This is a genomic window from Streptomyces sp. NPDC006733, from assembly GCF_040636125.1.
Classification (GTDB): domain Bacteria; phylum Actinomycetota; class Actinomycetes; order Streptomycetales; family Streptomycetaceae; genus Actinacidiphila.
In genome coordinates this window covers 1-57,671 of record NZ_JBEYJD010000045.1, presented here as the reverse complement: position 1 = coordinate 57,671, position 57,671 = coordinate 1, and the positions used below count along the sequence as shown (strand labels likewise).

42 protein-coding genes, 1 rRNA gene and 1 other RNA gene (1 of these 44 running past the window's edge) are annotated in these 57,671 nt (G+C 72.7%); 21 read left to right on the top strand and 23 right to left on the bottom strand.

Going from position 1 to position 57,671, the window contains the following annotated elements; genetic code table 11:
- On the bottom strand, nucleotides 1-605 hold the 5' portion of the coding sequence (locus tag ABZ721_RS32150) for a LysR family transcriptional regulator (protein WP_358792293.1). It extends 391 nt beyond the left edge of the window; 605 of the gene's 996 nt are visible here — the first part of the coding sequence; it begins with the start codon at nucleotides 603-605; its stop codon lies off the left edge, out of view.
- A 100-nt stretch (nucleotides 606-705) separates the two neighbouring features.
- Here ABZ721_RS32150 and ABZ721_RS32145 point away from each other — a divergent pair, with 100 nt between their 5' ends.
- Nucleotides 706-2,064, top strand: a complete 1,359-nt coding sequence (locus ABZ721_RS32145; RefSeq protein WP_358792292.1) for an MFS transporter — start codon at nucleotides 706-708, stop codon at nucleotides 2,062-2,064.
- A gap of 27 nt (nucleotides 2,065-2,091) precedes the next feature.
- On the opposite strand, the gene ssrA is transcribed toward ABZ721_RS32145, so the two are convergent.
- The 5 genes from ssrA to ftsE all read right to left on the bottom strand — a co-directional run bounded on the left by ssrA (nucleotide 2,092) and on the right by ftsE (nucleotide 6,071).
- Nucleotides 2,092-2,481, bottom strand: a transfer-messenger RNA (tmRNA) gene (gene ssrA, locus ABZ721_RS32140).
- A gap of 148 nt (nucleotides 2,482-2,629) precedes the next feature.
- The gene (gene smpB, locus ABZ721_RS32135; RefSeq protein WP_358792291.1) at nucleotides 2,630-3,109 is read right to left on the bottom strand and encodes an SsrA-binding protein SmpB; all 480 of its coding nucleotides are present in this window, start codon (nucleotides 3,107-3,109) and stop codon (nucleotides 2,630-2,632) included.
- 18 nt (nucleotides 3,110-3,127) lie between these two features.
- Nucleotides 3,128-4,342 carry a S41 family peptidase gene (locus tag ABZ721_RS32130; protein WP_358792290.1) on the bottom strand — a complete coding sequence of 405 codons (1,215 nt, stop codon included), beginning with the start codon at nucleotides 4,340-4,342 and terminating at the stop codon, nucleotides 3,128-3,130.
- A gap of 67 nt (nucleotides 4,343-4,409) precedes the next feature.
- On the bottom strand, nucleotides 4,410-5,327 hold the full coding sequence (gene ftsX, locus ABZ721_RS32125) for a permease-like cell division protein FtsX (protein WP_358792289.1): 918 nt from the start codon (nucleotides 5,325-5,327) through the stop codon (nucleotides 4,410-4,412).
- Between the two features lie 54 nt (nucleotides 5,328-5,381).
- Nucleotides 5,382-6,071, bottom strand: coding sequence for a cell division ATP-binding protein FtsE (gene ftsE, locus ABZ721_RS32120; RefSeq protein WP_138357585.1), 690 nt, complete (start codon nucleotides 6,069-6,071; stop codon nucleotides 5,382-5,384).
- Nucleotides 6,072-6,343: 272 nt separating this feature from the next.
- Between ftsE and ABZ721_RS32115 the strand changes: the two genes are divergently transcribed.
- Complete coding sequence (locus ABZ721_RS32115) at nucleotides 6,344-6,532, top strand: hypothetical protein (protein ID WP_358792288.1); 189 nt, start codon at nucleotides 6,344-6,346, stop codon at nucleotides 6,530-6,532.
- A gap of 649 nt (nucleotides 6,533-7,181) precedes the next feature.
- On the opposite strand, the gene ABZ721_RS32110 is transcribed toward ABZ721_RS32115, so the two are convergent.
- Nucleotides 7,182-7,646: an ATP-binding protein gene (locus ABZ721_RS32110; protein WP_358792287.1), complete on the bottom strand. Its 465-nt coding sequence runs from the start codon at nucleotides 7,644-7,646 to the stop codon at nucleotides 7,182-7,184.
- 264 nt (nucleotides 7,647-7,910) lie between these two features.
- Between ABZ721_RS32110 and ABZ721_RS32105 the strand changes: the two genes are divergently transcribed.
- The gene (locus ABZ721_RS32105) at nucleotides 7,911-8,765 is read left to right on the top strand and encodes a helix-turn-helix transcriptional regulator (protein ID WP_358792286.1); all 855 of its coding nucleotides are present in this window, start codon (nucleotides 7,911-7,913) and stop codon (nucleotides 8,763-8,765) included.
- 11 nt (nucleotides 8,766-8,776) lie between these two features.
- The gene (locus ABZ721_RS32100) at nucleotides 8,777-8,983 is read left to right on the top strand and encodes a DUF397 domain-containing protein (RefSeq protein WP_358792285.1); all 207 of its coding nucleotides are present in this window, start codon (nucleotides 8,777-8,779) and stop codon (nucleotides 8,981-8,983) included.
- 99 nt (nucleotides 8,984-9,082) lie between these two features.
- On the opposite strand, the gene ABZ721_RS32095 is transcribed toward ABZ721_RS32100, so the two are convergent.
- The 4 genes from ABZ721_RS32095 to ABZ721_RS32080 all read right to left on the bottom strand — a co-directional run bounded on the left by ABZ721_RS32095 (nucleotide 9,083) and on the right by ABZ721_RS32080 (nucleotide 15,624).
- A complete protein-coding gene (locus tag ABZ721_RS32095; protein ID WP_358792284.1) occupies nucleotides 9,083-9,970 on the bottom strand; it encodes a hypothetical protein in 888 nt (295 codons plus the stop codon).
- Between the two features lie 248 nt (nucleotides 9,971-10,218).
- A complete protein-coding gene (prfB, locus tag ABZ721_RS32090; protein WP_358792283.1) occupies nucleotides 10,219-11,340 on the bottom strand; it encodes a peptide chain release factor 2 in 1,122 nt (373 codons plus the stop codon).
- A 136-nt stretch (nucleotides 11,341-11,476) separates the two neighbouring features.
- The gene (locus tag ABZ721_RS32085) at nucleotides 11,477-13,666 is read right to left on the bottom strand and encodes a protein kinase (RefSeq protein ID WP_358792282.1); all 2,190 of its coding nucleotides are present in this window, start codon (nucleotides 13,664-13,666) and stop codon (nucleotides 11,477-11,479) included.
- A 296-nt stretch (nucleotides 13,667-13,962) separates the two neighbouring features.
- Complete coding sequence (locus ABZ721_RS32080) at nucleotides 13,963-15,624, bottom strand: serine/threonine-protein kinase (protein WP_358792281.1); 1,662 nt, start codon at nucleotides 15,622-15,624, stop codon at nucleotides 13,963-13,965.
- A 464-nt stretch (nucleotides 15,625-16,088) separates the two neighbouring features.
- Here ABZ721_RS32080 and ABZ721_RS32075 point away from each other — a divergent pair, with 464 nt between their 5' ends.
- The 9 genes from ABZ721_RS32075 (at nucleotide 16,089) to ABZ721_RS32035 (ending at nucleotide 31,112) form a co-directional block, all read left to right on the top strand.
- On the top strand, nucleotides 16,089-19,328 hold the full coding sequence (locus tag ABZ721_RS32075; RefSeq protein WP_358792280.1) for an FtsK/SpoIIIE domain-containing protein: 3,240 nt from the start codon (nucleotides 16,089-16,091) through the stop codon (nucleotides 19,326-19,328).
- 293 nt (nucleotides 19,329-19,621) lie between these two features.
- Nucleotides 19,622-21,001, top strand: a complete 1,380-nt coding sequence (locus ABZ721_RS32070; RefSeq protein WP_358792279.1) for an extracellular solute-binding protein — start codon at nucleotides 19,622-19,624, stop codon at nucleotides 20,999-21,001.
- 58 nt (nucleotides 21,002-21,059) lie between these two features.
- Nucleotides 21,060-22,361 carry a sugar ABC transporter permease gene (locus ABZ721_RS32065; RefSeq protein ID WP_358792278.1) on the top strand — a complete coding sequence of 434 codons (1,302 nt, stop codon included), beginning with the start codon at nucleotides 21,060-21,062 and terminating at the stop codon, nucleotides 22,359-22,361.
- Entirely contained in the window at nucleotides 22,358-23,209 is an 852-nt protein-coding gene (locus ABZ721_RS32060; RefSeq protein ID WP_358792277.1) for a carbohydrate ABC transporter permease, read from the top strand. The genes ABZ721_RS32065 and ABZ721_RS32060 overlap by 4 nt, the downstream gene beginning before the upstream one ends.
- A 167-nt stretch (nucleotides 23,210-23,376) precedes the next feature.
- Complete coding sequence (locus ABZ721_RS32055) at nucleotides 23,377-25,647, top strand: bifunctional glycosyltransferase family 2 protein/CDP-glycerol:glycerophosphate glycerophosphotransferase (RefSeq protein ID WP_358792276.1); 2,271 nt, start codon at nucleotides 23,377-23,379, stop codon at nucleotides 25,645-25,647.
- A gap of 11 nt (nucleotides 25,648-25,658) precedes the next feature.
- Nucleotides 25,659-26,600 (top strand): class I SAM-dependent methyltransferase, encoded by a 942-nt coding sequence (locus ABZ721_RS32050; RefSeq protein WP_358792275.1) that lies wholly within the window; start codon nucleotides 25,659-25,661, stop codon nucleotides 26,598-26,600.
- 162 nt (nucleotides 26,601-26,762) lie between these two features.
- On the top strand, nucleotides 26,763-28,778 hold the full coding sequence (locus tag ABZ721_RS32045; protein WP_358792274.1) for a glycosyltransferase family 2 protein: 2,016 nt from the start codon (nucleotides 26,763-26,765) through the stop codon (nucleotides 28,776-28,778).
- Nucleotides 28,779-29,017: 239 nt separating this feature from the next.
- On the top strand, nucleotides 29,018-29,644 hold the full coding sequence (locus tag ABZ721_RS32040) for a methyltransferase domain-containing protein (RefSeq protein ID WP_358792273.1): 627 nt from the start codon (nucleotides 29,018-29,020) through the stop codon (nucleotides 29,642-29,644).
- Nucleotides 29,645-29,828: 184 nt separating this feature from the next.
- The gene (locus ABZ721_RS32035) at nucleotides 29,829-31,112 is read left to right on the top strand and encodes a serine/threonine-protein kinase (protein WP_358792272.1); all 1,284 of its coding nucleotides are present in this window, start codon (nucleotides 29,829-29,831) and stop codon (nucleotides 31,110-31,112) included.
- 76 nt (nucleotides 31,113-31,188) lie between these two features.
- Here the strand turns inward: ABZ721_RS32035 and ABZ721_RS32030 are convergent, their stop codons facing one another.
- The 3 genes from ABZ721_RS32030 to ABZ721_RS32020 form a co-directional block, all read right to left on the bottom strand.
- A complete protein-coding gene (locus ABZ721_RS32030) occupies nucleotides 31,189-36,132 on the bottom strand; it encodes an NAD-glutamate dehydrogenase (protein WP_358792271.1) in 4,944 nt (1,647 codons plus the stop codon).
- 344 nt (nucleotides 36,133-36,476) lie between these two features.
- A complete protein-coding gene (locus ABZ721_RS32025; protein ID WP_358792270.1) occupies nucleotides 36,477-37,133 on the bottom strand; it encodes an HAD family hydrolase in 657 nt (218 codons plus the stop codon).
- A gap of 119 nt (nucleotides 37,134-37,252) precedes the next feature.
- Complete coding sequence (locus ABZ721_RS32020) at nucleotides 37,253-37,759, bottom strand: hypothetical protein (RefSeq protein WP_358792269.1); 507 nt, start codon at nucleotides 37,757-37,759, stop codon at nucleotides 37,253-37,255.
- A gap of 172 nt (nucleotides 37,760-37,931) precedes the next feature.
- On the opposite strand from ABZ721_RS32020, the gene ABZ721_RS32015 reads away from it, so the two are divergent.
- Nucleotides 37,932-38,399 (top strand): Rv3235 family protein, encoded by a 468-nt coding sequence (locus ABZ721_RS32015; RefSeq protein ID WP_358792268.1) that lies wholly within the window; start codon nucleotides 37,932-37,934, stop codon nucleotides 38,397-38,399.
- A 133-nt stretch (nucleotides 38,400-38,532) separates the two neighbouring features.
- Here the strand turns inward: ABZ721_RS32015 and secA are convergent, their stop codons facing one another.
- Nucleotides 38,533-41,310, bottom strand: coding sequence for a preprotein translocase subunit SecA (secA, locus tag ABZ721_RS32010; protein ID WP_358792267.1), 2,778 nt, complete (start codon nucleotides 41,308-41,310; stop codon nucleotides 38,533-38,535).
- Nucleotides 41,311-41,507: 197 nt separating this feature from the next.
- On the opposite strand from secA, the gene ABZ721_RS32005 reads away from it, so the two are divergent.
- Complete coding sequence (locus tag ABZ721_RS32005; RefSeq protein WP_358792266.1) at nucleotides 41,508-42,098, top strand: GNAT family N-acetyltransferase; 591 nt, start codon at nucleotides 41,508-41,510, stop codon at nucleotides 42,096-42,098.
- A 121-nt stretch (nucleotides 42,099-42,219) separates the two neighbouring features.
- Nucleotides 42,220-43,416, top strand: a complete 1,197-nt coding sequence (locus ABZ721_RS32000; RefSeq protein ID WP_358792265.1) for a crosslink repair DNA glycosylase YcaQ family protein — start codon at nucleotides 42,220-42,222, stop codon at nucleotides 43,414-43,416.
- A gap of 22 nt (nucleotides 43,417-43,438) precedes the next feature.
- Here the strand turns inward: ABZ721_RS32000 and ABZ721_RS31995 are convergent, their stop codons facing one another.
- The 7 genes from ABZ721_RS31995 to mtnA all read right to left on the bottom strand — a co-directional run bounded on the left by ABZ721_RS31995 (nucleotide 43,439) and on the right by mtnA (nucleotide 51,850).
- Nucleotides 43,439-44,152 carry a response regulator transcription factor gene (locus ABZ721_RS31995; protein ID WP_358792299.1) on the bottom strand — a complete coding sequence of 238 codons (714 nt, stop codon included), beginning with the start codon at nucleotides 44,150-44,152 and terminating at the stop codon, nucleotides 43,439-43,441.
- A 191-nt stretch (nucleotides 44,153-44,343) separates the two neighbouring features.
- Nucleotides 44,344-45,021: a ribosome-associated translation inhibitor RaiA gene (gene raiA / locus ABZ721_RS31990; RefSeq protein WP_358792264.1), complete on the bottom strand. Its 678-nt coding sequence runs from the start codon at nucleotides 45,019-45,021 to the stop codon at nucleotides 44,344-44,346.
- A 280-nt stretch (nucleotides 45,022-45,301) separates the two neighbouring features.
- Nucleotides 45,302-46,015, bottom strand: a complete 714-nt coding sequence (locus ABZ721_RS31985) for a phosphoribosyltransferase family protein (protein ID WP_358792263.1) — start codon at nucleotides 46,013-46,015, stop codon at nucleotides 45,302-45,304.
- 86 nt (nucleotides 46,016-46,101) lie between these two features.
- Nucleotides 46,102-47,955 (bottom strand): LpqB family beta-propeller domain-containing protein, encoded by a 1,854-nt coding sequence (locus ABZ721_RS31980; RefSeq protein WP_358792262.1) that lies wholly within the window; start codon nucleotides 47,953-47,955, stop codon nucleotides 46,102-46,104.
- Complete coding sequence (mtrB, locus tag ABZ721_RS31975) at nucleotides 47,955-49,859, bottom strand: MtrAB system histidine kinase MtrB (RefSeq protein ID WP_358792261.1); 1,905 nt, start codon at nucleotides 49,857-49,859, stop codon at nucleotides 47,955-47,957. The genes ABZ721_RS31980 and mtrB overlap by 1 nt, the downstream gene beginning before the upstream one ends.
- A gap of 1 nt (nucleotide 49,860) precedes the next feature.
- Nucleotides 49,861-50,538 carry a two-component system response regulator MtrA gene (mtrA, locus tag ABZ721_RS31970; protein ID WP_277438461.1) on the bottom strand — a complete coding sequence of 226 codons (678 nt, stop codon included), beginning with the start codon at nucleotides 50,536-50,538 and terminating at the stop codon, nucleotides 49,861-49,863.
- A 244-nt stretch (nucleotides 50,539-50,782) separates the two neighbouring features.
- Nucleotides 50,783-51,850, bottom strand: coding sequence for an S-methyl-5-thioribose-1-phosphate isomerase (gene mtnA / locus ABZ721_RS31965; protein ID WP_358792260.1), 1,068 nt, complete (start codon nucleotides 51,848-51,850; stop codon nucleotides 50,783-50,785).
- 87 nt (nucleotides 51,851-51,937) lie between these two features.
- On the opposite strand from mtnA, the gene ABZ721_RS31960 reads away from it, so the two are divergent.
- From ABZ721_RS31960 to ABZ721_RS31940, 5 genes are read left to right on the top strand one after another with little or no spacing between them, the layout of a single operon-like run.
- Complete coding sequence (locus ABZ721_RS31960) at nucleotides 51,938-53,206, top strand: hypothetical protein (protein WP_358792259.1); 1,269 nt, start codon at nucleotides 51,938-51,940, stop codon at nucleotides 53,204-53,206.
- A gap of 6 nt (nucleotides 53,207-53,212) precedes the next feature.
- A complete protein-coding gene (locus tag ABZ721_RS31955) occupies nucleotides 53,213-53,854 on the top strand; it encodes a DUF4129 domain-containing protein (protein ID WP_358792258.1) in 642 nt (213 codons plus the stop codon).
- Entirely contained in the window at nucleotides 53,851-55,095 is a 1,245-nt protein-coding gene (locus tag ABZ721_RS31950) for a DUF4350 domain-containing protein (RefSeq protein ID WP_358792257.1), read from the top strand. The genes ABZ721_RS31955 and ABZ721_RS31950 overlap by 4 nt, the downstream gene beginning before the upstream one ends.
- Complete coding sequence (locus ABZ721_RS31945) at nucleotides 55,092-56,057, top strand: MoxR family ATPase (protein ID WP_358792256.1); 966 nt, start codon at nucleotides 55,092-55,094, stop codon at nucleotides 56,055-56,057. Before ABZ721_RS31950 ends, ABZ721_RS31945 begins: the two co-directional genes overlap by 4 nt.
- 17 nt (nucleotides 56,058-56,074) lie before the next feature.
- The gene (locus tag ABZ721_RS31940) at nucleotides 56,075-57,385 is read left to right on the top strand and encodes a DUF58 domain-containing protein (RefSeq protein WP_358792255.1); all 1,311 of its coding nucleotides are present in this window, start codon (nucleotides 56,075-56,077) and stop codon (nucleotides 57,383-57,385) included.
- Between the two features lie 198 nt (nucleotides 57,386-57,583).
- On the opposite strand, the gene rrf is transcribed toward ABZ721_RS31940, so the two are convergent.
- Nucleotides 57,584-57,671: ribosomal RNA gene (rrf, locus tag ABZ721_RS31935) — 5S ribosomal RNA — on the bottom strand; the annotation flags it as partial.

Here is a 57,671-nt window from a genome sequence, read left to right as displayed (position 1 = left end):
GTCGCGTTGCCGGCCCCCGCGTACAGCGTCTCCCCCGCCAGCGCGTCCAGCGGGATCCGCTCCAGGTGTGCGAGCGGGTGCTCCAGCGGCAGCACCACGGCCATCGGCTCGCAGCGCACCGGCCGGTGGTCGAGCCGGGACAGCACGGCCGGGGCGAGCCCCGCGACGCGGCCGAAGGAGACGTCGAGCCGCCCGGCGAGGATCTCGGCGGCGGCGCCGGTCAGGCCGCTGTGGAAGCGGGCGATCAGCTCGCTGCCGGGCGCCGCCGCGCGGGCCGCGTCCAGGACCCGGCGCCCGGTGCTGACGGGCGCGCTGACGTCGACGAGCAGCGGCCGGTCGGCCGCCGCGAAGGCCGCGGCCAGCTCGTCCTGCGCGGCGAGCACCCGCCGCGCGTACGGGAGCAGCCGTTCCCCGTCGGCGGTGAGCTCGACGCGCCGGGTGGTGCGGACGAACAGGTCGGTGCCCAGTTCGCGCTCCAGCCGCCGGATGTCGCGGCTGAGGGCCTGCTGCGCCACGTAGAGGGACGCCGCGGCGCGGGAGAAGTGCAGCTCCTCGGCGACGGCGGCGAAGGCGCGCAGCAGACGGGGTTCCAGGTCGTGGGGCACGCGGCCATTCAACACGGCCGGTCGATTGACAACAGAGCCGCGTCAATGGCCGCCGATCTGGTGTTGGACCCGGCCGCGCGCCCGCCGCCAGGCTGATCGCATGCCCAGCCACCCTCCCGCGCCGCTGCTCCTCACCGCCGCCGGCGGCACCCTGATCGCCGCCGACCCCACCGTCAACCGCCTCGCAGCGCCCCGGCCCGCCGACCGGCCCGCCTGCCGGTCCGTCCACCGGTCCGCCGCCCGGCGCCGGGGCACCGCCCGGCCGTCCGGGCGGCTGGGCGCCTACCGGCGGATCTTCGCCGCGCCGGGCGCCGCCGCCTTCACCGCGGGCAGCCTGGTGTCCCGCGTCCCGATGGGGATGTTCGGCGTCAGCCTGATCATCATGATCGCCACCACCCGCGGCTCCTACGCGCTGGCGGGCGCCGTGGCCGCCGCCGGCATGGCCGCGACCGCCGTCCTCGCCCCGCTCATCGCCCGCCTCACCGACCGGTACGGGCAGGCCAGGGTCGCCCTGCCGGCCGCCATGTGGTCCTTCACGGCCTGCCTCGCCCTGCTGCTGTGCGTGCGGTACGACGCCCCCTCGTGGACGCTGTTCGCCGCGTACGCCGCCCGGTCGACCAGCCCGAACACCGGCGGCATGTCCCGCGCCCGCTGGGCGCACCTCTACCGCGACGACCCCGCGGCCCGCCACGTCGCCAACTCCTTCGAGCAGGTCGCGGACGAGCTCTGCTACCTGCTGGGCCCGGTCCTGGCCGCGTTCCTGTGCACGGCGCTCTTCCCCGAGGCGGGGATGCTGGCCGCCAATGTCCTGCTGCTCGTCGGCGTCCTGCTCTTCGTCGCCCAGCGCGGCACGGAACCGCCCGCCGCCGGGCGCCCCGCGACCCGGAGCGGCTCCCTGCTGCGCATATCCGGCCTGCCGGCCCTGCTGGCGGTGTTCTGCTGCACCGGGGTGATCTTCGGCGCCCTGGAGGTCACCACGATCGCCTTCGCCGACGCCCGCGGGCACGCGTCCGCCTCCGGCGCCGTCCTCGCCCTGCAGGCCGCGGGATCGGGCGCCGCGGGGCTGCTCTACGGCCTGCTCCGGCCCACCGGCCCCGCCACGGCCCGCTTCGCGGCCACGGTCGCGGCGATGGCGGCGCTGATGACCCTGCCGCTGCTCGCCCGCGACCTGCCGACGCTCGCCTGCTGCCTCTTCCTCGCCGGCTGCGCCACCGCCCCCACCATGGTCAACGGCATGACCCTGGTGCAGAACCTGGCGCCGCCGCACCGCCTCAACGAGGCGATGACGCTCGCCGTCACCGGCATCCTGGCCGGCATCTCCGCCGGTGCCGCCCTGGCCGGCACCGTCGCCGAGCGCTTTCCCCCGGGCACCGGCTTCTGGCTCCCCGCCGCCGCGGGCGCCCTCGCCGCCGGCCTGGCCCTGCCGGTCCTGAACATGAGAAAGGCCCCACCGCGGTGAGCGGCGAGGCCTTCGTCATACATGGGGTGGTGGAGATGGCGGGAATCGAACCCGCGTCCTGTGGTGCGGAAACAGGGCTTCTCCGAGCGCAGTCCGCTGTGCTTTTCTCGGCCCTGGCAATCACGCGGACAAGTTGCCAACGGGCTCAGTCACTGTTTGGTTTCCTTCAAGCCCCCGTGACCGGGTCATGAAGTTTAGTTCCCTTGATTATGCCAGGATCCAGGCCGGGAACAGCTCCTGGGCTGACACTCCGTAGAGCTTTCTTCCTAGCTACTTATTAGGCAGCGAGGGAGAAAGCGGAGGCATCGCGCTTGGTGTTGGCGATTATGTTTTGCGACATATGGTTTACGAGATCATTGCCGCTTCCTCGGCTCGCTTCCCCTGCTTCGACATCCCCAGTCGAAACCGATCATCCCCATGTTGTTTTTTCAAGGTGTCACCGGAACAGGCGGGCGAACCCGACGGACCCGGTGGCGCTGCACCCATCGTACGTGACCAACACGTGGACGGGCCACTGCATTCCCGTGCGGCCCGCGCCGCGCCGGGCGGCGTCAGGCGGGCGGCGTCAGGCGCGCTGGCTGCGCCGGGCCGCGGAGATCGCCCGGTTCGACTCGCGGGTGTCCTGCTTCTCGCGCAGGGTCTGCCGCTTGTCGTACTCCTTCTTGCCCTTCGCGAGCGCGATCTCGACCTTCGCGCGGCCGTCCTTGAAGTACAGCCGGAGCGGGATGATCGTGTGCCCCGACTCCTGCGTCTTGTGGATCAGCTTCGCGATCTCGGCCTTGTGGAGCAGCATCTTCCGCTTCCGCCGCGCCGCGTGGTTCGTCCACGTCCCCTGGGTGTACTCGGGGATGTGGACGTTGTGCAGCCACGCCTCACCGCCGTCGAGCTGCGCGAAGCCGTCCACCAGCGAGGCGCGCCCCATGCGCAGCGACTTGACCTCGGTGCCGGTCAGCACCAGGCCCGCCTCGAAGGTGTCCAGGATGAGGTAATCGTGGCGCGCCTTCTTGTTCTGCGCGATCAGCTTGTGACCAGTCTCTTTCGCCATAGCGCGGCCATTCTCGCACTAGGAGGGGGGTCTGAGGCCACTCAATACTTCCCTGGCCTCCGCCACGGCCTTGTCGGAGCCGCCCGAGGGGGTCGATCCGCCGCTCACCGTGAGATCCGGCTCTATGCCCCGCCCGTCCACGTTCCGCCCGTCGGGCAGGCTGTAGTGGCCGACGGTCAGCTCGGCGACCGAGCCGTCCGGCAGCTCGCTGGGCATCTGCACCGAGCCCTTGCCGAAGGTGCGCGAGCCCACCACGACCGCCCGGCCGCGGTCCTGGAGCGCGCCCGCCAGCAGTTCAGCGGCGCTCATGGTGCCGCCGTCCACGACGGCCACCAGCGGGGTCTCGGTGTCGCCGCCGTCCTTGGCGTAGAGGGCCTGCTGCCGGCCGTGCACGTCGTAGGTGGCGACGAGGCCGCCGTCGAGGAAGACCGAGGAGACGGTGACGGCCTCGGTGACCAGACCGCCGGAGTTGCCGCGCAGGTCCAGCAGCACGCCGCGGCTGCCCGCGCGCACCGCGTCCCGCACCGCGGCCCGCACCTGCCCGCCGACGCCCTTGGTGAACGCCTCGATCTTGATGGAGGTGACGTCCCCCTCCAGCTTCCCGACCGTGACGGCCTCCGTGGCCAGCACCTGGCGACGCAGCGTGATGTCGCGGTTACCCCCGCCGGCGCCCGGGGCGCCGCCGACGTGGTCCAGGCCGAGCCGCACGACGGACCCGGCGGTGTTGTCGCCGCGCAGCTCCGCCACGACCTCCGTGACCGGTTTGCCGTCCGTCCGCACCCCGTCGATCGTCCGGAGCCGGTCGCCGACCCGCACCCGCGCGAGCGCCGCGGGACTGCCGGTCTGCACCCGGGCCACCTGGATCCAGCCGCTGCCGGTACGCCGCACCCAGATCCCGACGCCCACGTAGCGGCCGTCCAGGGCCTGTTGCAGGCCCGCGTACTCCTGGGCGGTGTAGAAGGACGACCAGCGGTCCCCGCTGCGGCTGACCAGCTCCTCAGCGGCTTCGGGGCCGACCTTGCCGTCGTCGATCGCCTTCGCGATCTCGTCGGAGTCCGCGACGTTGCCCGCCGGGATCCTGCTCTGCGCCGCCGACGCGGACCGCGCGGGAACCGCCAGGGTGCCGGCCGCCGTGCCGGTGGCCACCACGGCTCCGAGGCCCACACAGAGGATCGTCAGGGCGGCCCCGCGGCGCGAGCCGCGGGGCGTCCCGAACTTCAACGGGCCGGACATGGCGGGAAGTCTAGGCCAGAAACGGGCGCCATACGGAGAGTTGACCGCAGACCACCCGAAGCGGCCCTCAGACCTTGAGGTATTTACGGAGCGTGACGAGCGCCGCCAGCGCGGGCATCAGGATGCTGCACACCAGCACCAGCGGCAGGACCTTGATCACGTCGCCCCAGCCGAGGAAGTGCACCAGCGGGATCTTGTCCTGCAGCTTCAGCCCGTGGTCGATGAGCAGGTACCGGCCGGTCATCAGCATGCCGCAGGCCACCCCGCCGCCGACCAGCCCGGCGAAGGCCGCCTCGGCGATGAACGGCATCTGGATGTAGAAGCCGGAGGCGCCCACCAGGCGCATGATCCCGGTCTCGCGCCGCCGGCTGAACGCCGAGACGCGCACCGTGTTGATGATCAGCAGCATCGCGACGATCACCATGAAGACCATGGTGCCGAACGCCATCCACGTCATGCCGCCGAGCAGGTCGAACAGGTTCTTCAGCAACTTGCGCTGGTCCTGGACCTCCTGGACGCCGGGACGGCCGGCGAAGGCGCTGGAGACGACCTGCACCTTCGTCGGGTCCTTGAGCTTGACGCGGTACGACTCCTGCAGCTGGTCAGGAGAGAGGGACCCGGCGACCGGCGAGTCCTTGAACTGCTCCTGGTAGTGCTTGTACGCCTCCTGCGCCGACTCGTAGAAGACGGTCTCCACAACCGGCAGCTTCTCCAGGTCGGCCTTGATCGCCTTCTTCTGCTCGTCCGTGACAGCACCCTTGGAGCACGAGGGGGTGCTCTTCACGTCCGCCTTGTTGCAGAGGAAGATCGACACCTGGACCTTGTCGTACCAGTACCCCTTCATGGCGTCGACCTGCTGGCTGGCGAGCCAGGATCCGCCGGCGAGGGCGAGCGACAGGGCGACGGAGATGATCACCGCGAAGGTCATGGTGAGATTGCGCCGGAGACCGACGCCGATCTCCGACAGGACGAACTGGGCGCGCATGATGTCCTTTCAGGGGGCTGGTGGCTATGACTACGGAACGGAACCCGGTTCGGTTCAGTGCTGGTAGCCGTAGACACCGCGCGACTGGTCGCGCACCAGTCGCCCCTTCTCGAGCTCGATGACGCGCTTGCGCATCTGGTCGACGATGTTCTGGTCGTGGGTGGCCATCACCACGGTGGTCCCGGTGCGGTTGATGCGGTCCAGGAGCCGCATGATGCCGACCGAGGTCTGCGGGTCGAGGTTTCCCGTCGGCTCGTCCGCGATCAGCAGCATCGGGCGGTTGACGAAGGCGCGGGCGATGGCCACGCGCTGCTGCTCACCACCCGACAGCTCGCCCGGCATGCGGTCCTCCTTGCCGGCCAGGCCGACCAGGTCCAACACCTCGGGAACCGTCTTGCGGATCGTCCCGCGCGGCTTGCCGATCACTTCGAGCGCGAACGCCACGTTCTCCGCGACGGTCTTGTTCGGAAGCAGCCGGAAGTCCTGGAAGACCGTGCCCAGCTGGCGCCGCATCTGCGGCACCTTCCAGTTGGAGAGCCTCGCCAGGTCCTTGCCCAGGACGTGCACCATGCCGGTGTCCGTGCGCTCCTCGCGCAGGATCAACCGGAGGAACGTCGACTTTCCGGACCCCGAGGAACCGACGAGGAAGACGAACTCGCCCTTCTCGATCTCCAGCGAGACATCCCGAAGTGCAGGACGGTTCTGCTTGGGGTAGGTCTTGGTGACGCTGTCGAATCGGATCACGTTCGCACCAGTGAGGTAGCCGGATATTGGGGGCGGACAACCGCAGGGGCGGCTCTCCTGGTGTGGGCGACCATACGCGAACGGCGCAGGGGCGCGCAGTCGGCGTCCTGGGTTCGTGGTTTTGAGCACAGGGCACAGGGGGACAAACCAGGCATCAGGGCCTGCACCTCACGCTCTGAAATCATGCGAGGCGCGCCGATTGTGCCCGAAGCTGGCACAGTGGAGGAACCGAACGGCCCAATGGCGCGTTCACCGGCCGAGGAGGAGATCGCATGACATCCGACCGACTGGTGTGCGCGAACTGCGCCGGCCCCGTGAGCGAGGGCCGCTGCGCGGTCTGCCGCGCCAACCGCGCCCGCCTCCAACAGGAGAACCCCTGGTCGGCCCTGAGCCCGGCCGCCTTGATCGCCCTCCTGGTAACGCTGCTGGCAGTGGTCCTGGTGGTAGAACACGCCACGTAGCCGCGCGCAGCGCAGGCGTATATAGGGGAGCGCACCCCCGGGGAGTGCTACCGGTGGGACCGAACGTGCCCCACGGGACGCCCGAGGCACCCCCCGATCCGATGTGGATCACCAGGACGCACGGGAGTCGCCCGACGGCAGCGCATGCCCTCGCCGGGCCGGTACGGATCACCAAGGACGCACAGAGGTCCGCCTGGCGGCAGCGACGGGACTTTCGCCGGGCCGGTGTGGATCAGCAGGACGCACAAGGAGTCGCCTGACGGCAGCGGCGGAACCCTCGCCGAGCCGGCATGGATCACCAGGACGCACAGAAGGCCGCCGAGTGCAGCTCCGGCCACCCAAGGTGATCCACCGGCAGCAGCCGAGGCCCGACCAACCCGGCCGCACGCCCCACTCCCCCGCCCGCCCCCGCCCGGGGAGCGCAGCGGACCGGAATCCGCTGCGCCTCCCGGGCCGCGCAGCGGGGCGGCCCACTGCCAGGCGCGCAGCGCCGGGGCACTCCCCCTCCGCCCGGTCAAGGTGCGCAGCGCCGCAGACGCACCCCTCCGCACGGCCCGAACTCCGGCCCCGCTCCCGCCGTTTGTTCATCCGATCACCCGATCACCCACCCTCGCCCCCACCCCCGGCAGCGACGTGCAAGGTGGGGCAACTACGCCGCCACGGCCAGCGTGAACCACACCCCCTTGCCCTCCCCGGCCCCGGGCCCCACCGGGGCGCCCCGGACCGTCCCCCAGTCATCGGCCAGCGCCGAGACCAGCACCAGACCGCGACCCCCCTCGTCCCCACCGCGCTCCGCGCGCCCCCGGGCGACGACCGGCGGCTCCGACCCCCCGTCGTAGACCGTGACCCGCACGTACTCCGCCTCCACGGCGAGCCACAGCAACGACCCGGCGCCCTTGGCGTGTTGATACGCATTGGTGATCAGCTCGGACGCGCACAGGGTCGCGCTGTCGACGATCCGGTCCAGCCCGAGCGCCCGCAGCGCGGAGGCGACGAAGTCGCGACCGATCCGAGGCGAGGTGATCAGCGGCGGACAGAACAACGTGTAGGAGTGCGGCGTCGCGGCACCGCCGCGGGCAGGCCGCGCGAGGGCGGCGGAGATCTGCGGGTTCATGGGACGTCTCGACTTCCGTACGAGGCCGAATCCGCACGAACGGTGGCAGTGCCCTTCGCCAACGGCGACAGGGTGCACTTCCGCTGCGCGGGCAGGGCGGGACTGAACCGGGCGGCGAGACGGCCGCCCGCTGGTGACCTACGTCACGGACCCTAGGGGACATAGATGATACGTATCAAGCGTGTCCGACAATCTGACCCCGAACGAGTTGGACCCGGCCGCGGTTGAGCGCGACACTCAGCAGTGCGAGGACGGAAGGAACCCATGCCGCCGAGAGCCAAGCCCACAGCCCGACAGGCGCGGTTGGGCGCCGAACTGCGCAAGATGCGCGAAGCCGCAGGTGCCACCGCGCGCGAGGCCGGAGATCTGCTGGGCGCGAGCCAGACTCAGGTGAGCCACATCGAGGCAGGTCGCTTCGGGGTGAGCGAGGAACGTCTCCGACGCCTCGCCGCCTTCTACGAGTGCGCCGACGCCGATCTCATCGACGCCCTCGTCACCATGGCCAACGAGTGGCGGGAGAAGGGCTGGTGGGAGGAGTACCGGGGCGTCATGGTCCCGCGCGCCCTCGATCTGGCCGAGCTCGAACACCACGCGTCGTTCCTGCGCACGCTCCAGCTTCTGCACATCCCGGGTCTGTTCCAGACCGAGGACCATGTCCGAGCCGCCTTCTCCTACGCCAACCCGAACCTTCCGGCGGGCGAACTCGACGCCTGGATCGCCCACCGCATGCGACGGCGCGAGGCCATCGAGCGCGACTCCGCCCCTCCGTTCGAAGCGGTTATCCATGAGGCCGCCCTGCGCATCAAGGTGGGCGGAGCCAAAGTCGCCCGAGCCCAGCTCGAACACATCCTGACGATGGCGGAACTCCCCCACGTGACCGTCCGGGTGATCCCCTTCGATGTGGAGGACTTCGGAGGCGCCGGCTACTCCATGCTCTACGTGGGCGGCCCTGTGCCGCAGCTCGACACCGTGCAGCTCGACACGGCACACGGCGGCCTCCTGCTGGACGCGGAATCCCAGCTCAAGAAGTATCGGACCCTCTTCGACAGAATCGAAGGTTCGTCCCTTCCAACTTCCGCTTCCCGCGACTTCATCCACCGCATCGCACAGAGCTTGTGAAAGGCAGAACCGTGGCGTCCTCCATCAAGTGGAAAAAGTCCTCGTTCTCCGGCGGCGCCGAAGGCAACGACTGCGTGGAGATCGGCATATCCGCCGCCGGTCTGCACCTTCGCGAGAGCGACAACCCCGACACGGTCCTCGCCACCACTCCGGCGGCCCTCCGGGCCTTCCTCCACCGCATCAAGGCGGGCGCGCCCGCCTCGCGCCCGGCGCCGTAACCCGCCCCGGCGCTGCCCCGGTACGCAGAAGAGGGGCGCGGAGCGCGCCGCCTGCGCGCTCCGGGCCCCTCTTCCGCTGATCAGCTACTGGCTGCCTGTTCAGGCAGCGGTGCGCCGGTTGGTGAGGCGCGGCATCATGCGGAAGCCGATGCCACCGGCGATCATCGTCGCGGCGCCGACCAGCAGGAAGGTGGTCTCGCCGGAACCGGTCTTCGCCAGCTCCTGGTTGGTGTTGCCCTGTGCCACCGGCTTGGTGTTCGAGTTGTCCGTGCCGGTGTTGTTGCAGTTGACGCTGTCACCGGTCAGGGTGCAGGTGTTGCCGCCACCGGTGGAGCCGGTGGACGACGAGCCGCCCGTGGTGCCCGCGGACGTGCCGGTGCTGGTGCTACCGGTGGTGCCGGCGCTCGTGGTGCCGGTGGTGGTGGTGCCCGTGGAGGTGCCGGTCGACGTGCCCGTCGACGTGCCCGTGCTGGTGCCCGTGGAGGTACCGGTCGACGTGCCGGTCGAGGTGCCCGTGGAGGTACCGGTCGACGTGCCGGTCGAGGTGCCGGTGCTGGTACCCGTGGAGGTGCCGGTCGACGTGCCGGTGCTGGTGCCCGTCGACGTGCCCGTGGAGGTACCGGTCGACGTGCCCGTGCTCGTGCCCGTGGAGGTACCGGTCGAGGTACCCGTCGACGTGCCCGTGCTCGTGCCGGTCGAGGTGCCCTCGGTGGTGCCCTCGGTGACGCCGACGGTCGTGCCCTCGGTCGTACCCTCGGTCACGCCGACGGTGGTGCCCTCCGTGGTGCCCTCGGTGACGCCGACCGTCGTGCCCTCGGTCGTGCCCTCGGTGACGCCGACGGTCGTGCCCTCGGTGCTGCCCGCCGTGTCGTTCGTCGAGACGGTGACGGCCTGGGCCACACCGACGGCCGTCAGGGAGGCACCCGTGGCGATGACCGCGGCTGCGGCTATGCGCGCCATGCGCAGTCGTGTGTTCTTCTTGCTCATCTGGTAATTACCCCCAGTAGCGGATCAATGTAAGTGGAGCAGCTCAGCACAGGACGGCAACTCACGTCCCGCTCATACGCATGCCGCGCAACACCTTTCCCATAATCCTCGACAGCGTCAAGGTCATTCCAGCCGGAATGCCGGGATTCATGGCCTATGCCGGGCAGTTGTGTAGGTGGCTGTGACATAAAAAAGGCAACTGCCACCCGACGGGTGGCAGTTGCCGACAGGACCTGTCGCTCGGGCGACTAGTCCTGGGAAGCCTTCTGCTGGCCCTTGCGCCAGCGGATGCCCGCTTCGATGAAGCCGTCGATGTCGCCGTCCAGGGCGCCCTGCGGGTTGCCGACCTCGTAGTCGGTGCGCAGGTCCTTGACCATCTGGTACGGGTGCAGGACGTACGAACGCATCTGGCTGCCCCAGGAGTTCCCGCCGTCGCTCTTGCCGAGCGAGTCCATCAGGGCCTGCTCCTCCTGGCGGCGGCGTTCCAGCAGCTTGGCCTGGAGGACGTTCATGGCGCTGGCCTTGTTCTGGATCTGCGAGCGCTCGTTCTGGCAGGAGACGACGATGCCGGTCGGGATGTGGGTCAACCGCACGGCGGAGTCGGTGGTGTTGACGCCCTGGCCGCCGGGGCCCGAGGCGCGGTAGACGTCGACGCGCAGCTCGGACTCGTCGATCTCCAGGTGGTCGGTCTTCTCCACGACGGGGAGGACCTCGACACCGGCGAAGGAGGTCTGGCGGCGGCCCTGGTTGTCGAAGGGCGAGATCCGCACGAGGCGGTGGGTGCCCTGCTCGACGGAGAGGGTGCCGTACGCGTACGGGGCCTTCACGGCGAAGGTGGTCGACTTGATGCCGGCCTCCTCCGCGTAGGAGGTCTCGTAGACCTCCGTCTGGTAGCCGTGCCGCTCGGCCCAGCGCAGATACATGCGCTGGAGCTGCTCGGCGAAGTCGGCGGCGTCCACGCCGCCCGCCTCCGCGCGGATGTTGACCAGGGCCTCGCGGGCGTCGTACTCGCCGGACAGGAGGGTGCGGACCTCGAGCTCGTCGAGCGCCTTGCGGACCGCGGTCAGCTCCTCCTCGGCCTCGGCGAGGGCATCGGCGTCGCCCTCGTCCTCGGCCAGCTCGAACATCACCGACAGGTCGTCGATGCGGCCGCGCAGCTGCTCGGCCTTGCGCAGCTCGGCCTGGAGGTGGGAGAGCTTGCTGGTGATCTTCTGCGCCGCCTCCGGGTCGTCCCAGAGGGAAGGCGCCGCGGCCTGCTCCTCGAGGAGGACGATATCGGCCCGCATCGCGTCGAGGTCCAGGACGGCCTCGATCGACCCCATGGTCGAGGAGAGGGACTTCAGCTCTTCGGATACATCGACGACTGCCACGGGTCCAGAGTACCGGCTGGTCGAACGGGACGTTCTCGCCCGGTGGCGATCCCGTGGGGCGCGGGCCTCCGCGGCCCCTCCCCGACCCTCCCCGACTCTCCCCGGCCGGTCCGCGGCCCCCGGAGCCCGCCCCGCCTCAGACCTGCGCGGTCGCCCGGGTGAGGGCCCCGGCCGGCGTGCGCACGTACAGCTCCAGCACCCGCCCCGACGACGTGACGGCGGCCGGGGTGGTGGCCGCCGTGGCGCCGGGCAGGGGGGCGACGGACCACTCCGCGCCGCCCGAGACCGGGCCCGCGGCCTGGGAGAGGCCGCCGGAGGCGGCGGGGGCGAAGGCGTAGACGCGGTCGCCCGAGGCCAGTGGTTCGGGACGGCCCGCGGCGTCCAGCCCCCGCAGGACGACGGTCGGCCGCCACGCGCCCCCCGAGTAGGGCAGGCGCAGCACGGCTCCGTCGGCCTTGCGGACGACGAACGCGTCCAGGGTCCCCCTGGCGCGGGAGACGAGGCCGGGGGCGGCGGTGATGCGGCCGGGGGTGGGGACCACCGACCAGGCGTTCCAGCGGGTGCCGACGAGGGAGGCGGTGACCAGGTCGCCGCCGGAGCGGCCGACGAGGTCGATGCGGCCGGGCTCGGAGGACGCGGCGGCCGGGGCGGCGTCGAACCGGGTGCGCTCGTCGACCTGGTACCACTGGTTCCAGGACTTGTTGATCATGGTCCGCCGGTAGAGCAGACCGTCCGTGCCGAGCGCGAACAGGTCCAGGCGGCCCGGCGAGGCCGAGACGACCGCCGGGTCGTCGGCGACTCCTATACCCGTCAGGTGCTGCCAGGCGCTGTAGCCGCCGGAGGCTCCGGCGCCCCGGGTGACGTACCAGATGTCGTCGTCCTCGCCCCGGGCGAAGACGTACGTGGTCCCGGCGACCGTGATGGCGCGGGGACCGCCGACCAGCTTCACGCGGGGCGCGGGCACCGCGCTGAACGCGGACCAGCGCGGCAGCTCGACCGGGGAGCCGACCGAGCCCTGCGGCGAGGCGGCGCCCGCGGTGGGCGCGGTGGGGTGCGTGGCGGGCGGGGCGGTGGTGGGGTGGTCGTTGTCCCCGGGGGCCTGCGGCCCGGAGTCGCCGCCCAGTGAGGCGACGGCCCAGCCGCCGAGACCCGCGACGACCAGCGCGGCGGCGGCCGCTGCGCCCACCCGCACCCGGCGACGGCGCACGGCGTCGGAGACGGCGCGGTGGCGCGGGCTCGCCGGGCGGCCGGCGGACCCGCCCGCCCCGCCGGAGCCGCCGCCGGAGCGGGCGCCCCGGCCGTACCCGGCCAGCTCCTCGGCGGTGGGCAGCTTGATGCTCGTGTGGGTGTCGCGGCTGGAGTCGGGGGCCGCGCCGCGCACCAGCGGCACGGCGCCGCGGTGGCTCGGCGGCTCGAAGAGCCCGATGTCCGGCTCGTACGGGGTGTCGTCGTCGGCGTCGGCGGGGTGCTCGTCCGGCGCGTCCACGTCGAGCGGCGGCAGGCCGGCCAGTCGCGGCAACTGGTCGCGGAGGCGTTCGCCCAGCTCACCGGCGGTGAGCCGGGACGCGGGCGACTTGGCGAGGCACTGCGCGAGCAGCTGCCACAGCTCGTCCGGGATGTCCGGCAGCGGCGCGACGGTCTCGGTCACGTGGCGGCGCAGCACGGCGCCGGGGTGGCCGCCGCCGAACGGCGTGAAACCGGCCAGCAGCTCGTAGAGCACGGTCGCGAGGGCGTAGATGTCGACACTCGCCCGCGGCGGCAATCCCTCGATGATCTCGGGGGCGAGGTAGTCCGGGGTGCCGATGATGCGGGTGGCCCGGGTACGGCGCGGGGAGTCGACGAGGCGGGCGATGCCGAAGTCGGTCAGGAGCGCGGGCGGCGCGCCGCCGGGCCCGGTCGGGGCGGCGGAGTCGAGCAGCACGTTCTCGGGCTTGACGTCGCGGTGCACGACACCCGCGGCGTGCGCGGCGGCGAGGCCGTCCGCGACGTCGGCGGCGATGGCGACGGCCGCCTCCGGGGAGAGCCGGCGCTCGCGCTCCAGCCGGGACCGCAGGTCGGTGCCGCGCACCAGGTCCATGACCAGCGCGAGGTCGGTGCCGTCCACGACGAGGTCGCGGATCCCGACGATCTGCGGATGGTCCAGCGAGAGCAGCGCCGTGCGCTCCTGCACGAAGCGGCCCACGAGGTCCTGGTCGGAGGCGAGGTCCTCGCGCAGCAGTTTGATGGCGACCGGACCCTCGGGGCCCTCACCCAGCCACACCGTGCCGGCGGATCCCCGCCCCAGCACCTGATGGGCGGTGTACCGGCTGCCGATCTTCCTTGCCAAGGCCTGCTCCGACTCCTCCGACGGTCCGTCGTGCCGCTTGCGGCACTGTCGCGTTGGCGACAAAACTACGCGGCCCGGCGGCCGTTCGGGGGGCCGGTGCGCGGTGACGTGTGGTTCTGCGGGGGAAATCACCCGCCAGGTGTCGACAAGTCGCCAGCATGGCCCGCGCGGAGGGCGTTGAACACGGACATGACGGAGCCCGTCGCGGCATGCGATCTACGGGGCGGCATGCGACGTACACGGCGGCACGCGACGTACGGGGAGGGCGGGCGGCGGGTGCGGGCGACGCGGTCGCGTCAGTTGCCCGACCCCGCCACCTCGTTGACCTTGTCCCAGGCAGAGCTGATCCACCCCGTCGTGGTGTCCCAGAGGTTCTGGCCGCTGTCGACCCACTCCGGGAGCGGCGTCGTGTACCAGACCACCACGAAGATGACGATCAGCACGAGGATCGACGCCAGGCAGCCCTTGAGGCAGCCCAGGCCCGGGATCTTCATCGGGTTGGCGCCGCGCGGCCGCGGCTCGCGCCGGGGCGCGGGCTCCGGCACCCGCTGCGGCTCGTACCGCTGGGGCTGCGGCTGCTGGTAGCGCGGCTGGTCCTGCTGCTGCGGCGGCGCCTGGTAGCGCGGCTGCGGCCGGGACGGCTGCTGCTGCGGGGCGTACTGCCCCTGCTGCTGGTACTGCCCCTGCTGTCCCTGCTGCCCTTGTTGTCCCTGCTGCCCCTGCTGGTACTGGTTCTGGTCCTGCCGCCCCCGGCCCTGCTGCTGCCCGCCGGGCTGCCGCCGCGGCCTGCGCCGCAGCGGGTCCTGCTCCGGGTCGAGGTACTGCAGCTCGGTCTGCTCGCCGCGCTGGCGCGCCGCGCTGAGCTGGGACTGCCAGGGGTGCGGGCCCTGCTGGTCGGCGGAGCCCTGCGGCGGGCCGTCGGGCACCGGCGGCATGACGCGGGTGCCGTCGCCGCCGGGCCGGCCCGGGCCGGTGAGCGGCAGCACGCCGGTCGCGCCGTTCGGGTCGTAGCGGTGCGAGGGCAGCACCTGGGTCGGGTCCGCGCTGCCGGGGACGGTGGTCGGCGCGAGGTCCGGGCCGAGCAGCGCGGCGACGCCGAGCGCCGCCTCCGCCTCGGCGGGGGTCGCGTGCACGCCGATCCCGGCGGCGGCCACGCGCAGCGCGCGGGCCAGGTTCTCGGCGCTGGGACGCTCCTCCGGGTTCTTGCGCAGGCAGCGCTCGATGACCGTCCACAGCGGCTCCGGCACGTTGCCGGGGCGCACCGGGTCCTGGCTCAGGTGCGCGTGCAGCACTTCCAGCGCGTTGTCGCCGCGGAACGGCGCGCGGCCGGTGACCAGCTCGTAGAGCAGGATGCCCGCGCCGTACAGGTCGACGGCGGACGTCTGCGGCTTGCCCTGCGCGGACTCCGGGGCGACGTAGGCGGGAGTGCCGACGAACTCGTGGGTGCGGGTGATGCCGGGCGAGTCCGCCAGACGGGCGATGCCGAAGTCGGTGAGCATCGGGTGCATGTGCGGGCTGCCGTCGTCGCCGTAGGTGGTGGCGAGGAGCACGTTGGCGGGCTTGAGGTCGCGGTGGACCACGCCGTCGGCATGGCTGGCGGCGAGCGCGTCGGCGACGGCGGCGGTCAGCAGGGCCGCGCCGACCGACGAGAACGGGCCGTTCTCGCGGAGGTACTGGTGCAGGTCCGGGCCGTCGACGAGGTCCATCACCAGGGCGAGCAGATCGCCCTCGACCACCAGGTCCCGCACCCGCACGATGTGCGGGTGGCGCAGACGTACCAGGACGGCGCGCTCGCGCAGGAAGCGCATCACGATGTCGGGATCGCTCGCGAGCTCTTCCTTGAGCACCTTGATGGCGACGACGCCGTCCTCGTCGCGCACCCGGGCGCGCCAGACGGTCCCCGTGGCCCCGCGTCCGAGTACGTCCTCGAGGAGGTACTTGCTGCCTACCGGCCGCACGTCATGCACTCCCTGGTCTTGGTGGTGCTTCGTGGTACCCGGTGGAGGCGGCACCTGGTGGTTCCCTGCTCCGCCGCGGCCCGTCGGGCCCCGACCGTGCCAACTGTAGTGCGGACGGCCCCCGCGGCCCGCTGCCGACCGCGTACACCGGGCGCGCGGGACGGCGTGCGGACCGGGCGCGCGGAGTGCGCAGCTCGGGAGTAGGACGCGGCCGACCACCACATGGTTGCCCCGGAACCGCTTCTCATTGCGACAAGCAGCACCTTTCCGGTCAACAACTGATCATTCAAGATCACTACTGTCAGGACCGGGGGCGGGTTGTCGGTGGCAAGTGGGAGGATGCTTCCCGTACGGGTGTGACGGGGCAACAGGCGCCCGCCCGCTCGTGCTTGTACGTGTCGACGCGCCCGTGCGCGGTGGGGAGCTTCCTGCCAGGCATCCGGGCAGAAGGGACCGCGGACGAGATGCAGATCCGGCTGACCGTCCTCGGGCCGCGCAGCGGCCGAGCGGGGCGCACCTGCGACGTGCTGGTCACCGCCCCCGCGGGGACCGCGCTGAGCGCGGTTTCCGGAGCGCTCGCGTCCGGAGCCGGCGACGGCAGGCCCGCGCGCTCCTCCGGTTCCTCCGCCGCGCTCTACGCGGGCACCGAACGGCTCGACCCGGGAGCGCTGCTCGGCATGCCGCCCCTCGTGGACGGCGCCGTGCTCTCCCTGCACACCCCCGCCGAGCAGCACGCCGAGCCCCCGTCGGGCGCCTCCGCCCCGGCCCGGCTGTGCGTCGTCGGCGGTCCGGACTCCGGCGGCGTCCATCTGCTGCAGGGCGGCCAGGTCCGGGTCGGCCGCTCCGCCGAGGCGGACGTCCCGCTGGACGATCCCGACGTCTCCCGGCTGCACTGCACGGTCACCGTCGCCGCCGACGGCCGGGTCACCGTCGCGGACCTCGGCTCGACCAACGGCACCACCGTCGACGACCGCCCCGTCGGGGAGCGGCCGGTCCCGCTGCCTCCCGGCGCGCTGCTGCGGATCGGCGAATCGACCCTCCACGTGGAGCCCGGTCCGCGCGAGGCCCCCGTCCCGGCGGCGCCCGACAGCGAGGGCCATCTGCGGGTCGCCCTCCCGGCCGCGGGCGCGCCCGCGGCCGGACGGACCGGCGGGCCGGGAAGGGCGGGCGCCGGCCACGGCTCCGCCCCGTACCCCGGCCCCCGCCCGGCGTCCGCACCATCCCCTTCACCGTCTCCCGCCTCAGCGTCTCCCGTCTCGCCGTCTCCCGCCCCGTCACGGCCGCCCGCCGCGGCTCCGACCGCTCCGGCCGCCCCGCCCGCCGGCTCCTCCCGACGGATCGACACCCCGCGCAGCGGTTCGCACGGCTACGCGGACGACCGCGCCCCGGGCACCGACGACCCGGCCGCGACGTACGGCCGCGGCGAACGGCTGCGGCAGGACGAGACGGTGCGGGTCCCGAGGCCGCCCCAGCCGCCGCAGCCCGGCGGCGGGGTCGCCGGGACCATAGGAGCGTGGGCCCGGCGGCTGGCGGCCGGCCGCGGCAGCGCCGCGGCGCAGGGCGCGGACGGCGCGCGGCTGGCCGCCGAGGCGGCCGCGCTGCGCGACCGCTGGCCCGACCCGGCCACCGTGCTGCTGACCGCGCTCGGCCCCGGCCGCAGGCTCTGGGAGCGCGGACCCGGGCATCCGGACGCGCTGACGCTGCGGCTGGGCACCGCGGACCTGCCCTCCGAGGACGGCGCGGGCACCCTGCGCACCGTCCCCTTCACCGTCGACCTGCGCGACCCGCACACCTTCGCGCTCGGCCTCGCCGGGCCGCGGCCGCGGCTGGCCGGGCTGGCCCGCGCGGTGCTGGCGCAGGCCTGCGCGCTGCACTCCCCCGGCACGCTGGAGCTCGTCCTGATCAGCGCCGACCGCTCGCGCGGCGCCGAGCAGCGCGCCGACGAGTGGGCCTGGCTCAACTGGCTGCCGCAGCTGCGTCCGGCGCACGGCCAGGACTGCCGGCTGCTGCTCGCCTTCGACCGCGAGCAGGCGGCAGCCCGCGTCACGGAACTCGCCCGCCGCCTGGAGGAGGGTCCGCTCGGCTCCGGCTGGGCCGGGGCCGCGCCGGAGGCCGTCGCCGAGGCCGCCGCCCACCGCGAGGGCCCCTTCACCCTGGTCGTCGTGGACGGCGACCCGGATTCGGCGGCGCTGCGCGACACCCTGGACCGGATAGCGGCCGTCGGCCCCTCGGCGGGCATCCACGTGCTGTGCCTGGCCGAGTCGCCCGACCGGCTCGCGGCCGAGTGCGGCGCCGTCGCCCAGCTCTCCGGCGACGTGGCGACGACCCTGCGGATGGATCCGTACGGTCCGGAGCAGGTCGTCGTGGACGCGGTGTCGCCCGCGTGGGCCGAGCGCTTCGCGCGGGCGCTCGCGCCGCTGCGGGAGACGGACACGACGGCACCGCGCGCCCGCAACGCGCTGCCGCGCACCGTCCGGCTGCTGGACGCGCTGGACCTGGCGCTGGCCACCCCCGCGAAGATCACCGCCCGCTGGGACGGCTCCCCGGACGACACGGGCGAGCGGACGACCCGCCGGGACGGACAGGACGAGCGGGACGGGCGGGACGGGCGGGACGGGCATGAGGCTGACCGGCCGCCCCTCACCGGCTACGCACGGGCCGGCGGACGGGCGCTGGCGGTGCTGGGCTCGGGCTCCGGCGGTCGGGTCGTGGTGGACCTGGCGGCCGAGGGGCCGCATCTGATGGTGGGCGGGACCGCGGGTTCGGGCAAGACCGAGCTGCTGCGCTCGGTCGCCTCCGCGCTCGCCGCCGCCGAGCGGCCCGACCGGCTGGCGCTGGTCCTGGTCGACGGGGCGGGCACCGAGCGCGGCGAGGGCCTGCGCGCGGTCACCGACCTGCCGCACGTCTCGACGTACCTGGCGGCCTCCGACCCCACCCGCATGCGCGAGTTCGCCCAGGCGCTCGGAGCCGAGCTCAAGCGCCGCGAGGAGCTGCTGGGCGGTCAGGGCTTCGCGCAGTGGCACGCGGACCGGCTGGTGACCGTGCCCCGGCAGGCGGCGGCGCGGGGCGATCTGCGCGGCGACGGCTCGCGGGGCGACGGCCGGAAGCCGTCCGAGCAGGGCGCGCTGCGGGTCCAGACCCGCAGCGACTCCGCACTCCCCCGGCTGGTGGTCGTGGTCGACGACTTCGACGCGCTGGTCGCACCGGGGCTCGGCAGCCCCGGCCGCCCGGCGGCCGGCTCCGTCGTGCGGGCGCTGGAGGCGGTGGCCCGCGAGGGCGAGCGGCTCGGCGTGCACCTGGTCGTGTCGACGGGGCGCCCGGAGCGCACCTCGGGGACGGAGGCGGACGAGCGGTCGCGGCTGCGGATCGCGCTGCGCACCGAGGATCCCGCGTCGGCCGCCCTGCTGGTCCACGTCGAGGACCCGGCGGGGCTGGACGAGGAGGTGCCGGGCCGCGGCTACCTGCGCCGTCCCGGCGGCGCGGTGGTGCCGTTCCAGGCGGGCCGGGTCAGCGGCCGCATCCCCCGTACGGCGACGCTGCGGCCCACGGTCGTGCCGCTGGAGTGGGAGCGGATGGGCGACCCGCCGACCCGCCGGCCGCTGCGCGAGCTCGGCAACGGGCCGACGGACCTCGCGCTGCTCGCCAGCGCGCTGCAGCGCGCCGCCGAGTCCGCGGGGGCGGGCCCGGCCCAGCCCCTGATGTGACGCCCGCGCGGGCCCCGGGTTCGCCGCCCGCGCGAGCTGAGGGTGCGATGCCCGCGCGAGCCCCTGCCGCGGTGCCCGCGCGGGCGTCCGCTCGGGCCCCGGTCCGGACGCGCCGGCCCCTGCGGGAACCGCCGGCCCGGCGGTTCGCCCGGGGGCCCAATTTTCGGGTTTTCAAACCCCGCTGACGCCGCATCACGTCAAGGTCACGATCAACCCCTATACCCCGCCCATGCCCTTGCGTCGCTGTTCCGCGCAGGCGTAGGACAGACGGACCGGACCGAGGGGATGAGCAGATGCGTACATTCAGCACGCGCGCGCACAACCACCAGGCACGAACCGCGCTGGCCGTTGTTGCGGCCGCCGCACTGGCGCTCACCGCGGCCGGCTGCGGCAGTGATGACAAGAAGGAGGGGCCGAACTCCAGCGCCCCGCCGACGTCGTCATCGGGGCTCCAGCTGCCGGATCTGAAGGGCCAGAAGCTCGAGGTGGCCGCCGTGTGGACGGGCGCCGAGCAGAAGAACTTCCGGAAGGTGCTGGACGAGTTCCAGAAGCGCACCGGCGCGACGGTCACCTTCGTCCCGACCGGTGACAGCACGTCCACCTTCCTGGGGACGAAGATCCAGGGCGGGGCGCCGCCGGATGTCGCGTTCCTGCCGCAGGTCGGCGTGTTGCACCAGTTCGCGGACAAGGGCTGGGTCAAGCCGATCGGCCCCGAGGCACAGGCCCAGCTGACGAAGAACTTCTCGAAGGGCTGGCAGGACCTCGGCGCCTACAAGGACAAGCAGTACGGCGTCTACGCCAAGGCCGCCAACAAGTCGCTGGTCTGGTACAACGCCGCGGCCTTCCAGCAGGCGGGCGTCGCCGAGCCGAAGACCTGGGACGAGTTCCTCAAGGCTGCGGAGACCATCTTCGAGTCGGGCACGCCGCCGGTATCGGTCGGCGGCGCGGACGGCTGGACGCTGACCGACTGGTTCGAGAACGTCTACCTGAGCCAGGCCGGCCCCGAGAAGTACGACCAGCTCGCCCAGCACAAGATCAAGTGGACGGACCCGTCCGTCAAGGACGCGCTGACCACTCTCGCCGGGCTCTTCGGCAAGAAGGACCTGGTCGCGGGCGGCCCGGCCGGCGCCCTGCAGACCGACTTCCCGAAGTCGATCTCCCAGACGTTCACCGGCACCCCGCCCGGGGCCGCGATGGTCTACGAGGGCGACTTCTCGGCCGCCGTCATCTCCTCCAGCACCAAGGCGAAGGTCGGCACCGACGCCAAGGTGTTCCCCTTCCCGGCCGTCGGCAGCGGCAAGGCGCCGGTGGTCAGCGGCGGTGACGTCGCGGTGATCCTGAAGGACGGCAAGGGCGCCCAGGCGCTGCTGACCTTCCTCGCCTCGACGGACGCGGCCAAGGTGTGGGCGTCGTCCGGCGGGTTCGTGTCGCCGAACAAGTCGCTGGACGTGGCGGCCTACCCCGACGAGGTCTCCCGGAAGATCGCGCAGGCGCTGATCTCGGCGGGTGACGACTTCCGCTTCGACATGTCGGACCAGGCGCCCGCCGCCTTCGGCGGCACCAAGGGCGAGGGCGAGTGGAAGGACCTGCAGGACTTCCTGGTGAAGCCCACCGACGTGGCGGGCGCCCAGGCCAAACTCGAAGCGGACGCCGCCAAGGCGTACAAGAACTGAGGCGCCGGTGGCCTCGACGGTGACCACGGGGGGCGCGGCCGCGGCCGGCCCACCCCCCGTGAAGCGCAAGAGCCTGCTCGGCACCCGGCCCGGGGTGGCGATCGCCTTCCTGCTGCCCGCCCTGCTGCTGCTGGGCGCGCTGGTGGTGTACCCGATCGGGTACACCGTCCAGCGCAGCTTCTTCGACGCGGACAACTCGGCGTTCGTGGGCCTGAGGAACTTCGGCGAGGTCTTCACCGACCACGCCAATCTGACGGCCGTCAAGAACAACGCGATCTGGGTGGTCGTGGCCCCGGTGGTGGCCACCGTGCTGGGTCTGATCTTCGCGGTGCTGACCGAGCGGGTGTCCTGGGGCACGGCGTTCAAGCTCGTCGTCTTCATGCCGATGGCGATCTCGATGCTGGCCGCCGGGATCATCTTCCGGCTGGTGTACGAGAACGACCCGGACCGCGGTGTCGCCAACGCGGTCGTGGTCGGGATCCACGACACGTTCGCCGAGGCGTCCGCCTATCCGGGTGCCAGGCCCCGCCCGAACGCGGATCTCGCGCCGACGGCGGGCGGCTCGTTCACCACCAAGGCGCAGGCGCAGCCGGGCACGTCGGCGGCGCTGCCGCTGATCGGGATCCCGCAGAACAAGATCCCGGGCGGCGCGCAGGACGCGAAGCCCGCCGCGCCCGCGGCGGACGGCGGGGTCTCGGGCACCGTGTGGCTGGACTTCAAGGCCGGCGGCGGCGGGAAGGCCGGCGCGATCGACGCCGGTGAGAAGGCGCTGCCCGGCGTCAAGGTCGAGGCGGTGAAGGACGGGAAGGTCGTCGCGTCGGCGAAGTCCGGCGACGACGGCACGTTCGCGCTGCCGGCCTCGGCGGCCGGCGCCAACCTGCGGCTGCCCGCGTCCAACTTCGCCACCCAGTACAACGGGGTGGACTGGCTCGGCCCGAGCCTGGTCACGCCGTCGATCATCGTCTCGTACATCTGGATGTGGGCGGGCTTCGCGATGGTGCTCATCGCGGCCGGCCTGGCGGGCGTGCCGCGTGAGCTGCTGGAGCAGGCACGGGTGGACGGCGCGAACGAGTGGCAGGTGTTCCGGAAGATCACCGTGCCGCTGCTGGCACCGGTGCTGGTCGTGGTCCTCATCACGCTGATGATCAACGTGCTGAAGATCTTCGACCTCGTCTACATCATCGCCCCCGGCGCCTCGCAGTCCGACGCCAACGTGCTCGCGCTGCAGCTGTACCTGAAGTCCTTCGGCGGCGGTAACGACCAGGGTGTCGGCAGTGCGATCGGCGTCCTCCTGCTGCTCCTCGTCCTGCCCGTGATGATCTTCAATATCCGGCGGCTGCGCAGAGAGGCACGACGATGAGCGCGATCGCGGCGAAAGTCGCCTCCTGGGTCAGCGGCGGCGCGGTGCGGGTCTTCCTCATCGTGGTGGCGCTCTTCTGGCTGCTGCCGACCATCGGCCTGCTGCTGTCCTCCCTGCGCGACCCCACGGACATCGCGGCGTCCGGCTGGTGGAAGGTCTTCAGCGCCCCCTCCGAGCTCACCGTCTCCAACTACAAGTCGCTGCTCAGCAACGACACCGTCGTCAACTCGCTGCTCAACACCGTCATGATCACCGTCCCGACCACGCTGCTCGTCGTCGTCATCGGCTCGCTGGCCGGCTACGCCTTCGCGTGGATGGACTTCCCGGGCCGGGACTGGTGGTTCCTGGCCGTGGTGGGCCTGCTGGTGGTCCCCATCCAGGTGGCGCTGATCCCGGTCGCCCAGCTCTTCGGCGACATCGGGATCTTCGGCGACATCACCGGCGTCGTGCTCTTCCACACCGCCTTCGGCCTGCCGTTCGCGATCTTCCTGCTGCGGAACTTCTTCGCCGAGATCCCGCGCGAACTGCTGGAGGCGGCGCGGCTGGACGGCGCCGGCGAGCTGCGGCTCTTCACCACCGTGATCATGCCGCTGGGCGGGCCCGCCATCGCCTCGCTGGGGATCTTCCAGTTCCTGTGGGTGTGGAACGACATGCTGGTGGCGCTGATCTTCGCCGACAGCGACTCGCAGCCGATCACCGTCGCCCTCCAGCAGCAGGTCCGGCAGTTCGGCAGCAACATCGACATCCTCGCGCCCGGCGCGTTCGTGTCCATGGTCGTCCCGCTCGTGGTGTTCTTCGCCTTCCAGCGGCAGTTCGTGTCGGGGGTGATGGCCGGCGCTGTGAAGTAGTCGTGATCAAGCACCCCCACGACGCCGTAACCAGATCACTCCCCGCGACGTTGCGCCGCATATAACGGGTACCGGCCGCGTACGTCCTGGTTCATCCGATAACCGAGCAATCCTCGTGTGTACGCGGGCGCCCGTCCACAGCGCCCGCGTCAACACCTGGATGCCCCTTGCCCCGGTTCAGCGTCATCGTGCCCGCCTACAAGGTTCAGGCCTATCTACAGGCCTGCCTGGAATCCGTGACGACCCAGTCGTTCACCGACTTCGAGCTGATCGTGGTCGACGACGGCTCGCCGGACGGCTGCGGCGAGATCATCGACGAGTTCGCCGGCCGCGACCGCCGGATCACCGCACTCCACCTCCCCGAGAACGTCGGCCCCGGCCTCGCCCGCAACGCCGGGCTGCACCGCGCCACCGGCGACTACCTGCTCTTCCTCGACGGCGACGACACGCTCGCCCCCGGCGCCCTGCTGGCGGTCGCGGACCGCCTCAAGGAGACCGGCTGCCCGGACCTCCTGCTCCTCGACTACGAGCGCACCTACTGGGACGGCGAGGCCCGGCGCAACCGGCTCGCCGGGCACCTGGCGCAGCGGGGGCCCGAGACGTTCACCCTGGGTGACCGCCCCGAGCTGCTCGACCTGCTCACCGTCGTCTGGAACAAGGCCTACAGCCGCGAGTTCACCGAGCGGGCGCAGCTCACCTTCCCGCCCGGCTACTACGAGGCCACCGCCTGGACGTACCCGGCGCTGCTGGCCGCCGACAGCATCGCCGTCCTGGACCAGGTGTGCGTCCGCTACCGGCAGCGCCGCCGCGGCACCCTCCTCGGCACGACCAGCCGCCGGCACTTCGACATCTTCAAGCAGTACGACCGGGTCTTCGCCTTCCTCGACGGCCACCCCCGCCTGGAGCACTGGCGGCCGGCCCTCTTCCGGCGGATGCTCGACCACCTCACCACCGTCTACAACTCCCCCGACCGGCTGCCGCGTTCGTCCCGCGCCGACTACTTCAAGCGGTGCCGCGCCTACTACCGCCGGCACCGCCCGCGGGCCTTCCGCGGCTCCCCCCTCAGCCAGGCGGGGCTGCGCTACGCCCTGGTCCGCCTGGGGGCCCGCCGCTCCTTCCAGTCGCTGGGCGGCGTCCACCGCACCCGGCTGCGGGCTCAGGCGTGGCTCGCCGCCCGCGGCGGCCGGATCCGCGGGGCGGCGCTGCGGCTGCACTACCGCCTGCAGCGGCGGCGCCCCCTCGACCAGGAGCTGGCGGTCTTCTCCGCGTACGACAACCGCGGCTACGTCTGCAACCCGGCCGCCATCGAGGCCCGGCTGCGCGACCTGGCCCCGCACCTGCGCACCGCCTGGGTCACCACCCCCGAGCACGCCCACACCCTGCCGCCGGGGGTGCGCCGGCTGCAGCCGGGCTCGGCCGCGTTCTGGACGGCGATGGCGCGGGCCAGGTACCTGGTCACCAACGACGAGCTGCACCCCCGCTTCACCAAGCGGGCCGGCCAGCTCACCCTCCAGACGCACCACGGCACCCCGCTCAAGCACATGGGCCTGGACCTGCGGGAGTTCCCGGCCGCCGCGCGGAGCGCGGACCTGGCGCACGTCCTCGCCCAGGCGGACCTCTGGGACTACAACCTGTCCTCCAGCCGCCACGCCACCCTCACCTGGGAGCGCGCCTACCCGTCCGCCTTCACCACCCTGGAGTACGGCCAGCCCCGCAACGACGTCTTCCAGCGGGCCACCCCCGAGGACGTGCGGCGCGTCCGCGCCGAGCTGGGCATCCCGCGCGACTCCACGGCCGTGCTCTACGCCCCCACCCACCGCGACTACCGCGCCGGCTTCCACGCCGACCTCGACGTGGAGCGCATCGCCCGCGAACTTGGCCCCGGATTCACGGTCCTGATGCGTACGCATCACCTCTATGACACCGGCGCCCAGCACGCTGCCGGACAGTCGGCCTTCCTCGATGTGTCCCGGCACCCGTCCGTCGAGCAGCTCTGCCTGGCGTCGGACGTCCTGCTGACCGACTATTCGTCGCTGATGTTCGACTACGCCAATCTCGACCGGCCGATCGTCATCCACGCCGAGGACTGGGAGGTCTACCGTGCCTCGCGCGGAGCCTACTTCGACATCACCGCGCAGCCGCCCGGCCTCCTGGCGCGCAGCGAGGACGAGTTGATCGACATCCTCGCGACCGACGCCTGGCGCGGGCCCCGCTCGGCGCAGCTGCGCGCCGCGTTCCGCGAGCGCTTCTGCCCGTTCGACGACGGACACGCCGCCGAGCGCGTCGTCCGCCGGCTCTTCCTGGAGAACCGCGGCGACACCCTGCCGCCGGTGATCCCGCCGCAGGACCGCCGCCCGGTGGCCGCCCCCGGCCAGGGGCGCGCGCTGTCCGGCCGCCCGCACACCGGAACCCTTTCCGCTTCACTCACGCCCAGCTGAACGGAACACCCATGGAAGCCCCCACGACCACCGACCAACCCCCCGCCCCCACCGAGCCGGCACAGGCGCTCCCCGCCCCCACCGCGCTCTCCGAGGTGAAGGGCTGGTTCTTCCCCGCCGACCAGTTGCTCTTCGACTGGCTGCTCAGCCGGCAGCAGCGGCTCACCGAGCCCGGCGACCTGCTCGAAGTGGGGGTCTACCTGGGCAAGAGCGCCATCTTCACCGGCTCCTACCGGCGGGAGGGCGAGCGCTTCACGGTCTGCGACCTGTTCGACGCGCCCGCCCAGGACACCGCCAACAGCGACGAGATGGCCCGGTCGTACTCCACGCTGACCCGGCGGGCGTTCGAGGCGAACTACCTCTCCTTCCACGACGAGCTGCCCACGGTCGTGCAGGGCCTGTCCTCGGTGGTACCCGACCATGTCACCGCCGACAGCTGCCGGTTCGTCCACATCGACGCCTCGCACCTCTACGAGCACGTCCACGCGGACATCGCCGACGCCCGCGACCTGCTCAAGGCGCACGGCGTGGTCGTCCTCGACGACTTCCGCGCCGAGCACTGCCCCGGCGTCGCGGCCGCGTCCTGGCAGGCCGTCACCACCGGCGGGCTGCACGTCATCTGCATCACCGACCGCAAGCTCTACGGCACCTGGGGCGACCCGGCGGCCGTGCGCGCGGAGCTGCTGGAGTGGCTGGGGACCCGCGACGACCTCTGGCACGAGGTGCAGACCGTCGTCGGCGAGCCGCTGATCCGCATCAGCGGCCGCAAGGCGACCCCGCCGGCGCAGCCGGTCTCCCGCCACGAAGCCGTCCCGCCGGCCGAGCCGGAGCCCGTCCAGGTCGCGGCTCCGGCTCCCCCGAAGCCCGCGCCGGCCAGGCGCCGCTCCCCGCTGCGGCGCTTCGCGGTCAACGTGCTGCCGCCGTTCATCACGAAGGCGCTGCGCCGCGGCTGACGGGCAACACCGCTTGCCGGGCGACTACGTTGGGCGATCGAGCGGCTACTGTGGGTGGATCAGTCCGCCACGCCGGGTCGCGCAGGCCCGGCGAACGGGAGGGGCCGGCGGCAACGCCGGCCCCGGCACCCGCACCCCGCCAGGAAAGGCCCGAGCCTCCGTATGACGCCCCGACTGACCGTCGTCGTCCCCGTCCACCGTGCCGAGCAGTACCTGGAGGACTGCCTCCGGTCGGTCGCGGAACAGACGCTGGACGCCCTCGACGTGGTGATGGTCGACGACGGTCCCGCGGACCGCACGCCGGAGACCGCGCGGCGGTTCGCCGCGGACGACCGGCGGTTCCGCCTGGTGCGCGCCGGGCGGCCGGGCACCAGGGGCCTGGGCCACGCCCGCAACACGGGAGCCGGGCAGGCGGACCCCCGCACCGCGTACCTGGCCTTCCTGGACGGTGACGAGACGCTCCCGCCGCGCTGGTACGAGAAGCTGGTGGCCCGGCTGGACCGCTCGGGCGCCGACCTCGCGGCCGTCCTCCCGCCCGGTGTCGCGTCCGGTGTCGCGTCCGGGGGCGCGTCCGGGGGCGCCGGCGCCGTGCTGCCGGCGGACCGTTCGGCGGCGAACCGGGTCTTCCGCCGCGCCTTCTGGGACCGGCACGCGCTCGCCTTCCCCGAGGACGTCCACCACGAGGACAGCGCGGTCACGATCCGCGCGCACGTCCTGGCCGGGGCCGTCGACGTCCTGCACGAGCACCGGGACGACCGCGCCCGCCCGATCCCCCACCCCGCCGACGTCCAGGACCTGCGCGACCGTTTCACCGCCCTGGACGGCATCGGCCGGTTCCTGGACACGACGCCGCACCGGAGGCTCCACGACCGCTCCGTCCTCACCGAGGAGCTGCCGGGGTGCGTGGCGGCGCTGCCGCCGGCCTGCCCCGAGTACCGCGAGGTCCTCATGGACCGCGCCCGGGACTTCCTCGCGCGCGTCGACCCCGCGCTTCTCGCCGAACTCCCGGTCGGGCAGCGGATCAGGTACCACCTCGTCCGCGAGGGCCGGCTCGACGACCTGCTCGCCGTGCTGGCGCACGAGGAGGAGAACGGGGACGGCTTCACGGTCGCGGGCACCCCGTTCCGCCGGCGTGCCGAGTTCCCCGCCGGCCCCGGCGGCGGTGCGATCCGGCTGCCGTACGGCGTGGCCGCGCTCTCCGCGGCCGACCTCCCCGTGCGGTCGCGGCTCCTGGAGGCGCGCCGGCAGGACGGCAAGCTCGTCCTGCGGGGCTACGCCTACATCCGGAACCTGGACGCCTCCACCCGGCGCAGGTCGTTGAAGACCGCGTTCCTGGCGTCGGGGCGGCGCAGGCTCCTGCTGCCGCTGCGGACCGTGCCCGCCCCGGAGGCCACGTACGCCTCGGGGCAGGAGCGGCACTGCTACGACTGGTCCGGCTTCGAGATCACCGTCGACCCCGCGCGTCTGCGCCGCGGCGGGCGGTGGAGTGCGGGCGAGTGGCGGCTCGGCGTCACCGTGGCGACCGCCGGTGTCGTCAGGACCGCCGAGGTGCTCGCCGGGGCGAGCGGCTCGGCCGCCGCACCGGCGCCGCTCCCGCTGGACGACCGGACGCGCCTGGTCCCGTGCTTCGGGACGGGCGGGCTGCGGCTGGTGGTCGAACCGGTCGACGTCCGGCTCACCGGCCATCAGGCGCTGGGCGAGGACGCCGTCGAACTGCTCGCCGCCAACAGCGGCAAGGAGCAGCCGCGCACCCTGCGGCTGACCCACCGCCCCTCCGGAACGCTGCTGGAGTACCCCGCGGTCTGCCGCCCGGTGGGCCCCGCCACGGCGCCCGGCAGCGTCGTGACGTCCCGGTTCTCCCTCGCCGACCTGGCGGCCGCCCGCACCGCTCCCGGAGCCGCCGCGAGCGTGGTCTGGGACGTCGCCTTCACCCTGGCCGACGGATCGACGCGCATCGCCGTCGGCCCGCCGGCGCCCGGTGGCGTCTACGTGAGCGGGCCCGGCCGCGAGCTGGTCCTCGGGTCCACCCCCGCCGGCGACCTGGAGCTGTGGGACCGTACGCCCCGGCCTGCGGACGCTCCGGACGGGCCGGCGGACGCTCCGCTGCTCCTCGGGGGCGAGCTGCCGGTCATGCCCGCCGAGGGGGCGTTCACCCTCGCCGACGGTGATCCCGCGTGACCGGGACCGTACGCGCTTACCCCGCTGACCTGCTGCTCTCGGATCATGTCCGGGAGCTGGAATTCGGCGCTGCCCGTCGGCCCTGGTGTTTGCGTTCTCCGCGCTGCTAGCGTTCACGGATACCGCCATCCGTCCAGGCTGTCCCGGACAGGATCGCCTGCCTGCGGCCGTCCAGGCCGGGCCGCCCTCCCGTCACCCAGCGTTCCTCCCGTTCATCCCAGAGAAAGCTACTCCGGCTGATGTCCGACACCTCGCAGGACCGTAAGAGCACCGCCGACGCCAACTACACCGAGCGTCTGGCGACCCTGGAGAAGGCCGGTATCAAGCGGCTGCTCCCGACGCAGGCCCCGTACCGCTGGAACCTGCGCCGCCTGAAGCTGGGCCGGGTGCTCGACATCGGCTGCGGGCTGGGCCGGAACCTGCAGAACTGCGGTCCCGACAGCGTGGGCGTGGACCACAACCCGACGTCGGTGGCGACCGCCCGCGAGCGCGGCCTGACCGCGTACACCCCGGACGAGCTGGCCCAGGCGGCGGACTGCGGGCCCGGCTCGTTCGACAGCCTGCTCTGCGCGCACGTGCTGGAGCACCTGGACGAGGACGTCGCGAAGGGGCTGCTCACCCAGTACCTGCCGTACCTGAAGCCGGGCGGTTCGGTCGTCCTCATCACCCCGCAGGAGGCCGGCTACCGCACGGACGCCACGCACGTGCGCTTCGTCGGCTTCGAGGAGCTGCGGGCGTACGCCGACGAGGCGGGTCTGACCACGCGGCGCACGTACTCCTTCCCCTTCCCCCGCGCCGCCGGGAAGGTCTTCCCCTACAACGAGTTCGTCCTGGTCTCCTCGGCCCCGACGACCCCGACGGTCTGACCGCGGCACCGCCGCACCGCGAAGCCTCCGCGCCCCCGTCCGCCCGGTCCGCCGGGAGGGCGGGGGCGCTGCCGTCGGCCGCCCCTGCGCCGGTCCGGTGGCGCGGCACCCGCTCATGGCCGGATTCCCGTGCCATGCACAGGAGTTCGGACCGATAGCATCGTTCCTCGATCGCCTATCGGGGGTGCCGGACATCGCCAGCAACGACAGCGTCAGCGGCGACGCTCCCGGCGCGCTGGGCGCGCTGCGGCCGGAGGATCCCCGGGAGATCGCCGGGTACCGGCTGCTCGCCAGGATCGGCGAGGGCGGTCTCGGCACGGTCTACCTCTCGCACGCCCCGGGCGGGCAGCCCGTCGCCCTGAAGGTGGTCCGCCGCGCGTACGCGCGGGACGAGGGCTTCCGCCGGCGCTTCCCGGCAGACGTGCGGGCCGCGCAGGACGTGCGGGGCTACCACGTCGTCCCCATCGTCGGGCACGACGCCGGCGGGGACCGGCCCTGGCTGGCCACCGCCTACATACCCGGCCTCTCCCTCGACGACGCGCTCGCCGCCTTCGGCCCGCTGCCGCCCACCGCCGTCCTGCAGCTGACCGGCTGCGTGGCGCAGGGGCTGCGCGCGGTGCACGGCTGCGGGGTCGTCCACCGCGACCTGCAGCCGGGCAACGTGCTGCTCGGCGAGGACGGCCCCTGGCTGGCGGACTTCGGCCTGGCGGGGGCGGCCCAGTCCGCGCGGCTGACGCGGGGCACGGGCCTCGTCGCGGCCCCGCAGTACATGTCGCCCGAGCACGCCGGCGGGGACGCCCTCACCCCCGCGACCGACGTCTTCTCGCTCGGCCTGGTCGCCGCCGTCGCCGCGTCGGGCCGCCACCCGTACGGCGAGGGCGGCCCCGGCGGCCCGGTCAGCCTCGCCACCCGGATCGCCAACACCGCCCGCCGGCCGCCGGACCTGACCGGCTACCCCGACCTGCTGCGCCCGGTGCTGGAGCGCTGCCTGGCCGCCGATCCCGCCGACCGGCCCGCGCCCGCCGAACTGGCCGAGCTGTGCGAACGGGCGGCGGGGCGCCCGCTGCGCGACTTCACCGGCTGGCTGCCGGAGCGGCTGACCGCGGAGATAGCGCGGCGCACCGTCGCGGCCCGGCAGCCGCCCGCGCCGGAGCCGCTGGTACCCGACGATCCGGCCGCGGACCCGGCCGCCGGGGCCCCGACGGGCAACCTCTTCGGGCCGGTCGTCGCCACCTGGTCCAACTGGGGCACCGCGACCCCGGACGTCGCGCCGGTGGGCGGAACGTTCCGGCAGCAGACGCTGCTCGCGATCGCGGGCAGCGTCGTCGCCCTGCTCCTCGCGGTGACCCTGACCTACGCCTTCATGCGCGACAGCCACCACCACCCGGCGCCGCCCGCCCCCTCCCCCGCGGCCAGCACCTCGGGAGGGCCGTCGCCGAGCCCGCCCGCGCCGGGCACCACCCGCTGACGCGCCGGGGGGCAGCGCGCCGCCGGCCGGGCCCCGGTGTGCGGGGTCCGGCCGGCGGCGGTTCCTTCGGGAGCGCTCAGCGGCGGGCGCGCAGCAGCGTACGGAACGTCCGCATCGCGACCGACAGGTTCGCCAGGTCGAACTCCTCCGAGCCCTGGATCTCCTCCAGGGTCGTCCTGGCGCGGCCGATGAGCGCCGCGTTCTGCTCCTCCCACGCCTTGTAGCGCTGCTCCGGGGTGGAGGTGCCGTCCCCGGCGGCCAGCACGTCGGCGGTGAGCGAGGCGTGGGCCGCGAAGAGGTCCTCGCGGATGGCCGCACGGGCCATCGACTGCCAGCGGTCGGCCCGCGGCAGCTCGATGATGCGGTCCAGGAGCTGGGTGATCCGCAGCCGGTCGGCGAGGTCGTAGTAGACCTCGGCGACGTGGATCGGGTCCTTGCCCGCGCGGTCCGCGACATCGACGATGTCGAGGGCCGGGAAGGCGGAGGAGAAGCCCGCGACCCGGGTGGCCAGCTCCTCCGGGACGCCCGCGCCGGTCAGCTCGTCGTAGATGTTCTGGTACCACTCCAGGTCCGCGCCGCGCACCAGCTTCGGCAGCTGGGCCCAGACGGTGGCCACCCCGTCGCGGAAGAAGTCGATCGTCTCGGCGATCTCCAGCGGCTGCGGCCGGTTGTTGAGCAGCCAGCGCGTGGCGCGCTCGACGAGGCGGCGCGAGTGCAGCCGGATCCGGGTGAGCACCTCGGCGGCCACGACGTTGTCGAGCGCCTCGACCTCGTCCCAGATCCCGGCCAGTCCGAAGATCGCGCGGGCCGCGGTGTGCGCCCTGACGATCTCCTCGCCGGTCGCGCCGATCTCCTCGCGGAAGCGGTGCAGGAAGGTCGTGCCACCGGTGTTGACGGTGTCGTTGACCAGCATCGTCGTGACGATCTCACGGTGCAGCGCGTGGTTCTCGATCTGCGGCGCGAACCTCTCGCGCAGCGGCTTCGGGAAGTAGTCGTGCAGCAGCGTGCGCAGGTAGGGATCCTCCGGGAGGTCGGTGTGGATCAGCTCCTCCGCGACCGTGATCTTCGTGTACGCCATCAACACGGACAGCTCGGGCTGGGTCAGGCCCTGCCCGTTGGCGAGCCGCTCGCGGATCTGCCGGTCGGTGGGGAGGAACTCCAGCGCCCGGTCGAGCCGGCCGTCGCGCACCAGCTTGCGCATGAAGCGCTGGTGGGCGTGGAGCAGGCTGGAGGCCTGCGCCATGCCGTTGCCCAGCGCGACGTTCTGCGCGTAGTTGTTGCGCAGCACCAGGCCGCCGACCTCGTCGGTCATCGCGGCGAGCAGCGTGTTGCGCTGCTTGACGGTGAGGTCGCCCTCCGCGACCACGCTGTTGAGCAGGATCTTGATGTTGACCTCGTGGTCCGAGGCGTCCACGCCGGCGCTGTTGTCGATCGCGTCGGTGTTGATCCTGCCGCCGCCCAGGGCGAACTCGATCCGGCCGAGCTGCGTCAGCCCCAGGTTGCCGCCCTCGCCGACGACCTTGACCCGCAGGTCCGCGCCGTCGACGCGGATCGGGTCGTTGGCCTTGTCGCCGACATCCGCGTGCGACTCGGTCGAGGCCTTGACGTAGGTGCCGATGCCGCCGTTCCAGAGCAGGTCCACGGGGGCCTGGAGGATCGCCTTCATCAGCTCGGCGGGCGTCAGCTTGGCGACGTTCGACTCGATGCCGAGCGCCTTGCGGACCTGGGCCGTGATCGGGATGGACTTCGCGGTGCGCGGGTGGATGCCGCCGCCCGCCGAGATCAGCGAGGTGTCGTAATCCGCCCACGAGGAGCGCGGCAGCTCGAACATCCGGCGCCGCTCGGCGAAGGAGGTGGCCGCGTCCGGGGTCGGGTCCAGGAAGATGTGCCGGTGGTCGAAGGCCGCGATCAGCCGGATGTGCTCGCTGAGCAGCATCCCGTTGCCGAACACGTCGCCGGACATGTCGCCGACGCCGACGACCGTGAAGTCCTCGGTCTGGGTGTCGTGGCCCATCTCGCGGAAGTGCCGCTTCACGGACTCCCAGGCGCCCTTGGCCGTGATGCCCATCTTCTTGTGGTCGTAGCCGACCGAGCCGCCGGAGGCGAACGCGTCGCCCAGCCAGAAGCCGTAGCTGACGGCGACCTCGTTGGCGATGTCGGAGAAGGACGCGGTGCCCTTGTCCGCCGCGACGACCAGGTACGTGTCGTCCTCGTCGTGCCGCACCACGCCGTTCGGCGGGACGACCTCGCCGCCCACCAGGTTGTCGGTGATGTCGAGCAGCCCGGAGATGAACGTCTTGTACGAGGCGATGCCCTCGGCCAGCCACGCGTCGCGGTCCACCGCGGGGTCGGGCAGCCGCTTGCCGACGAAGCCGCCCTTGGCGCCGACCGGCACGATCACGGTGTTCTTCACCATCTGGGCCTTGACCAGGCCCAGCACCTCGGTACGGAAGTCCTCACGCCGGTCGGACCAGCGCAGGCCGCCGCGGGCGACCTTGCCGAAGCGCAGGTGGACGCCCTCGACCCGGGGCGAGTAGACCCAGATCTCGAACGCCGGGCGGGGCGCCGGCAGGTCCGGGATCGCCTGCGGGTCGAACTTCATCGACAGGTAGCTGTGCGGCTGCCCGTCGTCACGGCGCTGGAAGTAGTTGGTGCGCAGCGTCGCCTTGATGAGGGTGAGGAAGGAGCGCAGGATGCGGTCCTCGTCCAGCGAGGCGACCTGGTCGAGCGCGCCGTCGAGCTCCTCCAGGAGGCCGTCGGTCAGCTCCTTGCCGGCCCGCTGGTGGTCGGGCGACATCCGGGCCTGGAAGAGGTTGACCAGCAGCCGGGTGGTGTGGACGTTGTTGCAGAGGGTGTCCTCCATGTAGTCCTGGCTGAAGGTCGAACCGGCCTGCCGCATGTACTTGGCGTACGCGCGCAGCACCATGGCCTGGCGCCAGTTCAGCCCGGCGCGCAGCACCAGGGAGTTGAAGCCGTCGTTCTCCGCCTCGTCGGTCCAGGTGGCGGCGAAGGCCTCCTGGAAGCGCTCGCGGGCGTCGTCGCCGAGGTCGCCGAGGGACGGGTCGAGCCGCAGCCCGAAGTCGTACACCCAGGCGCGGGTGTGGTCGGTGCGGCGCAGCTCGTAGGGGCGCTCGTCCACGACCTCGACGCCGAGCTTCTGCAGCACGGGCAGGACGGCGGAGAGCGAGACGGGCGCGCCGGTGCGGTAGATCTTGAAGCGCCGCTCGCCGGGGGCCGCGCCGACCGGCTCGTACAGGCTGAGGGTGAAGTCGCCCTCGGGCTTGAGCTGTTCGATGTGCTGCAGGTCCGCGACGGCCGAGCGGGGGGTGAAGTCGGCGCGGTAGCCGTCGGGGAAGGCCTGGGCGTAGCTGCGGGCCAGCTCCGCGGCCCGCTCCTCGCCGCACTCGGCGTTGAGCGCCTCGGCGAAGCCGTCGGCCCAGGAGCGGGCGGCCTCGACGAGCCGGGCCTCGATCCGGTCGATCTCGGACTCGGTGAGGTCGTTGAGCGCCGTGCCGGGCGCGACGCGGACGACGAAGTGCAGCCGGGAGAGGACCGATTCGGTGTTCCAGGCGGTGAAGTCGACGCTGTGGCCGTTCAGCTCGTCCTGGAGGATGTTGGTGAGCCGCAGCCGCACCGCCGTGGTGTAGCGGTCGCGCGGCAGGTAGACCAGCGCGGAGTAGTAGCGGCCGTACTCGTCCTGCCGCAGGAACAGCCGCAGCCGGCGGCGCTCCTGGAGGTACAGCACGCTGGTGACGATGGAGCGCAGCTCGTCGGCGGGCGTCTGGAACAGCTCGTCGCGCGGGTAGGTCTCCAGGATCTGGAGCAGGTCGCGGCCGTCGTGGCTGTCCGGGGTGAAGCCGGCGCCGTCCAGCACCTCCTCCACCTTGCGGCGGATCACCGGGACGCGCCGTACGGACTCGGTGTACGCGGCGGAGGAGAACAGGCCCAGGAAGCGCCGCTCGCCGATGACGTTGCCCTCGGCGTCGAACTTCTTCACCCCGACGTAGTCGAGGTAGGAGGGTCGGTGGACGGTGGAGCGGCTGTTGGCCTTGGTGAGGATCAGCAGCCGGTGCTCGCGGGCCTTGGCCCGCGCGTCGGCCGGCAGCCGGTTGAACGAGGGGGAGCCGGGGTGCGTGCCGTCGTCCCCGTGCTGGGGGTCGGAGCGCAGGATGCCCAGGCCGGTGCCGGGCACCGCGGACAGCACGTCCTCCCCGGTGCCGTCGGGGCCGGCGGCGGTGGTCAGCTCGTACTCGCGGTAGCCCAGGAACGTGAAGTGGTCGTCGGCGAGCCAGCGCATCAGCTCCCAGGCCTCGCCGACCTCCTGCTCGGGCAGCGGCGGCGGGGTCGCGGCGAGCTCCTCGGCGATCCGGAGCGTGGCCTCGCGCATCTTCGTCCAGTCCTCGACGGACTCACGGACGTCGGACAGCGCGCCGCGCAGCTCCGCGGTGATCTCCTTGAGGTCGTCGCGGTCGGTCTCGCGGTCGATCTCGACGTGGATCCAGGACTCGGTGAGCGCGTCGTGCGGCAGGTTCTCGGGGGCGACGCCGTTGTCGTGCGTCCCGCAGCCGGAGTCGATGATCTCCAGCAGCTTCCCGGTCAGGTCGCGGCGCACCACGATCTGCGGGTGCACCACCACGTGGATGGCCCGGTCGGCCTGCGACAGCGCGTTGGTGACCGAGTCGACGAGGAAGGGCATGTCGTCGGTGACGACCTCGACGACGGTGTGGCTGCAGGCCCAGCCGTTCTCCTCGACCGTCGGGGTGTGCACCCGGACGTTCGCGGTGCCCTGCGGGCGCAGCTCCGCGAGGCGGTAGTGGGACAGCGCCGCGCCGAACACGTCGACCGGATCGCGGTCGAGCAGGTCCTCGGGTGCCGTGTGCAGGTAGTACCGCTGGAGGAACGCGAGCAGCGCCTCTTGGTCGAGGCCCTGGCCGGGTGGTCCCCCTGCCGGGCTGTTCTCAGCTACCCGGGCCGCCCGTGCGAGCAGCTCGGCCTTGGCTTCGTCCAGCTTGGTCTGCATGTCCTCTGACTCCTGTCGCGCGCCGTTGCGTGACGTCGGGTGATGGCGCGGCGGCCCGGTTCGCGGGTTCACCGCTACGGGACGACGCTATGCCGGGATACAGGGGGTGCGTACCGATGTTTACGGATCGGACCCGCCTGTAGGGATCAACGCTGATCACGCAGTAAGGCTATCGCTCCGGCCGGGGGGGCTGTCAGGGGACGCCTCTGTACAAATACCGGACGGATTGTTGGACCAAATGGACAGGGCGCATCCGACCGGTGGTCATCAGCGGGCGGAAACCGTCAGCGGGATCCGTCCTGTCCGCTCATCGGACGATCGCACCGTCCGATGAACGGGAAAAGTCACCCGGCGGTGAGGTGACGGGCGGCCTCCACGGCCTCCGCGAGCGTGTCCACCACCGGTACGCCGGCCACCGCCAGGCTGCCCCGGCTGTGCGAGCCCCCGGTGTACAGCACCGCGTACGCCCCCGCGTGGGCCGCCGCCAGCGCGTCGTCCACCGCGTCCCCGATCACGACCACGCGGTCGGGCGCGACCCCCTCCAGCGCGGCCAGGTGGCGGACCATCTGGGCGGCCTTGCCGCCGCCGGACGGACCGGTCGAGCCGTCCATCCGGACGAAGTGGCGCTCGATGCCGTGGGTGCGCACGATCGGTATCAGCAGGTCGTGTGGGGCCAGCGAGCAGAGCGACTGCGTCAGCCCGGCGAGCTGCTGGGCGGCCAGCAGCTCGGCGGCGCCCTCGGCGAGGCCGCAGTTCCCCGCCCGCTCCCAGTAGTGGCGGTGGAACGCCTCGTCCATCACCAGCCACTCCGCGTCCGTGGGCAGCCGGCCGATCAGCCGCTCGTAGAACTTCGGCACCGGCACGCAGTACAGCTCGCGGTAGCGGTCCAGCGTGATCGGGGACAGGCCCAGCTCGGCGAAGGAGGCGTTCGTGGCCTCCAGCACGGCGTCGATGTCGTGGAAGAGGGTCCCGTTCCAGTCCCACACCAGATGAGCGTTCACCCCGACGACGTTACCCGGCGGGTACGACAGCCCGGCCGGCCCGTGGCGCTCCGGCGGGAGCGCGGGGGGCGCAGGGGCGCGGGCCGCTCGGGGCGCGGTGGCGCGGTGGCGCGGGGGCCTCAGCCGATCAGGTTGGGGATCTCCTGCGTCGCGAACCAGAGCAGCTCGTGGTCCTCCGCTCCGTCGACGGTGAACTGGGCGTCGTCGTCGCCCGCGTCGGCCGCGCCCAGCGCCAGTGCGGCGGCGGTCACGTCCTCCCGTGCGTCGTCCGCGTCCAGGTGGACGGCGGCGGCGTCGCTCATCGACACCTTCGCGGCCAGCCGGACCTCGCCGAGGGCGGCGGAGTCCAGCCCCCGGTCCGGGTCGAAGGAGACGGCCGACTCCGGCACGTCCACCGCGAGCACGACGCGACGGCGCGGGACGTCGGGAGAGACGGCGAGCAGCCGGAGCGAGGCCTGGGCGGCCCGGGAGAGAGCCGCGTACTCCAGCTCCTCGATGTCGTCGGAGACGTACCACTCGCGCAGGCTGGGGGTGACCGCGTAGGCGTCCAGCGGTGCGGGGCCCAGCTCGCCCGCCTTGTGGGCCTCGGCCAGGCCGGGCAGGGTCGTGGGGAGGTAGACGCGCATGTCGGTCAGCATACGTGCGTGACGGCGCGACCACGCGGATAGGTGAAACGGCCGCCGGTGCCCGGGGGCGGCGCAGGGCGTTGCCCCGGCCCCCGCGGCCCCCTAGAACCGGGGTACCGAACGGTGGAATCCGGCGGATCCCGTCAGGCACCGCACCCAGGGGGGTACCAGCATGGCCGTCACGTCACCCGCGTCCGCCCGCCCCGGCCCGGCCCGCGCGGCCCGCAGGTCGGGGCCGCCCAACCGGCACGACCACCGGCACGACCACCGGCGCCCGCCGGCCGGGGCGGGCCGGCCGGGGGCCGTTCCGCCGCACGTGTGGTTCGCCGGCCGGCTGCTCACCGTCCTCACCGGCCGGCAGCCCATCAGCTGCCTGGCCGGCCGGGTCCGCGGCGCCGCCTACGACCGGCTCTGGGAGCTGGTGAACGCGCGCGCCGACTGGCGGCACCGGGCCCGCGGGCAGGCGCCCTACGTCCACAGCTGCCAGGTCGTGCGGCAGCTCGACGGCGCCCTGGAGGTGACGGCCGTCGTCTCCCTGGCCCGGGACGCCTTCCGCGCCATCGCCTTCCGCCTGGAGCGGGGCCCGGCGGCGGGGCCGGGCGGGGACGTCTGGCGGTGCACCGCCGTGGAGGCCCGCTGACGGGCCCGGGTGCCCCGCCGAGGGGCCCGGAGGCCGGACGCGGCCGGGGCCGGACCCCCGCGATGGGAGTCCGGCCCCGGCCGGTGGTGCTGACGTGCGTGCGGTGCCGCGTTGCCGCGGCGCCGTGCGCGCGCTACTTCTTGCGGCGCTTGCCGCCCTTGGCGGCCTTGCGGCGCTCCGCGCGGGTCTGGCCGTCCGAGTCGGACCCGGCGCTCTCGTTCTCGAAGTCGCCCTCGACGACACCGCCCTCGCCGTCCACCGAAGGGGCGGAGAAGTGCAGCCGGTCCGGGCGCTGCGGGGCGTCCAGGCCCTTGGCGCGGATCTCGGGGCGGGCGTCCTTGACGAGCGACGGCGCCGCGTCCTCGACCGGGACCTCCTCGACCTGCTGCTCGACCTGGACGTCCAGGTTGAACAGGTAGCCGACGGACTCCTCCTTGATGCCCTCCATCATGGCGGTGAACATGTCGAAGCCCTCGCGCTGGTACTCGACCAGCGGGTCGCGCTGCGCCATGGCGCGCAGCCCGATGCCCTCCTGGAGGTAGTCCATCTCGTAGAGGTGCTCGCGCCACTTGCGGTCGAGCACCGACAGGACCACGCGGCGCTCCAGCTCGCGCATCACGTCACCGGAGAGCTGCGCCTCGCGCTCCTCGTACTGCTCGGTGATGTCGTCCTTGACCGTCTCGGCGATGAACTCGGCGGTGATGCCGGCCCGGTCGCCGGCCGCGTCCTCGAGGTCCTCGACGGTGATCTTGATCGGGTAGAGCTGCCCGAAGGCGTTCCACAGCCGGTCCAGGTCCCAGTCCTCGGCGAAGCCGTCCTTCGTCTCGGCCTCGATGTACGCGTCGATCGTGTCGTCCATGAAGTGCCGGACCTGCTCGTGCAGGTCCTCGCCCTCCAGGACGCGGCGGCGCTCGCCGTAGATGACCTCGCGCTGCCGGTTCAGCACCTCGTCGTACTTGAGGACGTTCTTGCGGATCTCGAAGTTCTGCTGCTCGACCTGCGACTGGGCCGACGCGATCGCCCGCGTCACCATCTTGTTCTCGATCGGAACGTCGTCCGGCACGTTGGCCATCGACATCACGCGCTCGACCATCTGGGCCTTGAACAGGCGCATCAGGTCGTCGCCCAGCGAGAGGTAGAAGCGGGACTCGCCCGGGTCGCCCTGACGGCCGGAGCGGCCGCGCAGCTGGTTGTCGATGCGGCGGGACTCGTGGCGCTCGGTGCCCAGCACGTACAGGCCGCCGAGCTCCTTGACCTCTTCGAACTCGGCCTTGACGGCCGCCTCGGCGCGCTCCAGCGCCGCCGGCAGGTCCGCGGCCCACTCCTCGACGTGCTCGACCGGGTCCAGGCCGCGCTGGCGCAGCTCGGCCTCGGCGAGGTCCTCGGGGTTGCCGCCGAGCTTGATGTCGGTACCGCGGCCGGCCATGTTGGTGGCGACGGTGACCGCGCCCTTGCGGCCGGCCTGGGCGACGATGGACGCCTCCCGGTCGTGCTGCTTGGCGTTCAGCACCTCGTGCGGCACCCCGCGCTTGGACAGCTGCGCCGACAGGTACTCGGACTTCGCGACCGAGACGGTGCCGACCAGGACCGGCTGGCCCTTCTCGTGCTTCTCGGCGATGTCCTCGACGACGGCCGCGAACTTCGCCTCCTCCGTGCGGTAGATCAGGTCCGCCCGGTCCAGGCGCGCGAGGTCGCGGTTGGTTGGGATCGGGACGACGCCGAGCTTGTAGATCTGGTGGAACTCGGCGGCCTCGGTCATGGCCGTACCGGTCATGCCGGAGAGCTTGTCGTAGAGGCGGAAGAAGTTCTGCAGGGTGATCGTGGCGAGGGTCTGGTTCTCGTCCTTGATGTCCACCCCTTCCTTCGCCTCGATCGCCTGGTGCATGCCCTCGTTGTAGCGGCGGCCCGCGAGGATGCGGCCGGTGTGCTCGTCGACGATCATGACTTCGCCGTCCATGACGACGTAGTCCTTGTCGTTCTTGTAGAGCTCCTTGGCCTTGATCGCGTTGTTCAGGTAGCCGACGAGCGGGGTGTTCACCGACTCGTAGAGGTTGTCGATGCCGAGCCAGTCCTCGACCTTGGCGACACCGCTCTCGTGGATGGCGACCGTGCGCTTCTTCTCGTCGACCTCGTAGTCGCCGGTCTCCTCGACGCCGATGCTGCCGGCCTCGCCCCGGTTCAGCCGCTTCACCAGGCGGGCGAAGTCCGCGTACCACTTGGTCGCCTGGTCGGCCGGGCCGGAGATGATCAGCGGGGTACGGGCCTCGTCCACGAGGATCGAGTCGACCTCGTCGACGATCGCGAAGTTGTGGCCGCGCTGCACCAGCTCGTCCTTCGACCACGCCATGTTGTCGCGCAGGTAGTCGAAGCCGAACTCGTTGTTGGTGCCGTACGTGATGTCGCAGTTGTACATCTCGCGGCGCTGCGCGGGCGACATGTTCGCCAGGATGCAGCCGACCTCGAGGCCGAGGAATTTGTGCACCCGGCCCATCCACTCCGAGTCGCGCTCGGCGAGGTAGTCGTTGACGGTGATGAGGTGGACGCCCTTGCCGGAGATCGCGTTCAGGTACGCGGGCAGGGTGCCGACGAGGGTCTTGCCCTCACCGGTGCGCATCTCCGCGACGTATCCGAGGTGGAGGGCGGCGCCGCCCATCATCTGGACGTCGTAGTGGCGCTGGCCGAGCACGCGCTTGGAGGCCTCACGGACCGTGGCGAACGCCTCGGGGAGCAGGTCGTCCAGGGTCTCGCCACCCTCGTACCGCTCCTTGTACTCGGCGGTGAGGGCCCGAAGCTCGGCGTCCGTCAGATTGACGAAGTCCTCTTCAATGGAATTGACCTGGTCCGCGATGCGGTGCAGCTTGCGCAGGATCTTGCCTTCGCCTGCACGCATGAGCTTGTTGAAGACGGACACGTAGGCTGGCTCCTTGCCGGTCGGGCCTGGCACGTAATCTCGCGCTGGGCACAGCGGGATGCACTCCGCCGCAACGGCCATCGTAAGCGAGGACACCTGCGGGCCGGGAGGTCCGTCAGCACACGGGTCCCTCGTCACCCCGCGTAGTGCTACAAATCGCTTTTTCAACCCGCCCGGCGGTCGGCGATACTCCGGTCATGGAGCCCATCACCCTGACCACCGAACGGCTCGTCCTGCGCACGCTGGAGCCGGGCGACGCCGAGGCCGTGTACCAAGCGTGCCAGGACCCCGAGATCTCCCGTTACACCAGCATCCCCTGGCCGTACACGCGCGAGCACGCGGCGGACTTCGCGGGTCCGGTGAGCGCCCAGGGGTGGGCCGACGACATCCTCTACAACTTCGGCGCCTTCACCCGGGACGGCGGCACGCTGGTCGGCTCGCTGGGCCTGGTGCGGATCGGCCGGATCGGGCCGCCGGACCACCAGGCCGAGCTCGGCTACTGGGCGGTCAAGGAGCACCGCGGCCGCGGGTACACCGCGGAGGCGGGCCTCGCGGTGTGCCGGTGGGCGTTCACGGACCTCGGCGTGGAGCGCATGGAGTGGTACGCGGACGCCGGCAACGAGGGGTCGCGGGCGGTCGCCCGCAGGATCGGCTTCGCCATGGAGGGCACCCAGCGCGCCAAGGTCGTCCACAACGGGACGCGGCGGGACTGCTGGACGGGGTCGCTGCTCCCCTCGGACCTGGGACTCGCGCTGCGGACGCCGTACCTGCCGTTCCCCGGCGCGTAGTCGGCCGGTGCCGGAGTTCCGCGGGGCGCGGCCGGTCGGGGGCCGGGGTTCCGCGGAGCGTGGCCGGCCGGCGCGGGGGTTCCCCGGGGGGTTGTCAGTGGCTCGCTCTAGGCTCTCCGGCATGACACCGCTGCCTCCTCCCGTAGCCACCTTGTCCGCGGACGACGCCCGCCGGATCGCCCTGCGGGCGCAGGGCCTGCTCGGCGTGCCGGACCGGCGAGCGGGGGTCCGCGGGGTGCTGCGCAGACTGGGCGCGGTCCAGCTCGACACGATCTCCGTCCTGGCTCGCTCGCACGAGCTCATCCCGTACGCGCGGCTGGGCGCCGTGGGCCGGGACGCCGTGGAGACGGCGTACTGGAAGGACGCGCACGCCTTCGAGTACTGGTCGCACGCCGCCTGCATCCTGCCCATCGAGGAGTGGCCGCACTTCGCCTTCCGGCGCCGTGCCCGGCGGGACAAGGGCCACCGCTGGCACGTCCTGGAGGACGCGGACCGCTCGTGCGGCGCCGTCCTGGACCGGCTCAAGGCCGACGGGCCGCTCACGTCCACGGAGCTGGGTGGCGCCAAGAACGGCGGCCCGTGGTGGGACTGGTCGGAGACGAAGATCGCGGTGGAGTGGCTGCTCGACACGGGCCAGGTGGTCTGCACCGAGCGGCGCGGCTGGAAGCGCGTCTACGACCTGGCGGAGCGCGCCGTCCCCGCCGATCTGCTGCACGACGACATCGAGGACGCCGAGTGCATGCGGCGGCTGGTGGCGCAGGCCGGGGCGGCGATGGGTGTGGCCACCCGCGCGGACCTGGCGGACTACCACCGGCTCAAGGGCGAGCAGGTGATGGCGGTGATCGAGGGCTCCGGGCTGGTCCCGGTCGAGGTCGAGGGCTGGTCCAAGCCCGCCTGGGCGGACCCGCTGGTGCTGGAGGCGGAGTCCTCGGCGAAGCGCGGCCGGCACCGGACGACGCTGCTGTCCCCGTTCGACTCCCTGGTCTGGGACCGGCCGCGCACGGAGCGGATCTTCGGCTTCACCCACCGGCTGGAGGCGTACGTCCCCAAGCCGAAGCGGATCCACGGCTACTTCGCGATGCCGCTGCTGGCGGGCGGCAACCTGGTGGGCCGGGTGGACCCGGCGCGCGAGGGCAGCACCCTCGTGGCCCGGCAGGTGACGCTCGACGGCCCGAAGGCGGTGCAGCCGGCGGCCGAGGCGATCGCGGAGGCGGCCGGCTGGGTCGGCTGCCAGGAGGCGCGGGTGGAGCGGGTGCTGCCGGAGGTCCTGCGCGAGCCCCTGGCGGACGCGCTCGCTCGGACGCACGACCGCCGCTGACCTTCACCCGGCCGCGCGCGGGCTACCGGATCTCGAGGATCTTCTCGCGCATCGCGTAGACCACGGCCTCCATCCGGGAGTGCAGCTGCAGCTTCTCCAGGATGTTGCGCACGTGGTTCTTCACGGTGTTCTCGCTGATGAACAACTGCTTGGCGATGTCACGGTTGTTCAGGCCGGTCGCCACGAGCTTGAGCACTTCCAGCTCGCGGTCGGTGAGCCGCGGCGCGGGCACCAGCCGGCGCTCGTCGGTCCGCTGGATCATCGACTTGAACTCGGTGAGGAGCTTCGACGCCATCGAGGGGCTGATCTGCGACTGGCCGTCGGCCACCGCGCGGATGGCGGTGGCGACCTCGTCCGTGGAGATCTCCTTGAGCAGGTAGCCGGTGGCGCCGGCCTTGATCGCCTCGTAGAGGTCGGCCTCCTCGTCGCTTATCGTCAGCATGATGATCTTGGCGCTGGGAGCGACCTCCTTGATCGAGGTGCAGGCCTCGATCCCGCCGCGCCGGGGCATCCGGACGTCCATCAGCACGATGTCCGGCAGCAGGTCGGCGGCCTTCTCGACGGCTTCCGCGCCGTCCCCCGCCTCGCCGATGACCTGGATGTCCTCCTCCTGGGCGAGGACGATCTCCAGTCCCCGCCGGAACAGGGCGTGATCGTCGACGACCAGCACCCTGATGGGCTCCTTGCGGGGCGCCTCCAGGTGGTCCCTCGCGGGGGCGTGCCCCTCGTCGCCGATGTCTGCGGGCTCGAAGCTGTCCGGCATCAGATCCTCCCCCTCAGGCCAGAGTTGGCAGCTTGTCCCATGCTTTCACGACTGGGACCCGTCCGGTGCTTTCGCGGCCGGGGGGCCGGCCGGGAACGCGGCGCCGCCCCCGACGGAGTTGTCCGGGGGCGGCGGCCGTTCTCAGGGCGATGCGGCGGGGAAATTCAGCGGCGGAGCGCGCCGCCCGCGCCGGAGGGCGCCTCCTCGGCGGACGGGTCCGCCTTCAGGTGAATGACTCCGTAGTCGTAGCCGTGCCGCCGGTAGACGACCGCCGGTGAGCCCGTGTCGGAGTCGATGAAAAGGTAGAAATCGTGCCCGACCAGCTCCATCTCGTAGAGGGCCTGGTCGAGCGCCATCGGCGCGGCGGCGTGCGTTTTCTCGCGCACCACCAGCGGACCGTCCCCCTGAACCTCCAGCGGCCCGATCCGGGTCGTCGGTACGGCGTCCTCCACCTCCGGAGCGGGCGCCGAGCCGTTCAGCTCGCCGGTCAGCCCGGCTGTGGCCTGGGCGACGCTGACGGGGGTACGCCCGCCGCCATGGTGCACCCGGCGCTTGTCGGCCGCCTTGCGCAGCCGCGCTTCGAGCTTGGCCACCGCGAGGTCGAGAGCGGCGTACGGATCGGCCGCAGAGGCCTCGGCTCGCACCACGGGGCCGCGGGTGTTCAGTGTGATCTCCACCCGGTCGGAACGGTCCGACTGGCGGGGGTTGAGCTCTTTGGACACCTCGACGTCCAGGCTGATCACCTTGCCGTCGAGCTTCTGGATCTTGTCCAGCTTCTCGGTCACGTGCTTACGGAACCGATCAGGCACCTCGGTCTTGCGGCCCTTGATGACGATGTCCACTCAGAACTCCGTTCCGGATCGCTCCGAACACGCGGAGCGCATCCCATTCGCTTAGGCCGGTCGGGCACCTGTCCCTCACGGCGCTGCGTCAGCTGCAGCTTCTCCTGCCCCGAAATTCGCCGGAGCCACCGAAGCGGCGGCTTTCACCTCCTTCTCCCCCACCAGCAAGATCAACACCCCATGGTGTTCACCTTGCCTCACAACCGAACATAGTCCTGGAGTGTGGAGGTCGGCATCCCCAGCATCGGTATACCTCCGTTCGGGTGAACGCCCGGCTGTACTAGCTGCAACGATGTGTTCCAGGCCAAAGTTCCGTTTCGACCGGCCCCGCGACGACCGCCGCCCCGGCGATCCGGCCGCCCGCCGCCTCCACCGCCCGCGCCGCCGCGGCCAGCGAGGACCCGGTCGTCATGAGGTCATCCACCAGCACCACCGGAGCCACCGCCAGCAGCCCGCGACCACCCTTTCCGGCCACCACGGCATCCGCCAGGTTCTCCAGCCGCTCGCGGCCGCTCAGCCGCGTCTGGTCGGCGACCTCCCGCCGGTGGCGCAGCACCGCGGCCACCCGCGCCCGCCGCCCGGACCGGCGCAGCTCGGCCGCCGCGCACCGCGCGATCCGCCGGGTCGCGTCGTGTCCCCTGGCCGCCACCGTCCGGCGCGCGGAGGGCACCGGAACCAGCAGCAGGGGATCCGCGGCACCCGCCCTGAGCACCGCCCCGGCCAGCGCCGCGCCCAGCGGCCGGGCCAGCCCCAGCGCGCCGCGTTCCTTGTGGGCGAGCACCACCGCCCGCACCTCGTCGGCGTAGCCGGCCGCGGCATGGACCTCCGGCAGCCCGCCCGGCGCCGGATCCGGCCGCACCCGCCGCACGGCCGCCCCGTCCGGCGAGCCCAGCAGCTCGGCGCACCCGCCGCACAGGGTCGTGCGCGGCCGACCGCATCCCGCGCAGTCGACCGGTAGGACCAGCCCGGCGAACTCCGTCCACCACGCCCGCATGGCCACCACTCTGCCCGCTGCGGAGGCCCTCCACCAGCCCCGTGCCCGGCCTGTGGAAAACCCGCGCGGGGTGCCCGGAGGGAGGGTCAGCCCGGGTAGACCGGCCCGGTGCCCTTGGCCGCGATCTGCTTCCAGTTCGCGTCCTGCGCCAGCAGCCGGTAGATGCCGCCCTTGTACGCCGCGAGCAGCGGCTTCGTCTGGTCCTCCGACGCCGCCACCGAGGCCGCGTCGCTGATCCCCGGCAGGCCGGGCGTGGACGGCAGTGAGCCGTCCGTGTTCATGTACTGGATCTGCTGCAGGCCGCCCGCCTCGGTCCCGACCACCAGCAGCCGGCTGCCGCCCGCCCAGGACGCGGCGGTGACGTCCTCCAGCTGCGGCGTCACGCTCTTCAGCGCCGTCACCGTGATCACGGGCACCTCGGCCGTGCCGCCCCGCTCGATCCGGCCGAGCTTCAGCGTCGTCCGGTCGCCCTTCTTGACCAGCATCGCGATCCGCGTCCCGTCCGCCGCGACGCGCAGCGACTGGATCCGCGCGTCACCGAGGTCGGGCACCGCGACCTCGCGGGCGTCGCCCGAGCCGTCCCGCAGCATCAGCAGCCGGGACCGCGAGCCGTCGCGGTCGGCCACCCACAGGTTGCCGTACCCGTCCCAGCTGGGCGCGCTCAGGCCGTCGTTCGCGCCGTGCGCGGTGCTGGTCAGCGCCACTCTGCCCTGGTCCGACGAGCCCTTGGAGATGTTCGCGACCAGCAGTTCGCGGCCGCCGGCCCTGACCCCGGCCGCGTACTGCTCGTCCCGCTTGACCGCGATCGACAGCAGTTTCGCGGTGGCCCCGCCGAGCACGCCCGGCACCGGCTCCGCCAGCGAGCTGTTGTCGTCGGGCAGCGAGACGAGCTGCTGGTGGTCGTCGATGAAGAACTGCCGGGGCGAGACCCCGCTCAGGGTCTCCGGCAGGTACGGCTTGGCCCGCTCGTCGGTCAGCGTGCACGCCGAGTCGCCGTTCGCGCGCTGCACCTCCACCGAGGTGATCTTCGTTGCCGACTGGCTCTGCGCCGTCGGCAGCAACTGCGCCGCCAGCCGCTGGCACTGCGCCGCGCCCATCCGGTCCGCCATCGCGTTCAGCCGCACCCGCAGGTGCTGGGCGTCGTCGAGGGAGACCCCGTGGTCGGCGTCCTTGGTGTACAGCGCCACGCCCTTGGGGGCCTCCGAGCGCACCACGGGCGCGAGCCAGTCGGTCGGGCCGCCGAGCATCGCCGAGACCGCGGACTCCAGTGAATTTATCCGTCGCCGCAGGTAGACCGGGTCGGCCACCAGCGTCGACGCACCCACGCCGGCCGTTCCGAGGTTGGCGAAGTAGTACATGTTGACGGAGTGGTAGATCCGCTGGAAGTCGGACTCGGTGAGCACCAGCCCGTTGTCCACCCAGTCGATCCGCCACTCGTTCTTCTCCTTCACCAGTTGGAAGGAGGTGTGGAAGGCCGTGCCGTCGCCCGAGGTGTAGGCGTGCTTCTCGTCCACCGCCGCGACCTGCGTGCCGTTCAGCCCGAAGGAGTGGAAGCCCTCCTTGCGCGCGGTCCCGGACTGCTCCTCGACCGGCGACGGGCCGCCCGACAGGACCGTGATCTTCGCGAACGGGTCCCAGCGCTGGGCCATCGACGTCGTCAGGTACTCCTTGGCCGTCGCGTACTCGGCCTCGTCACTGGTCGTCGCCTCCAGGAAGCCGCGCACGATCTGGTCCGGGTACTCCCCGGGCTGCGGCTTGATCCCGAGCACCTGCACCTGCTGGTCCGAGTCGGCGCTCTGCTCCCCCGCGACCTTGTGCACCTCGCCGCTGCCCGGCATCGAGGCGCAGCCGGCGAGCAGCACCGCGCACACCAGCGGCACCCACACCCGCACCTGCCGGCGCGCGCCCCAGCGGGCCCGCCGCTCCCCCGTCACCCGCATCAGCGTTCGTCCTCCCGTGCAGAGTCTGCCGCACCACCCGACTCGTGCCCGACCACCCGCGATCCGTTCCCGGGCAGCGCCGCGGGGTCCGCGGCCGGCGGGCGCGCCGGCGCCGACGGCATGGGCGGCAGCGCGGGCGACAGCGGGGAGGTGCGCGGCATCGGCGGGGCGTCCGGCCGCGGCGGCGTACCGGCGGCGTTCAGCCCGCGGTTGCGGCGGGAGTCCTCGGGCTCCAGCGCGATCGGCGAGCCGCGCAGGCTCTCGCCCGCGGTACGCGGCAGCGTCATGCGGAACTGCGAGCCACCGCCGGGCTCGCCCCACGCCTGCAGCCAGCCGCCGTGCAGCCGGGCGTCCTCCACCGCGATCGACAGGCCGAGGCCCGTGCCGCCGGTGGTGCGGGCGCGTGCCGGGTCGGCGCGCCAGAAGCGGTTGAACACCCGGGTCGCCTCACCGGGCTTGAGCCCCACGCCGTAGTCCCGGACCGCGATCGCGACCGCTCCGTCGGCCGTCGCCAGCCGGACCACTACGTCGCGGCCCTCGCCGTGCTCCACGGCGTTGACCACGAGGTTGCGCAGCACGCGCTCGACCCGGCGCGGGTCGGCCTCCGCTATCACCGGCTGCTCGTCGCCCCGGACGATCACCCGGCTGCCCTTGCGCTCCGACAGCGGCTCGGCGGCGTCCACCACCCGCCGCACCACGTCCCGCAGGTCGATCGGCTCCGCGGACAGGTCGGCGGCGCCCGCGTCGAACCTGCTGATCTCCAGCAGGTCGGAGAGCAGCCCCTCGAACCGGTCGAGCTGGCTGCCGAGCAGTTCCGCGGAGCGCGCGGTCACCGGGTCGAAGTCCTCGCGGGCGTCATGGATGACGTCCGCGGCCATCCGGACGGTGGTGAGCGGCGTCCGCAGCTCGTGCGAGACGTCGGAGACGAACCGGCGCTGCAGCCGGGACAACTCCTCCAGCTGCTGGATCTTGATCTGCAGGGTCTGCGCCATCTTGTTGAAGGACTCGCCGAGCCGCGCGATGTCGTCCTCGCCGGAGACCTTCATCCGTTCCTGGAGCCGCCCGGCGGCGAGCCGCTCGGAGATCCCGGCGGCCATCCTGACCGGCGTCACGACCTGGCGGGTGACCAGCCAGGCGATGGCCCCGAGCAGCACCACGACGAAGATCCCCGCGGTCGCCAGGGTGCGCTTGACCAGGCCGAGGGTCGTCTCCTCCTGGTCGAACGGGAAGAGGTAGTACAGCTGGTACGGCTTGCCGTTCACGTCGCTGAGCCGCTTGCCGATGACCAGCGCGTTCTGCGGCCTCGGATCGTTCTCCCGCTTGATCGTCGTGTACGTCTCCTGCGAGCCGGAGCGGGTCTCCACGCTGTCGCGCAGGTCCTGCGGGATGCTGTCGTCGGGCAGCACCAGGCCCGAGGTGCGCGGCCCGCGCGCGTCGGCGCCGTCGCCGGTGCCGGGGCTGAGCGCGACCACCGAGTACACGCCCTTGCCGCCGCTGGCGAGCTGGCCGACCAGGTTGTTCAGCCAGGTGCCGGAGTCGATCCCGCCGCGGGTGGTCCCGCCGCCCGCGACCTGAGCGGTGTCCCGCTCCTTCTCCTTGTCGGCCTGCGCCTGGGCCACCGAGAAGCCGCCGCTGGCCTGGCCGCGCGAGGCCTGCTCCTTGGCGTCGAGCAGGCCGTTCTTCACCTGTCCGATGACGACCACGCCCAGCAGCAGCACGACACCCAGCGACATCAGCAGCGTGACCGCCACCACCCGCAGCTGGATGTTGCGCCGCCACAGCCGGACGGCGGGCAGCAGCGGACGGCGTGCCCAGCGCACGCACGAGCGCAGGACCGGCAGCAGACCGCTCAGGGGGTCCGCGAGCCGGCTCTCCAAGCGCTCACGCTCGTACGACGCCGACATGTCAGCCCGGACCCGCCTTGTAGCCGACGCCGCGGACGGTCACCACGATCTCGGGACGCTCGGGGTCCTGCTCGACCTTGGAGCGCAGCCGCTGGACGTGCACGTTGACCAGCCGGGTGTCGGCCGCGTGCCGGTATCCCCACACCTGCTCCAGCAGCACCTCGCGGGTGAACACCTGCCAGGGCTTGCGGGCGAGCGCGACCAGCAGGTCGAACTCCAGCGGCGTCAGCGCGATCGGCTGGCTGTCGCGCTTGACGGAGTGCCCGGCCACGTCGATGACGAGGTCGCCGATCGTGAGCTGCTCGGGCGTCGGCTCCTCCGCCCGCCGCAACCGGGCCCGGACGCGTGCGACCAGCTCCTTCGGCTTGAACGGCTTGACGACGTAGTCGTCGGCGCCGGACTCCAGACCCACCACGATGTCGACCGTGTCGCTCTTCGCGGTGAGCATGACGATAGGTACCCCGGACTCCGCGCGGATCTGCCGGCATACGTCGATGCCGTCCCGACCCGGGAGCATGAGGTCGAGGAGAACAAGATCAGGCTTGGTCTCCCGGAAAGCGGCGAGGGCCTTGTCACCGTCTGCTACGAACGACGGCTCAAAACCTTCACCACGCAGCACGATGCCGAGCATCTCGGACAGTGCGGTGTCGTCATCGACGACCAGGACTCGACCCTTCATTGCATCATCATCCCATTGTCGTAACCGTTTGATCGACCAGCGTGTTAATAGTCACCCCTGTCGTGGGCGTGTCTGCGCAGGTCAGCGGCTGGCCTGCGGTAGCGCGTGATGGCGAAAAATGGCCTGCGGATCACTTCGGTCCTGCGCAGAGACGCCACTGCACAATCTCGCCACTGCCGGTCGAACCGTACGCCGAAGTCCGGGAGTCAGGTTACGCAGCGCAAGCGCGCGACGGCTCCGCCCGTCACCGCGCATCCGGGGCGCACATCACCCTGAGTGCGTCCGCCGTGACGGGTGAGGCGACACCGCGCTCGGTGACGACAGCCGTGATCAGCTCCGGCGGCGTGATGTCGAACGCCGGGTTGTACGCCATGGCGCCGAGCGGCGCCCCCAGATCCGTCACCTCGTGGCCCGGCCGGTGCTCCACCTCGATCGAGGCGCCGTCCGGCGTCTCCAGGTCCACGGTCGTGCACGGGGCCACCACGATGAACGGCACGTTGTGGTAGCGGGCGAGCACCGCCAGCGAGTAGCTGCCGATCTTGTTCGCCGTCGAGCCGTCGGCGGCGATCCGGTCCGCGCCGATCAGCACCGCGTCCACCTCGCCGGAGGTGAAGAGCGACCCGGCCGCGTTGTCCGCGAGCACGGTGTACGGCATGCCGGTGCGCGCCGCCTCGTACGCGGTCAGCCGGGCGCCCTGGAGCAGCGGACGGGTCTCGTCGACCCACAGTCGGCGCAGTTCGCCCGACCGGTGCACCGCCAGCACGACGGCCAGCGCCGTGCCCTCCCCGCCGGAGACCAGGGCTCCGGTGTTGCAGTGCGTCAGGATGCGGTAGCCGCCGCCCGGCACCAGCTCCCCCAGCAGTTCCGCCCCGCGGCGGGCCATGGACGCACTGGCCGCCGCGTCCTCGGCGTGCAGCGCGCGGGCCTCGGCGAGCACGGCGGCCGCGGCCGCCTCCAGGCCCCCGGGCACCGCCGCCCGGTACGCCTCGACCGCCCGGCGCACCCCGTACGCCAGATTGACGGCGGTCGGCCGGGCCGCGGCCAGCAGGTCCGCCGCCTCGTCCACGTCGTAGCCGCGGGCGGCCGCGAGGGCCACTCCGTACGCCCCCGCCAGCCCCAACACCGGTGCGCCGCGCACCGCGAGGTCCCGGATCGCCTGCACCAGCCCCTGCACATCGGTGCAGGCCAGCTCCACCTCCTCGCCCGGCAGACGGGTCTGGTCGAGGAGCACCAGCACCGGTCCTTCGGGCGGCTCCTCCCATCGGAGCGCGGGAATGCCGTTGGCCGCCGGTATCGAGAACTGATCACCCATCCGCCCAGTCTGCCCTGCCGGGCCCCACTGGCGGCAGCCCATGGCACGATGGCCAGCACACTGAACGCAGGCGAAGGGGCAGCAGCGATGAACGACACTCCGGGCTGGGCATCGCCCGGATCCTCCGACTCCCACGAGCCGGAGCGCGGCGACAGTCCCCAGGCACCGCCCCCACCGCCCCCGAACCCGGCCCCGCAGGACGCGGCGCCGAACTGGTCCAAGCAGCAGCCCCCGCCCAACCAGTGGTCCGCCCCGGCGGGCGGCGGCTGGGGCAGCCCGCCTCCGCCGCCCCCACCGCCCGGCCCCGGCTGGGGTGCCCCGGGCGGCTGGCAGCAGGCGCCCTGGGGCCGGCCCCCGGCCGCCAAGCCCGGCGTGATCCCGCTCCGCCCGCTGGGCGTCGGCGAGATCCTCGACGGCGCGGTCTCCACCATGCGCGCCCACTGGCGGGTCGTGCTGGGCATCTCGCTGGCCGTCGCCCTGGTCACCCAGGCCGTACTCGTCGTCGTCCAGGGCCTGTTCCTGGGCAGTGACTCCGACTTCAACCGGGTGCAGAACGACCCGGACGCGACGTCCGGCGAGATCCTGCGCTCGGCCGGCGGCGCCCTCGGCGGCACCGGTGTCGCGGCCCTGATAAGCCTCATCGCCATGATCTTCGCGACCGCGATGCTCACCATGGTGATCAGCCGCGCGGTCCTCGGACGACCCGTCACCACCGGCGAGGCCTGGCGGGACTCCCGTCCCCAGCTGCTGCGCCTGCTCGGGCTGACCCTGCTGCTGCCCCTGATCTCCCTCCTGATCATCGGCGTCGCCACCGTGCCGGGCATCGTGCTCATCGCGCTGGGCGCCGAAGCCGGCGGTATCACCCTGGCCCTGATCGGCGGCCTGGGCGGCTGCGCCGTCGCGATCTGGATGTGGGTCCGCTGGAGCCTGGCCTCCCCCGCCCTCATGCTGGAGAAGCAGGGCGTCATCGCGTCCATGAAGCGCTCCATGAAGCTGGTCCGCGACGCCTGGTGGCGGATCCTCGGCGTCCAGCTGCTGGCCTGGCTGCTGACCACCATCGTCTCCGGCACCATCCAGGTCCCGTTCACGCTGATCGCCGGGGCCGTCGGCGGGGACGGCGCGGGCTCCTTCCTGTCCGAGAACGCCGACCTCGGCTGGACCTTCCTCATCGTCACCGCCGTCGGCGGCGTCATCGGCACTGCCATCACCCTCCCCATCAGCGCGGGCGTCACCGCCCTGCTCTACATGGACCAGCGCATCCGGCGCGAGGCCCTCGACATCGAACTGGCCCGCGCCGCGGGCCTGCCCGGCTACGGCGGCCCCGGGACCCCGGACCGCCCCACCCCCGAGAGCTGACCCCAGGTGTCGGGGGACGCACCGGTCACCACCCCGCGCGGCGCCGCCCGCGAGGCGGCTGAGCACGAGCTGTCCAAGGGGATCTACCACCAGCACGACCCGAGCCTGTTCCAGCGCGCGCTGGACTGGCTCTGGGACCGGGTCGGCGACCTGCTGACGGCAGCCTCCGGCGCCACCCCGGGCGGCGGGGTGGGGCTGGTGGTCATCGTCCTCACCGTCGTCCTGCTGCTGGCCGCCCTGCGCTGGCGGCTCGGCAGGGTGCGCCAGGCCACCACCGACGGGCCCGGCCTGTTCGGCGACCGCACCCGCACCGCGGCGGAGCACCGCGCGGCCGCCGAGCAGCACGCCGCCGCCCGCCGCTGGACGGAGGCGTCCCAGGAACGGATGCGCGCCCTCGTCCGCGCCCTGGAGGAACGGACCGTCCTGGACCCGCGCCCCGGCCGCACCGCCGACGAAGCCGCCCGCGACGCCGGTCGCGCCCTGCCCGACCACGCCACCGCACTGGCGGACGCCGCCCGGCTCTTCGACGACCTCACCTACGGCGGCCGCACCGGCACCGAGCAGACGTACGGGCTCGTCCGCGACCTCGACGGCCGACTGCAGCGCGCCAAGCCCCGCTTCGCCGACGCGGAGGACGCCCGCCCATGACCGTCTCCCCCGCACCCGCCCCGCCCGACACGTCGGCCGACCCTGGCGCCGAGCCGGTCGACCCCGGCACCTCGCTCGCGCCCACCGCCCGCCAGCTGTGGACCCGCTCGCGCGCCCTCCTGGCCGCCGCGCTCGCCGTGCTCGTCTTCGGCGTCGGCTACGCCGCGCTGCGCTCCGGCGAGAACCACGGAGCGCTCGACCCCCGCTCCGCCGACGCCGCCGGCAGCCGCGCCGTCGCCCAGCTCCTCGCGGCCCAGGGCGTCACCACGACCGTCGTGACCACCACCGACGAGGCGACCGCCGCGCTCGACAGCGGCACCACCCTGCTCGTGACCGTTCCCGACCTGCTCACCTCCCATCAGCAGTCCCTCCTCCACAGCGCCACCGAACGGTCCGGCGGCCGCACCGTCCTCCTCTCCCCCGGCCCCTCCGCGGCCGAGGCGCTCGCGCCCGGCGTCCAGGCGCTCGCGCCCACCGACACCCGGACCCTCACCCCGCAGTGCTCCTGGCCCACCGCCGCCAGGGCGGGCGACGCCGAGGTCGGCGGCGTCGAGTACGCCACCTCCGTGCCGGGCGCCGACCGCTGCTACCCCAGCGGCGGCAACCCCACCCTGATCCGGCTGCCGGCCGCCGCGAACGGCGACACGGTCGTCCTCGGCTCCGCCGAGCTCCTCACCAACGACCGCCTCGACGTGCAGGGCAACGCCTCCCTCGCCCTGCAACTCCTCGGCGCCCACCCGAAACTCGTCTGGTACCTCCCCTCCCTCAGCGACGCCGCCGCACTCGACGGCGAGCGCAAGAGCTTCTTCGACCTCATCCCCGACGGCTGGAGCTGGGGGCTCCTGCAGCTGATGATCGCCGCAGCCGTCGCCGCCCTGTGGAGAGCCCGCCGCCTCGGCCCCGTCGTCGCCGAACGGCTCCCCGTGGCGGTCCACGCCTCCGAAGCCACCGAAGGCCGCGCCCGCCTCTACCGCCGGGCCAACGCCCGTGCCAGGGCAGCCGAAGCGCTGCGCCAGGCCACCCGCGACCGGCTCGCACCGATCGTCGGCGCCTCACCGGCAGCCGACCCCGCGGCCCTCGTCGCAGCCGTCGCCGCCCTCCTCGGCGCCGCACACCCCGACCCCGGCGCGCTGCTCTACGGCCCACCACCCTCCGACGACGCGGCCCTGCTGCGTCTGGCCGACGACCTCGACGCCCTAGAGCGCCGCATCATTTCCACAGAGAGGTACGCAACTCCGTGAGCGCCCCGACAGCCGACAGTGCCCGCGCCTCGCTCGAGGCCCTGCGCACCGAAATCGCCAAGGCCGTCGTCGGCCAGGACGCAGCAGTCACCGGCCTGGTGGTCGCCCTGCTGTGCCGAGGACACGTCCTGCTGGAAGGCGTCCCTGGAGTTGCCAAGACCCTCCTGGTCCGCGCCCTGGCCGCGTCCCTCCAACTGGAGACCAAGCGCGTCCAGTTCACGCCCGACCTCATGCCCGGCGACGTCACCGGATCGCTCGTCTACGATGCCCGCACCGCCGAGTTCTCCTTCCAGCCGGGCCCGGTCTTCACCAACCTGCTGATCGCCGACGAGATCAACCGCACCCCGCCCAAGACCCAGGCCTCCCTCCTCGAAGCGATGGAGGAACGCCAGGTGTCGGTCGACGGCACCCCGCGCCTCCTCCCCGATCCGTTCCTGGTCGCGGCCACCCAGAACCCCGTCGAGTACGAGGGCACCTATCCGCTGCCCGAAGCCCAACTCGACCGGTTCCTGCTGAAGCTGATCCTTCCGCTGCCCTCCCGGGCCACCGAGATAGACGTCCTCACCCGGCACGCCGAAGGCTTCAACCCCCGGGACCTCGCGGCCGCCGGCCTGCGTCCCGTCGCGGGCCCCGACGACCTCGAAGCCGCCCGCTCCGCCGTCGCCAAGACATCCGTCTCCCCGGAGATCACCGGCTACATCGTCGACCTCTGCCGAGCCACCCGGGAATCCCCCTCCTTCACCCTCGGCGTCTCACCGCGCGGTGCGACCGCCCTGCTGGCGACCGCCCGCGCCTGGGCCTGGCTCACCGGCCGCGACTACGTCACTCCCGACGACGTCAAGGCCCTCGCCCTGCCCACGCTTCGCCACCGGGTGCAACTGCGGCCCGAGGCCGAGATGGAGGGCGTGACGGCCGACTCGGTCATCACCGCGATCCTCGCCCACGTCCCCGTGCCCCGCTAGGCCGGCGGGGACAGCCCATGGCCCTCACCGGACGCACCGCCCTCCTCGCCGCGCTCGGCGCCATCGTCGTCGGCGTCCTGCTCCCCGGCTGGAGCGGGATCCTCGCTGTCGAAGGCGTCCTTCTGCTCGGAATTCTGTGCGATCTCGCGCTCGCCGCGCCAGTGCGAAAGCTCCATTTCACTCGAATCGGTGACACATCCGTTCGACTCGGTGACACCGCGACCGTCACCCTGACCGTCACCAACCCCGGCCGCCGCCCGCTGCGCGCCCTGCTGCGCGACTCCTGGCCGCCCAGCAGCTGGCAGCCCGGCACCGAAGTGGCCGCGTCCCGACACCGATTGACGGTCCCGCCGGGCGAGCGCCGCCGCGTCACGACCCTGCTGCACCCCACCCGCCGCGGAGACCGCAAGGCCGAACGCGTCACCGTGCGCTCGCACGGCCCGCTGGGCCTCGCCGCCCGCCAGGGCTCGCACAGCATCCCGTGGACCGTCCGGGTACTCCCGCCCTTCACCAGCCGCAAGCACCTGCCCTCACGGCTGGCACGGCTCCGCGAACTCGACGGCCGCACCTCGCTGCTGATCCGCGGTCAGGGCACCGAATTCGACTCGCTGCGCGAATACATCCCCGGCGACGACACGCGCTCCATCGACTGGCGCGCGAGCGCGCGCCGCACGACCGTCGCCGTACGCACCTGGCGTCCGGAGCGCGACCGCCACATCCTCATCGTGCTCGACACGAGCCGCACCTCGGCGGGCCGCGTCGGAGACGCCCCGCGCCTCGACGCCGCCATGGACGCCGCGCTCCTGCTCGCCGTCCTCGCCGGCCGGGCCGGCGACCGCGTGGACCTCCTCGCCCACGACCGCCGCATCCGCGCCTCCGTCCAGGGCCGCAGTACCACCGACATGCTTCCGGCCCTCGTCAACGCGATGGCGCCGATCGAACCCGAACTGGTGGAGTCCGACGCGAGGGGCCTGGTCGCCGCGATCCTGCAGCGCGCCCCCCGCCGCTCCCTGGTCGTCCTGCTCACGGGCCTCGACGCGGCCCCCATGGAGGAGGGGCTGCTGCCCGTCCTCCCCCAGCTCACCCACCGGCACGAGGTCCTGGTCGCTTCCGTGGCCGATCCCCGCGTCGAGGAGATGGCCCGGGGCCGCGGCACGCTGGACAGCGTCTACGCGGCAGCCGCCGCGGAACAGTCCCGCGCCGAACGCCGCCGCACCAGCCAGCGCCTCTCCCGCCACGGCATCACGGTCGTCGACGCCCCGCCGACAACCATCGCGCCCGCCCTGGCAGACGCGTACCTGGCCCTGAAGGCCGCGGGTCGCCTGTAATCACGGCCTAGGTTCCGGTCTAGGTCCGGTCTAGGTTCCGGCCTTCGGACGGGGCTTGGATGGCCGTCGGGACCTACAGGGCCGTGGAGTCCAGGGCGTTCAGTGCCGGGGGCCCGGTTCCCGGGGGCTGTATCCATCGACTGGACAACGCGAAGAAGCCCCCCAGGCTATTGCCTGAGGGGCTTCTTCTCAAAGATTGTTCGGCGGCGTCCTACTCTCCCACAGGGTCCCCCCTGCAGTACCATCGGCGCTGAAAGGCTTAGCTTCCGGGTTCGGAATGTAACCG

Coding starts and splice junctions, on each gene's coding strand:
- ABZ721_RS32060 (WP_358792277.1), top strand. CDS start 22,358: ATGAGCGCGATCGCGGCGAAAGTCGCCTCCTGGGTCAGCGGCGGCGCG.
- ABZ721_RS32095 (WP_358792284.1), bottom strand. CDS start 9,970: ATGAGCAAGAAGAACACACGACTGCGCATGGCGCGCATAGCCGCAGCC.
- ABZ721_RS32040 (WP_358792273.1), top strand. CDS start 29,018: ATGTCCGACACCTCGCAGGACCGTAAGAGCACCGCCGACGCCAACTAC.
- ftsX (WP_358792289.1), bottom strand. CDS start 5,327: ATGCGCGCCCAGTTCGTCCTGTCGGAGATCGGCGTCGGTCTCCGGCGC.
- ABZ721_RS31950 (WP_358792257.1), top strand. CDS start 53,851: ATGACCGTCTCCCCCGCACCCGCCCCGCCCGACACGTCGGCCGACCCT.
- ABZ721_RS32015 (WP_358792268.1), top strand. CDS start 37,932: ATGGCCGTCACGTCACCCGCGTCCGCCCGCCCCGGCCCGGCCCGCGCG.
- ABZ721_RS32005 (WP_358792266.1), top strand. CDS start 41,508: ATGGAGCCCATCACCCTGACCACCGAACGGCTCGTCCTGCGCACGCTG.
- ABZ721_RS31980 (WP_358792262.1), bottom strand. CDS start 47,955: ATGCGGGTGACGGGGGAGCGGCGGGCCCGCTGGGGCGCGCGCCGGCAG.
- ABZ721_RS31960 (WP_358792259.1), top strand. CDS start 51,938: ATGAACGACACTCCGGGCTGGGCATCGCCCGGATCCTCCGACTCCCAC.
- smpB (WP_358792291.1), bottom strand. CDS start 3,109: ATGGCGAAAGAGACTGGTCACAAGCTGATCGCGCAGAACAAGAAGGCG.
- ABZ721_RS32030 (WP_358792271.1), bottom strand. CDS start 36,132: ATGCAGACCAAGCTGGACGAAGCCAAGGCCGAGCTGCTCGCACGGGCG.
- ABZ721_RS32115 (WP_358792288.1), top strand. CDS start 6,344: ATGACATCCGACCGACTGGTGTGCGCGAACTGCGCCGGCCCCGTGAGC.
- ABZ721_RS32070 (WP_358792279.1), top strand. CDS start 19,622: ATGCGTACATTCAGCACGCGCGCGCACAACCACCAGGCACGAACCGCG.
- mtrA (WP_277438461.1), bottom strand. CDS start 50,538: ATGAAGGGTCGAGTCCTGGTCGTCGATGACGACACCGCACTGTCCGAG.
- ABZ721_RS31985 (WP_358792263.1), bottom strand. CDS start 46,015: ATGCGGGCGTGGTGGACGGAGTTCGCCGGGCTGGTCCTACCGGTCGAC.
- ABZ721_RS32045 (WP_358792274.1), top strand. CDS start 26,763: ATGACGCCCCGACTGACCGTCGTCGTCCCCGTCCACCGTGCCGAGCAG.
- ABZ721_RS31940 (WP_358792255.1), top strand. CDS start 56,075: ATGGCCCTCACCGGACGCACCGCCCTCCTCGCCGCGCTCGGCGCCATC.
- ABZ721_RS32000 (WP_358792265.1), top strand. CDS start 42,220: ATGACACCGCTGCCTCCTCCCGTAGCCACCTTGTCCGCGGACGACGCC.
- mtrB (WP_358792261.1), bottom strand. CDS start 49,859: ATGTCGGCGTCGTACGAGCGTGAGCGCTTGGAGAGCCGGCTCGCGGAC.
- ABZ721_RS32105 (WP_358792286.1), top strand. CDS start 7,911: ATGCCGCCGAGAGCCAAGCCCACAGCCCGACAGGCGCGGTTGGGCGCC.
- ABZ721_RS32130 (WP_358792290.1), bottom strand. CDS start 4,342: ATGTCCGGCCCGTTGAAGTTCGGGACGCCCCGCGGCTCGCGCCGCGGG.
- mtnA (WP_358792260.1), bottom strand. CDS start 51,850: ATGGGTGATCAGTTCTCGATACCGGCGGCCAACGGCATTCCCGCGCTC.
- ABZ721_RS32075 (WP_358792280.1), top strand. CDS start 16,089: ATGCAGATCCGGCTGACCGTCCTCGGGCCGCGCAGCGGCCGAGCGGGG.
- ABZ721_RS32145 (WP_358792292.1), top strand. CDS start 706: ATGCCCAGCCACCCTCCCGCGCCGCTGCTCCTCACCGCCGCCGGCGGC.
- ABZ721_RS32110 (WP_358792287.1), bottom strand. CDS start 7,646: ATGAACCCGCAGATCTCCGCCGCCCTCGCGCGGCCTGCCCGCGGCGGT.
- ABZ721_RS32050 (WP_358792275.1), top strand. CDS start 25,659: ATGGAAGCCCCCACGACCACCGACCAACCCCCCGCCCCCACCGAGCCG.
- ABZ721_RS32020 (WP_358792269.1), bottom strand. CDS start 37,759: ATGCGCGTCTACCTCCCCACGACCCTGCCCGGCCTGGCCGAGGCCCAC.